Annotated in this window: 49 protein-coding genes (1 of these 49 only partly in view); 22 read left to right on the forward strand and 27 right to left on the reverse strand. The window is 69.2% G+C overall.

What is annotated here, in order from left to right:
• The first annotated feature begins 38 nt into the window (after positions 1-38).
• Positions 39-1,421 (forward strand): aminotransferase class V-fold PLP-dependent enzyme, encoded by a 1,383-nt coding sequence (locus D6T64_RS12540; protein WP_119975017.1) that lies wholly within the window; start codon positions 39-41, stop codon positions 1,419-1,421.
• Between the two features lie 388 nt (positions 1,422-1,809).
• Here D6T64_RS12540 and D6T64_RS12545 read toward each other — a convergent pair whose 3' ends face one another.
• Together D6T64_RS12545 and trhO are read right to left on the reverse strand one after the other, a co-directional pair.
• Positions 1,810-2,748, reverse strand: coding sequence for a sulfurtransferase (locus D6T64_RS12545; RefSeq protein WP_119975018.1), 939 nt, complete (start codon positions 2,746-2,748; stop codon positions 1,810-1,812).
• A gap of 242 nt (positions 2,749-2,990) precedes the next feature.
• Positions 2,991-3,887 carry an oxygen-dependent tRNA uridine(34) hydroxylase TrhO gene (trhO, locus tag D6T64_RS12550; protein ID WP_119975019.1) on the reverse strand — a complete coding sequence of 299 codons (897 nt, stop codon included), beginning with the start codon at positions 3,885-3,887 and terminating at the stop codon, positions 2,991-2,993.
• A gap of 136 nt (positions 3,888-4,023) precedes the next feature.
• On the opposite strand from trhO, the gene D6T64_RS12555 reads away from it, so the two are divergent.
• Both D6T64_RS12555 and D6T64_RS12560 read left to right on the forward strand, forming a co-directional pair.
• Positions 4,024-4,575, forward strand: coding sequence for a YbhB/YbcL family Raf kinase inhibitor-like protein (locus D6T64_RS12555; RefSeq protein ID WP_119975020.1), 552 nt, complete (start codon positions 4,024-4,026; stop codon positions 4,573-4,575).
• A 178-nt stretch (positions 4,576-4,753) separates the two neighbouring features.
• Entirely contained in the window at positions 4,754-5,797 is a 1,044-nt protein-coding gene (locus D6T64_RS12560; protein WP_233551120.1) for an alpha/beta hydrolase, read from the forward strand.
• Between the two features lie 16 nt (positions 5,798-5,813).
• Here the strand turns inward: D6T64_RS12560 and D6T64_RS12565 are convergent, their stop codons facing one another.
• Positions 5,814-6,452 (reverse strand): LysE family translocator, encoded by a 639-nt coding sequence (locus D6T64_RS12565; RefSeq protein WP_119975021.1) that lies wholly within the window; start codon positions 6,450-6,452, stop codon positions 5,814-5,816.
• Between the two features lie 190 nt (positions 6,453-6,642).
• Between D6T64_RS12565 and D6T64_RS12570 the strand changes: the two genes are divergently transcribed.
• Positions 6,643-7,827 carry a bifunctional 2-methylcitrate synthase/citrate synthase gene (locus D6T64_RS12570; RefSeq protein WP_119975022.1) on the forward strand — a complete coding sequence of 395 codons (1,185 nt, stop codon included), beginning with the start codon at positions 6,643-6,645 and terminating at the stop codon, positions 7,825-7,827.
• Positions 7,828-7,873: 46 nt separating this feature from the next.
• Positions 7,874-8,431, forward strand: coding sequence for a thioesterase family protein (locus tag D6T64_RS12575; protein WP_119975023.1), 558 nt, complete (start codon positions 7,874-7,876; stop codon positions 8,429-8,431).
• A 26-nt stretch (positions 8,432-8,457) separates the two neighbouring features.
• Here the strand turns inward: D6T64_RS12575 and D6T64_RS12580 are convergent, their stop codons facing one another.
• Positions 8,458-8,964, reverse strand: a complete 507-nt coding sequence (locus tag D6T64_RS12580) for an SRPBCC domain-containing protein (protein ID WP_119975024.1) — start codon at positions 8,962-8,964, stop codon at positions 8,458-8,460.
• Positions 8,965-9,148: 184 nt separating this feature from the next.
• Here D6T64_RS12580 and D6T64_RS12585 point away from each other — a divergent pair, with 184 nt between their 5' ends.
• On the forward strand, positions 9,149-13,336 hold the full coding sequence (locus D6T64_RS12585; protein WP_119975025.1) for a choice-of-anchor I family protein: 4,188 nt from the start codon (positions 9,149-9,151) through the stop codon (positions 13,334-13,336).
• Positions 13,337-13,703: 367 nt separating this feature from the next.
• Here D6T64_RS12585 and D6T64_RS12590 read toward each other — a convergent pair whose 3' ends face one another.
• Positions 13,704-14,681, reverse strand: a complete 978-nt coding sequence (locus D6T64_RS12590; protein ID WP_119975026.1) for a LysR family transcriptional regulator — start codon at positions 14,679-14,681, stop codon at positions 13,704-13,706.
• Positions 14,682-14,863: 182 nt separating this feature from the next.
• On the opposite strand from D6T64_RS12590, the gene D6T64_RS12595 reads away from it, so the two are divergent.
• From D6T64_RS12595 to D6T64_RS12615, 4 genes are all read left to right on the forward strand, one after another.
• The gene (locus D6T64_RS12595; RefSeq protein ID WP_119975076.1) at positions 14,864-18,433 is read left to right on the forward strand and encodes a proline dehydrogenase family protein; all 3,570 of its coding nucleotides are present in this window, start codon (positions 14,864-14,866) and stop codon (positions 18,431-18,433) included.
• Positions 18,434-18,602: 169 nt separating this feature from the next.
• Positions 18,603-19,625, forward strand: coding sequence for a 3-oxoacyl-ACP synthase III (locus D6T64_RS12600; protein ID WP_119975027.1), 1,023 nt, complete (start codon positions 18,603-18,605; stop codon positions 19,623-19,625).
• Entirely contained in the window at positions 19,622-22,480 is a 2,859-nt protein-coding gene (locus tag D6T64_RS12605; RefSeq protein ID WP_233551122.1) for an alpha/beta fold hydrolase, read from the forward strand. The genes D6T64_RS12600 and D6T64_RS12605 overlap by 4 nt, the downstream gene beginning before the upstream one ends.
• A 230-nt stretch (positions 22,481-22,710) precedes the next feature.
• Positions 22,711-23,697 (forward strand): NAD-dependent epimerase/dehydratase family protein, encoded by a 987-nt coding sequence (locus D6T64_RS12615; protein ID WP_119975078.1) that lies wholly within the window; start codon positions 22,711-22,713, stop codon positions 23,695-23,697.
• Positions 23,698-24,229: 532 nt separating this feature from the next.
• On the opposite strand, the gene D6T64_RS12620 is transcribed toward D6T64_RS12615, so the two are convergent.
• The 3 genes from D6T64_RS12620 to D6T64_RS12630 all read right to left on the reverse strand — a co-directional run bounded on the left by D6T64_RS12620 (position 24,230) and on the right by D6T64_RS12630 (position 25,918).
• Positions 24,230-24,586, reverse strand: a complete 357-nt coding sequence (locus tag D6T64_RS12620) for a GntR family transcriptional regulator (RefSeq protein ID WP_119975028.1) — start codon at positions 24,584-24,586, stop codon at positions 24,230-24,232.
• Positions 24,586-25,473 carry a hypothetical protein gene (locus D6T64_RS12625; RefSeq protein WP_119975029.1) on the reverse strand — a complete coding sequence of 296 codons (888 nt, stop codon included), beginning with the start codon at positions 25,471-25,473 and terminating at the stop codon, positions 24,586-24,588. Before D6T64_RS12625 ends, D6T64_RS12620 begins: the two co-directional genes overlap by 1 nt.
• Positions 25,474-25,540: 67 nt before the next feature.
• The gene (locus tag D6T64_RS12630) at positions 25,541-25,918 is read right to left on the reverse strand and encodes a GntR family transcriptional regulator (RefSeq protein ID WP_233551131.1); all 378 of its coding nucleotides are present in this window, start codon (positions 25,916-25,918) and stop codon (positions 25,541-25,543) included.
• 139 nt (positions 25,919-26,057) lie between these two features.
• On the opposite strand from D6T64_RS12630, the gene D6T64_RS12635 reads away from it, so the two are divergent.
• The gene (locus D6T64_RS12635) at positions 26,058-26,840 is read left to right on the forward strand and encodes an ABC transporter permease (RefSeq protein WP_119975031.1); all 783 of its coding nucleotides are present in this window, start codon (positions 26,058-26,060) and stop codon (positions 26,838-26,840) included.
• 23 nt (positions 26,841-26,863) lie between these two features.
• Here D6T64_RS12635 and D6T64_RS12640 read toward each other — a convergent pair whose 3' ends face one another.
• Entirely contained in the window at positions 26,864-27,301 is a 438-nt protein-coding gene (locus D6T64_RS12640; protein ID WP_119975032.1) for an Lrp/AsnC family transcriptional regulator, read from the reverse strand.
• A gap of 209 nt (positions 27,302-27,510) precedes the next feature.
• Between D6T64_RS12640 and ddaH the strand changes: the two genes are divergently transcribed.
• The 6 genes from ddaH (at position 27,511) to D6T64_RS12670 (ending at position 31,785) form a co-directional block, all read left to right on the forward strand.
• On the forward strand, positions 27,511-28,374 hold the full coding sequence (gene ddaH / locus D6T64_RS12645; protein ID WP_119975033.1) for a dimethylargininase: 864 nt from the start codon (positions 27,511-27,513) through the stop codon (positions 28,372-28,374).
• A gap of 2 nt (positions 28,375-28,376) precedes the next feature.
• On the forward strand, positions 28,377-29,636 hold the full coding sequence (gene rocD, locus D6T64_RS12650) for an ornithine--oxo-acid transaminase (RefSeq protein ID WP_119975034.1): 1,260 nt from the start codon (positions 28,377-28,379) through the stop codon (positions 29,634-29,636).
• A gap of 163 nt (positions 29,637-29,799) precedes the next feature.
• Positions 29,800-30,786, forward strand: coding sequence for an acetylxylan esterase (locus D6T64_RS12655; protein WP_119975035.1), 987 nt, complete (start codon positions 29,800-29,802; stop codon positions 30,784-30,786).
• Complete coding sequence (locus D6T64_RS12660) at positions 30,782-31,129, forward strand: PIN domain-containing protein (protein ID WP_119975036.1); 348 nt, start codon at positions 30,782-30,784, stop codon at positions 31,127-31,129. The genes D6T64_RS12655 and D6T64_RS12660 overlap by 5 nt, the downstream gene beginning before the upstream one ends.
• 75 nt (positions 31,130-31,204) lie before the next feature.
• Positions 31,205-31,411 carry a hypothetical protein gene (locus tag D6T64_RS12665; RefSeq protein ID WP_233551133.1) on the forward strand — a complete coding sequence of 69 codons (207 nt, stop codon included), beginning with the start codon at positions 31,205-31,207 and terminating at the stop codon, positions 31,409-31,411.
• Complete coding sequence (locus D6T64_RS12670; protein WP_119975037.1) at positions 31,408-31,785, forward strand: type II toxin-antitoxin system death-on-curing family toxin; 378 nt, start codon at positions 31,408-31,410, stop codon at positions 31,783-31,785. The genes D6T64_RS12665 and D6T64_RS12670 overlap by 4 nt, the downstream gene beginning before the upstream one ends.
• 63 nt (positions 31,786-31,848) lie before the next feature.
• Here D6T64_RS12670 and D6T64_RS12675 read toward each other — a convergent pair whose 3' ends face one another.
• Both D6T64_RS12675 and D6T64_RS12680 read right to left on the reverse strand, forming a co-directional pair.
• Positions 31,849-33,132 carry an alpha-hydroxy acid oxidase gene (locus D6T64_RS12675; RefSeq protein ID WP_119975038.1) on the reverse strand — a complete coding sequence of 428 codons (1,284 nt, stop codon included), beginning with the start codon at positions 33,130-33,132 and terminating at the stop codon, positions 31,849-31,851.
• 44 nt (positions 33,133-33,176) lie between these two features.
• The gene (locus tag D6T64_RS12680) at positions 33,177-33,977 is read right to left on the reverse strand and encodes a FadR/GntR family transcriptional regulator (RefSeq protein WP_233551135.1); all 801 of its coding nucleotides are present in this window, start codon (positions 33,975-33,977) and stop codon (positions 33,177-33,179) included.
• A gap of 156 nt (positions 33,978-34,133) precedes the next feature.
• Here D6T64_RS12680 and D6T64_RS12685 point away from each other — a divergent pair, with 156 nt between their 5' ends.
• The gene (locus tag D6T64_RS12685; protein WP_119975039.1) at positions 34,134-34,901 is read left to right on the forward strand and encodes a dienelactone hydrolase family protein; all 768 of its coding nucleotides are present in this window, start codon (positions 34,134-34,136) and stop codon (positions 34,899-34,901) included.
• Here the strand turns inward: D6T64_RS12685 and D6T64_RS12690 are convergent.
• From D6T64_RS12690 to D6T64_RS12750, 13 genes are all read right to left on the reverse strand, one after another.
• Positions 34,866-35,540, reverse strand: a complete 675-nt coding sequence (locus D6T64_RS12690) for a haloacid dehalogenase type II (RefSeq protein WP_119975040.1) — start codon at positions 35,538-35,540, stop codon at positions 34,866-34,868. The two genes, D6T64_RS12685 and D6T64_RS12690, sit on opposite strands and share 36 nt — an antisense overlap.
• A 99-nt stretch (positions 35,541-35,639) precedes the next feature.
• The gene (locus D6T64_RS12695; protein ID WP_119975041.1) at positions 35,640-36,347 is read right to left on the reverse strand and encodes a DJ-1/PfpI family protein; all 708 of its coding nucleotides are present in this window, start codon (positions 36,345-36,347) and stop codon (positions 35,640-35,642) included.
• 121 nt (positions 36,348-36,468) lie between these two features.
• Positions 36,469-37,443, reverse strand: a complete 975-nt coding sequence (locus tag D6T64_RS12700; protein WP_233551137.1) for a 2-hydroxyacid dehydrogenase — start codon at positions 37,441-37,443, stop codon at positions 36,469-36,471.
• A gap of 22 nt (positions 37,444-37,465) precedes the next feature.
• The gene (locus tag D6T64_RS12705) at positions 37,466-37,846 is read right to left on the reverse strand and encodes a tautomerase family protein (RefSeq protein ID WP_119975043.1); all 381 of its coding nucleotides are present in this window, start codon (positions 37,844-37,846) and stop codon (positions 37,466-37,468) included.
• A 30-nt stretch (positions 37,847-37,876) separates the two neighbouring features.
• Positions 37,877-39,298 (reverse strand): rhamnulokinase, encoded by a 1,422-nt coding sequence (locus tag D6T64_RS12710; RefSeq protein ID WP_119975044.1) that lies wholly within the window; start codon positions 39,296-39,298, stop codon positions 37,877-37,879.
• On the reverse strand, positions 39,295-41,346 hold the full coding sequence (locus tag D6T64_RS12715; RefSeq protein ID WP_119975045.1) for a bifunctional aldolase/short-chain dehydrogenase: 2,052 nt from the start codon (positions 41,344-41,346) through the stop codon (positions 39,295-39,297). The genes D6T64_RS12710 and D6T64_RS12715 overlap by 4 nt, the downstream gene beginning before the upstream one ends.
• 59 nt (positions 41,347-41,405) lie before the next feature.
• Positions 41,406-42,572 carry an L-rhamnose isomerase gene (gene rhaI / locus D6T64_RS12720; protein ID WP_119975046.1) on the reverse strand — a complete coding sequence of 389 codons (1,167 nt, stop codon included), beginning with the start codon at positions 42,570-42,572 and terminating at the stop codon, positions 41,406-41,408.
• 96 nt (positions 42,573-42,668) lie between these two features.
• Complete coding sequence (locus tag D6T64_RS12725; RefSeq protein WP_119975047.1) at positions 42,669-43,010, reverse strand: L-rhamnose mutarotase; 342 nt, start codon at positions 43,008-43,010, stop codon at positions 42,669-42,671.
• Positions 43,011-43,012: 2 nt separating this feature from the next.
• A complete protein-coding gene (locus D6T64_RS12730) occupies positions 43,013-44,485 on the reverse strand; it encodes an L-fucose/L-arabinose isomerase family protein (protein WP_119975048.1) in 1,473 nt (490 codons plus the stop codon).
• Positions 44,486-44,588: 103 nt separating this feature from the next.
• Positions 44,589-45,659, reverse strand: a complete 1,071-nt coding sequence (gene rhaS, locus D6T64_RS12735) for a rhamnose ABC transporter substrate-binding protein (RefSeq protein ID WP_119975049.1) — start codon at positions 45,657-45,659, stop codon at positions 44,589-44,591.
• Between the two features lie 44 nt (positions 45,660-45,703).
• Positions 45,704-46,819, reverse strand: coding sequence for an ABC transporter permease (locus D6T64_RS12740; RefSeq protein ID WP_119975050.1), 1,116 nt, complete (start codon positions 46,817-46,819; stop codon positions 45,704-45,706).
• A complete protein-coding gene (locus tag D6T64_RS12745) occupies positions 46,812-47,858 on the reverse strand; it encodes an ABC transporter permease (protein ID WP_119975051.1) in 1,047 nt (348 codons plus the stop codon). The genes D6T64_RS12740 and D6T64_RS12745 overlap by 8 nt, the downstream gene beginning before the upstream one ends.
• Positions 47,855-49,438 (reverse strand): sugar ABC transporter ATP-binding protein, encoded by a 1,584-nt coding sequence (locus D6T64_RS12750; protein ID WP_119975081.1) that lies wholly within the window; start codon positions 49,436-49,438, stop codon positions 47,855-47,857. The genes D6T64_RS12745 and D6T64_RS12750 overlap by 4 nt, the downstream gene beginning before the upstream one ends.
• A gap of 266 nt (positions 49,439-49,704) precedes the next feature.
• Between D6T64_RS12750 and D6T64_RS12755 the strand changes: the two genes are divergently transcribed.
• Entirely contained in the window at positions 49,705-50,712 is a 1,008-nt protein-coding gene (locus D6T64_RS12755) for a LacI family DNA-binding transcriptional regulator (protein WP_119975052.1), read from the forward strand.
• A gap of 51 nt (positions 50,713-50,763) precedes the next feature.
• Positions 50,764-52,233, forward strand: a complete 1,470-nt coding sequence (locus D6T64_RS12760; protein ID WP_119975053.1) for a peptide MFS transporter — start codon at positions 50,764-50,766, stop codon at positions 52,231-52,233.
• Here the strand turns inward: D6T64_RS12760 and D6T64_RS12765 are convergent.
• Positions 52,230-53,618, reverse strand: a complete 1,389-nt coding sequence (locus tag D6T64_RS12765) for an MFS transporter (protein WP_119975054.1) — start codon at positions 53,616-53,618, stop codon at positions 52,230-52,232. The two genes, D6T64_RS12760 and D6T64_RS12765, sit on opposite strands and share 4 nt — an antisense overlap.
• On the reverse strand, positions 53,615-54,085 hold the full coding sequence (locus D6T64_RS12770) for a MarR family winged helix-turn-helix transcriptional regulator (RefSeq protein WP_119975055.1): 471 nt from the start codon (positions 54,083-54,085) through the stop codon (positions 53,615-53,617). Before D6T64_RS12770 ends, D6T64_RS12765 begins: the two co-directional genes overlap by 4 nt.
• Positions 54,086-54,170: 85 nt before the next feature.
• Between D6T64_RS12770 and D6T64_RS12775 the strand changes: the two genes are divergently transcribed.
• Positions 54,171-55,049, forward strand: a complete 879-nt coding sequence (locus D6T64_RS12775; RefSeq protein ID WP_119975056.1) for an alpha/beta fold hydrolase — start codon at positions 54,171-54,173, stop codon at positions 55,047-55,049.
• A gap of 112 nt (positions 55,050-55,161) precedes the next feature.
• The gene (locus D6T64_RS12780; RefSeq protein WP_119975057.1) at positions 55,162-56,211 is read left to right on the forward strand and encodes a lipoate--protein ligase family protein; all 1,050 of its coding nucleotides are present in this window, start codon (positions 55,162-55,164) and stop codon (positions 56,209-56,211) included.
• Positions 56,212-56,265: 54 nt separating this feature from the next.
• Here the strand turns inward: D6T64_RS12780 and D6T64_RS12785 are convergent, their stop codons facing one another.
• On the reverse strand, positions 56,266-56,411 hold the 3' end of the coding sequence (locus tag D6T64_RS12785) for a GNAT family N-acetyltransferase (RefSeq protein WP_119975058.1). 190 nt of this gene lie beyond the right edge of the window; only the last 146 of its 336 coding nucleotides appear in the window; its start codon lies beyond the right edge, outside the window — the gene reads right to left on this strand; its stop codon occupies positions 56,266-56,268.

Consider the following 56,411-nt stretch of genomic DNA (forward strand, 5'->3'; position numbering starts at 1 on the left):
CGCTGGCCGCGACCCCGGCAACGCCCTAGCGTCTAGGAATGACGACCCAGACATCCGCGCCGCGGCAGCAGCGCGACACCGACGCCCCGCGCGACGACACCGCGGACTGTCCGCTCATCCCCGTCGTCGGCGGAGACGTGCGCGTGCCGCTCGTGGACGGCAGCGAGACCCGCTACATCAACCTCGACTACGCCGCCTCGGCGCCCGCCCTCGAGGTCGTGGCCGCGCACATCACCGAGGTGCTTCCGCTCTACGCCAGCGTGCACCGCGGCGCCGGCTACGCCTCCCAGATCAGCACCGCCGTCTACGAGAACGCCCGCGTCGTGGTCGGCGATTTCGTCGGCGCCCGCCCCAAAGACACCGTCATCTTCACCCGCAACACCACCGACTCCCTCAACCTGCTCGCCTCGGTCGCACCGGGCGAGACGGTGGTTCTCGACCTCGAACACCACGCCAACCTGCTGCCGTGGCTCGGCGCGGCGTCCGGGGCCCGGGTGCTGCGCTCGGCCGCGACCCTGGACGAGACCCTGACGCTGCTCGACGCCGAGCTGACCGCCCGCCCCGCCGCGTTGCTCGCCGTGACCGGCGCCTCGAATGTCACCGGTGAGGTGCTGCCGCTGCGCCGCCTCGCCACCCTCGCACATCGCCGCGGCACCCGCATCGCCGTGGACGGCGCCCAGCTCGTGCCGCACCGCCGGGTCGACATCGCCGCCCTCGGCATCGACTACCTCGCCTTCTCCGGCCACAAAACCTACGCCCCCTTCGGCGCGGGCGTGCTCGTGGGGCGCAGCGACTGGCTCGATGCCGGCGACCCGTACCTGCTCGGCGGTGGCGCCGTCATCTCGGTCACCCTGGACGCGACCGAGTGGCGCGTGGGCCCGGCCCGCCACGAGGCCGGCTCTCCCAACGTCATCGGCGTCGCGGCCCTCGCGCGCGCCCTGCAGGAGCTCGACACGCTCGACCCGGTCGAGTGGGTCGCCCACGAGAATGAGCTGCGCGCGCGGCTGGTGTCGGGCCTCGAAGCGCTGCCCGGCGTGAGCACGTACCGCATCTTCCCCGACCTGGGCGATGCCGTCGGCGTGGTCAGTTTCAGCGTCGCCGGCCTCGACAGCCGCCTGGTCGCCGTGGTGCTCTCGGCCGAGTGGGGAATCGGCGTGCGGGACGGCAAGTTCTGCGCGCATCCGCTTCTCGAACGCCTCGGCGTGGCCGGCTCTGCCCTGCGCGCGAGCGTCGGCGTGGGTTCCCGGCAAGCGGATGTCGACGCCCTCCTGACCGCTCTCGCCTCCATCCTGGCGGATGGCCCAAGCGGCGAGTACGAGCTCGAGTCCGGCCACTGGCAGGTCGTGAACGACACCCGCCCCCGCCCCGACTGGGCGCCCGAGCTCGCCCCCGCCGCCGGCTACTACGGCTGCGCCGGCTAACAGGCGCGTTCCGTCGCGCCGTGCCCGGGAGCGCTTGGCTGGCCGGTCACGGACCGGGGTGCCAACTGCCCGCGCAGCGGCGTCCGTCGGTGGGCGTCGTCGAGCAGGGCGGGTAGTGCGCCGCTGCGCGGCAGGTGTGCCACCCGCGCAGCTCGAGAGCTGCCTCCGCAAGTCTCGCGCAGCGGCGCAGCCCCCGCGCAGTACCCGCGTAGCTCGAGGGCTGCCTCCGCAAGTCCCGCGCAGTGGCGTGGCGCAGCACCCGCGCAGCGTCACACACAACGTCCCCGAACCATTCGACGGAGTTCGGCCCGAAAAGCACGCGTTTCGGCCCGCAACCGCGTCGAAATACGCTCAACACCGTCGAATGGTACGGGGAGAGCGGCGGGCGTTAGTCGGCGCCGACGACGAGGGGCGCGTCGGCATCCGCTGCCCATTCGTTGAGGGAGCCGTCGTAGATGGCGACGTTGTCATGGCCGGACACGGTGAGGGCGAGGGCGGTCGCCGCCGAGGCGATTCCGCCCGAACAGTAGGCGACGACGCGGGCGCTGTCGACGACCCGTGCCACGCGGCTGGCGAGCTCGTCGCTGCGGTGGAACGTGTTCGTGGCGCGGTCGATCAACCGACCGGCGGGAACGCTGACGCTGCCGGGGATGTGCCCGCGGCGGGCCCGGTCGCCGGTCTCGCCGGAGTAGTCCTTGCCCGGGAGCGCGCAGACGAGCGCGGCATCCGTCTCGCCGGCGACGATCGTGGCCACGAAGTCCTTGTCGACCCAGAGCTCGGGGCGTGGCCTCGCGGTGAAGCCGGCGACCTCGCGCGGTTCGTTGTAGCCGGTTTCGGTGTCGCGGCCCTCGGCGCGCCATTTGCTGAGGCCGCCATCGAGCACGGCGACGTTGTCGTAGCCGGCCGCGCGGAACTGCCACCAGATGCGCGCCGCCCACTGGTTGAGTGAGCTGTCGTAGACGACCACGGTCGTGTTGTTGTCGATGCCGACGGATGCCGCCCCCTGCTCGAACAGGGCGGCATCCGGCCGGGCAAACCCGAACGATTTCGACGGGTCGCTGAAGACCTCGAACAGCTCGGCGAAGATCGCGCCGGGGATGTGCCCGTCGATGAGGTGCTCGTCGAGGCCGCTGAGGTAACGCGCCTGTCCGCTCGGAGTGCCGATCAGCACGACCGTGGCGTCGAGTACCACGAGCGAGTCGGAGCCCAGGTGGTCGGCGAGCCACTGCGTCGATACGAGCGGCCCCGGCACGAGGGTTGCGGGCGCGTCGGCCGCAACCGGAGCCGAAGGAGCGGTGGTCGCGGGTGCCGTGAGCGGAGGAGTCATGCCGCCACGCTAGTCCCGCCGTCAGTTCGCCCGTGGTGCTGCTGCAACGAGAGGTAACACATCGCGCAGCAACCCGCGCGTCCGCGAGTGGGCGCAAATCGCCCGATGAGGCACCGTCGTGACTCGCGAGTGGGCGCAAATCGCCCCATGCGCGCTCGTGAAGGGGCGTTTTGCGCCCACTCGCAAACGCCAAGGGCGTTTTGCGCCCACTCGCGCGGTGCCTAGGCAGGCGAGTTCGCTGCTCAGGCGTGCAGGGCGCAGGCGGGAGCGGCCACGGCGACGCACGCCGGGCAGGCCACGAGCTGCTCGCGGCAGGACGCGTCACGACAGTTCACCATGTTCTTGGTCGCCTCGCCGCAGGCGCGGCAGCGGCCGAGCACGGCAGCGTGGTCGCTGAAGTCGAGGGACATCCGCTGGTCGAAAACGTAGAGGGAGCCGTCCCAGAGGCCATCGTCGCCGTAGGCCTCGCCGTAACGCACGATGCCGCCCTCGAGCTGGTAGACCTCGTCGAATCCGCGCGCCTTCATCAACCCGCTGAGCACCTCGCAGCGGATGCCCCCGGTGCAGTACGTCACGACCGGCTTGCCCTTGAGGTGGTCGAACTTGCCGCTGTCGAGTTCGGCGACGAACTCGCGGGTGTTGCTCACGTCGGGCACGACCGCGCCGCGGAACCGGCCGATATCGGCCTCGAAGGCGTTGCGGCCGTCGAAGAAGACGACCTCGTCGCCGCGCTCGGCGACCAGTTCGTGCAGGTCGGCCGGCGCGAGGCGGGTTCCGCCGCCGACGACGCCGCCCGCATCCACCGTCAGCTCGCCGGGAGCGCCGAAGCTCACGATCTCGTCGCGCACCTTCACGACCAGGCGCGGAAAGTCGAGGCTGCGGCCGGATTCGTCGAGCCCGGAGCCCTCGCTCCACTTGAAGTCGATGTCCCGGAAAGCGGCGTAGTCGTGGGTTTTGCGGATGTAGCGCTTCAGGGCGGGCAGGTCGCCGCCGAGCGTGCCGTTGAGGCCGTCGGCCGAGATGAGGATGCGCCCGCGCAGCCCGAGCGACTCGCAGAGGTCGCGCTGCCAGAGGCGCACGGCGTCGGGGTCGGCGAGCGGCGTGAAGATGTAATAGAGCAGAATCTTCGCAATGGCCACTCACCGAGTGTAGGCGCGCCGCCGGTGACGGATGCCCGCACCACCGCCGTCAGGAACGCTGTCAGACCCGGCGGCTAGGCTTTTTGCAACCCGCTGGGCGTTCCCCGGCGCACCGATCGCAACCGAAAGGCACACGATGACTACCCCAGACCCCCTCGCCCGCTTCGGCGCCGTACCCCAGTTCACCCTCACGAGCACCGATATGACCGACGGCCAGCCGCTCGCCGCCGCGCAGTTCTGTGTCGACGCCGGCGGTCTCGGCCAGTCCCCGCAGCTGACCTGGTCGGGCTTCCCACCCGAGACAAAGAGCTTCGCCATTACCGTCTACGATCCAGACGCCCCGACCGGCTCGGGCTTCTGGCACTGGGCGGTCGGCAACCTGCCGGTCACGGTCACGAGCCTGCCGACGGATGCCGGATCAGCGCGGGTCGGAGCGTCCACCGGCGGCGCCCTGCCGCCCGAGGCCCTCGTGTTGCCCAACGAAACCCGCCAGGCCTCTTTTGCCGGCGCCGGCCCGCCCGAGGGCACCGGAACCCACCGGTACCAGTTCATCGTGCACGCCGTGGATGTGCCGGTGATCGAGATCGACCCGCAGTCCACGCCCGCGGTTCTCGGCTTCAACCTGCACTTTCACACCCTTGCCCGCGCCGTGCTCGAGGCCACCGGAACCTTCGGCGGCGCCCGCTGACCGCGCACTGACCCGAACCTGACCGAGCCAAAGAGGCTGCAGAACCCCCCCCCCCCCNCCCCCCCCCCCCCCCCCAAATGAGGTGTTCTCAGCTTGCTCACGGCCCCGAGGCCTACGGTCGGGAGGTGATCCAGACGTTGAATACACCCCAGCACCACCGCACCACCCGCCGCACGCCATGATCGGCAACTCCGTCGGCGGCGGCACCCTGCACTCCTATAAAGAGACCGCCCTCTCCCGCATCCCGGTCTGGTTCTGGCGCGCCATCATGCTGCGCGTCACGACCGAGGTGCACAAGTACAACCTCGAACCGATCAGCACCGTCGACTACCACCATGATGTCGACTACGTGGGCGACGGCATCCGCGACCACCGGCTCGACGTGCTCGTGCCGCGCGGGGCATCCGCTGCCGAGCCCGAATCCGACACCACCCAACTGCCCGTATACGTCTACTTTCACGGCGGCGGCTGGACCAGTGGCGACAAGGATCCGCTGACCAAGTACTGCGCGAGCCAGGCCGCCGAGGGCATGATCGTCGTCAACGCCAACTACCGCATGGCCACCCGGTTCCAGCTGAGCCACATGATGCACGACGGCAACGCCGTGCTCGACTGGGTCGTCGACAACATCGCCGATTTCGGCGGCGACCCGCGCCGCATCGTGCTGGGCGGCGACTCCGCCGGCGGGCACATCGCCGCCCTTCTGACGGCGGCCACGTACGATTCTGAGCTCGCTGAGCACTACGGCATCCGCCCGAAAATCGGCCCGGCCGATCTGCGCGGCCTCGTGCAGCACTGCAGCATCGCCGACGTCTCGGTGATGTTCGAGCGCGGCTTCGTGCTCAGCCTTAATTTTCTGCGGATGCTGCTGCCCGAGCGGGGCCGCGGGCTGCACCTGCGCACGGCGGCCCGGTTCATGTCGCCGATCGAATGGCTCGACAAAGGCTTTCCGCCGGTGTTCGTGAGCACCTCGGAGCGGGACTACTTCTACCGCGCGAATCTCAATTTCATCGCCGCCCTGCGCCGCAAGAGCATTCGCGTGGACACCGTGATCTACGCCCGCAACCGCGTGAACACCCGCCACACCTGGCAGCAGGACTCGAAGCACCCCGAATCGCAGGAGGTCTACCGCCGACTCGGCGCCTTCGTGCGTCGGGTCGCGGCTATCCCGGTCGTGCGGGCCCCGGTCGCCCCGCTCACCGTCATCGTCGCGGTGCCCTGAGCCCGAACCAGCACGGCTACGAGGTTGCGCCGGTCGCCGCGAGCGCGCCGCCGAGGCCGATCATCATCACGCCGCCGGTCGCGCCCAGGCGCTCCACCCTCTTCGGCGACGACGCGAACCAGTCCCGCGCCGACCCGGCCGCGAGGGCCCAGGTGCTGTCGCCGATCAGGGCGAGCACCACGAAGACCAGGCCGAGGGTCGCCAGCTGCAGCGGCACGGCCCCGGCCGAGTAGTCCACGAACTGCGGCAGCACCGCCACGAAGAACACGATCGACTTCGGGTTGCTGATGCCGACGAGAAAACCCTCGCGCAACAGCCGCCACGGCGACTTCGGCAGCATCGCCGCTCCGCTGATGCCCGAGGCCGTGCGCCGGTGCCGAATCGCCTGCACGCCGAGATAGACGATGTAGACCGCGCCGGCGAGTTTCACGATCAGGAACAGCACGGCCGACTGCGTCACGAGCGTACCGAGCCCGAAGGCCACCGCGATAATCACCGGAATCAGGCCGAGCGCGTTGCCCAGAACGCTCAGCAGGCCGCCCCTTTTGCCGAGCGCGAGCGACCGACCGATGACGAACAACACGGTCGGGCCGGGCAGCACGACGATCGCGATCGCGGCGAGCGAGAACGCGAGCAGGGTGGGAAGCGTGACCATTCCTGAATCGTAGACCCGCGCGGGCCGTGCCCAGCGAAAATTACCCATCGCGCGCACCCCCACAACCTGCTTGAATCGATTTCAGATTCCGGCGAATCCGTCGGGGCAGGCATATGCCGGCGGCCGAACCAGGCCGCCACACACCGGCAGCCACACGCAGGCAGCCGACAGGCCAGCGAGGAGCAGCATCATGAGCGACCCACAACAGTCCGCGTCGACGCCCGCATCCGGCGGCCCGTTGCATCCGGTGCCGACGGATGCCCCCGCCCCCGTCATCCACAAGGGCCTCGTCGGCGTCCCCGTCGACTACACCGCCATCTCCATGGTCAACTCCGACACCAACTCACTGCTCTACCGCGGCTACCCCGTGCAGCAGCTCGCCGCGCACTGCAGCGTCGAGCAGGTCGCCCTGCTGCTGTGGGACGGCGAGCTGCCGAGCCCCGAGCACCTCGCCGCGTTCGAGGCGGTCGAACGCGCCGACCGCGCGCTCGCCCCGAACGTGCGCCGCGCTATCGACGACCTGCCGCTCACCGCGCACCCGATGGACGTCTGCCGCACCGCGGTCAGCATCATCGGCGCCAGCGACCCCGACGCCGAGGACCCGTCGCCGGAGCAGAACCTGCGCAAGGCGCAGCACCTGTTCGCCCAGCTGCCCGCTATCGTCGCCTATGACCAGCGCCGCCGCCACGGCCTGCCGCCGCTGGAGCCTCGCAGTGACCTCAGCTACCCCGAGAATTTTCTCTACCTGACCCTCGGCGCGGTGCCCGAACCCGAGGTCGTCGACGCCTTCCGGGTGTCGCTGATTCTCTACGCCGAGCACTCCTTCAACGCCTCGACCTTCGCCGCACGGGTCATCACCTCGACCCTCGCCGACATCTACTCGGCGGTCACCGGTGCGATCGGGGCGCTCAAGGGGGCGCTGCACGGCGGCGCGAACGAGGAGGTCATGCGCACCTTCGGCCAGATCGGCACCCCCGACCAGGTCGAGGGCTGGCTCGAGGACACCCTCGCCCACAAGCGCAAGGTGATGGGTTTCGGGCACCGCGTCTATAAGCATGGCGATTCCCGGGTGCCCACGATGCACGCCGCGATGGTGACCATGCTCGAGCACTACCACCGGCCCGACCTGCTCGAAATGTACGACCTGCTCGAAGCGGGCATGGCCGAGCGCACCGGCATCAAGCCCAACGTCGACTACCCCACCGGTCCGGCGTACCACGTGATGGGTTTCGACACCGAGACGTTCACGCCGATCTTTGTCGCGGCGCGGGTGGTCGGCTGGACGGCCCATGTGCGGGAGCAGACGGCGTCGAACGCCCTCATTCGCCCGCTCTCGGTCTACACCGGCTACGAGCAGCGCGCGGTGCCCGAGTAGGGCGACCGGGTCGCAGAGACGATACCGCTAGTATCGGGCCGTGCATATGTTCTGGCGAACCCTCCTCCACTCGATCATCTCCCGTTTCGGCAAGCGGCTCGATCATTTCGAGGTGGCGCGCACCAACTTCATGACGCTGCCAACCGACCAGGACATCCTGCGGCACATGAACAACGGCGTCTACCTGTCGATCATGGACGTAGCCCGATTCGATATGCTGCACCGCAACGGCGTCTGGAAGATCTTCCAGGCCCGCGGCTGGTACCCCGTCGTGGTCGCCGAGACGATCAGCTTTCGCAAGTCGCTCACCCTCGGCCAACGCTTCACCGTGGAATCGCGCATCCTCGGCTTCGATGAGAAGGCCGTCTACGTGGAACAGCGTTTCGTGCGACCGGATGCCGAGGGCCGCCCCGAAATCTACGCCCAGGGTTTCATTCGTGGTCGATTCCTGAAGAGGTCCGGCGGCGTCGTCACGATCGACGAACTTCTCGAGGCGATCGGCGTCGCTCCCGACAACGTCACGGTGCCGGAGTGGCTGCTCAACTGGAGCGGCGACGTCACCATGCCGGCGACGCGCGCCCCCGCCCCGAGCCTCTGGCCCTAGCCGCCCCGCAGCATCCGCGGTCTGGGCTAGACGGCGGGGGTCGGCGCGAAGAGGCCGCGGTAGAAGTCCGAGTGCTTGGTGGAGTAGTGGCTCCACTCGGGCAGCGGACGCCCCGCCCGCACGGCGACCAGCCGGTCGAGGTAGTAGTCCCAGCCCGGCCCGACGGTGGCGGCTTCGGCGGCGGTGTGCAGGCGCTGGCCGAAGGTCAGGGTGGTCATGCCGTCGCCTTCGACGAGGTGAACGAACGCGTGCCAGGCCTTCGGGCCGGTGCCGAAGTCGCCGGCGAACCGGTGCGGGGCGACACACTCGCGAATGTTCACGTACTCCCACTCAGCCTCCTCTTCGGCGGTCATGCGAAAACGCACGGCGCCGGTGGTGGGGGAGCCGGTGTAGGTGCCGATCCACTTTTCGAGCTCGGTCGGGCGGGACAAGCTGGCCCAGACCTTTTCGATCGGCTCGTTGAAGAGCCGGTCGAACATGATGTACAGACCGTCCTCGCGCTGGGCGAGCCGTCCGGTGGGCTTGGCTGTCATGGTGACCTCCGCTGTGAGTGAAACCGCTACCCGTAGATTCCGGGCCTGATCTCAGGCTATTCCCCTTTGGGGTGCCGTGCCACATCCGTCGGGCCGAGCTGGTTTGCCAGCTGTTTACCTGCGCGCCATCGGGTCCCCCTATACAGGGGAGGCAGCCCACTTGCGACCCCTGGAGGACGAAAGCATGACCGCACCACAGCAGACATCCGCTTCACCGCAGTCGGAACCACCCGCCGCGCCGACCCGCCGCCGCACCGCTTTCGGGGCGCTCGCCGCCACGCTCGGTGTCGTGCTCGCGACCGGCCTGATCTCACCGATCGCCCCGACCGCGCAGGCCGCGGTCGTCGACTCGCCGATCACCGCCTCGAGTGAGACCGCCCGCCTCGAGCTCAGCCCGATCGGCAGCTATGACACCGGCGTCTTCGACCAGTCCGCCGCCGAGATCGTGACCTACCACGCGGCCAGCCAGCGCCTCTTCGTCGTCAATGCCGCCGCCGGCGCGATCGACGTCCTGAGCATCGAAGACCCGGCCAACCCGGTCAAGCTCACGTCGCTTGCCGCCGAGGGCGTCGTCACCGACGGTGGCGTCACTCTCCCCGCCGGCACCGCCGCCAACTCCGTCGCCGTGCGCGCCGACGGCCTCGGCGCCGCCGCGATCGAATCGCCGACGAAGACGGATGCCGGCTGGCTCGTCTTCTTCGACGCCAACTCCAATAACCCCGCCACCGCCGTGCTCGGCGCGGTCGAAGTCGGCGCCCTGCCCGACATGGTCAGCTTCTCGCCCGATGGCACCACCGCCGTCGTCGCCAACGAGGGCGAGCCGAGCGAAGACTTCAGCATCGACCCCGAGGGCAGCGTGAGCGTCGTGGCCCTGCCCGCGACCGTCTCCGCGCCGGTGCAGTCCGCCGTGGCGACCGCGAACTTCCACGCCTTCGAAGCGGGCGGCACCAAGACCCTGCACGACGACGTGCGCGTGTTCGGCCCGACCCCGCACGGCGATGACCTCCCGGTGTCGAGAAACCTCGAGCCTGAGTACGTCGCGATCGACGCCGACAGCGCGCTCGGCTACGTCGCCCTGCAGGAGGCCAACGCGGTTGCCGTCGTCGACCTCGCGACCGCCGAGATCACGGAGATCTGGCCGCTCGGCTTCCAGGACCACGGACTCGAAGGCAACGGCATCGACGCCTCGGACCGCGACCCAGAGGACGCGTCGACCATCAACATCCAGACCTATGAGGGCCTCAAGGGTATGTACATGCCCGACGGCATCAACGCCTACACGGCAACGGATGCCGGCACCGGCGCCGACGAGACCTACCTCGTCACCGCCAACGAGGGAGACGCCCGCGAGTGGGGCGACTACGTCGAGGGAACCCGCGCCAAGAGCCTTGAAAAAGACGACTTCCTGCCCGTCTGTGAGACGAGCCCCCTCTTCGACAAGCTCGGCGACGGCGACATGGGCCGTCTCAACGTGTCGGGAGAGAACGGCCTGAACGAGGCCGGCACCTGCTACGAGGAGCTGTACTCCTTCGGCTCCCGCTCGTTCTCGATCTGGGACACCGACGGTACCCAGTTGTTCGACTCGGGTGATGACTTCGAGCAGATCACCGCCGCCGCGAACCCCGAGTGGTTCAACTCCAACCACAGCGAGTCCAACCTCGAGGGCCGCAGCGAGGACAAGGGCCCCGAGCCCGAGAACATGGCCATCGGCGAGGTAGACGGCCGCACCTACGCCTTCATCGGCCTCGAGCGGGTCGGCGGCGTGATGGTCTACGACATCAGCGACCCGACCGCCGCGGTCTTCTCGACCTACATCAACAACCGCAACTTCGACATCTCCATGGAGCAGTCGGTCAAGGACGAGACCGACGAGAAGGACCTGCCCCTCGCGGGCGACCTCGGCCCGGAGGGCCTCGCCTTCATCTCGGCGACCGATTCCCCGACCGGTACTCCGATGCTCGCCGTCGGCAACGAGGTCTCCGGAACGACGAGCATCTTCAGCATCGCCAGTGTCATCCCGCCGACCGTGGACATCCAGGTCCTCGGCATCAACGACTTCCACGGCCGCATCGAAGAGAACAAGAACAACCAGGAAGCCGGAGCGGCGATCCTCGCCGGAGCCGTCGCCCAGCTGACGCGCGAAAACAAGAACACCGCGTTCGTCTCCGCCGGCGACAACATCGGAGCCTCGACGTTCACGTCGTTCTCCCAGCAGGATGAGCCCACCATCGACGCGCTCCTGGCCGCCGGGCTCGACGCATCCGTCGTTGGAAACCACGAGTTCGACATGGGCTGGAACGACCTCGACGGTCGCGTCACGGACTCCTTCGGTGACCCGCGCTACGCCCTCGGTGCCAATGTCTACGACAAGGGCACCAAGAACCCGGCGCTCCAGGAGTACTGGATCACCGAGATGGACGGCGTGAACGTCGGCTTCATCGGTACCGTCACCGAACAGACCGCATCGATGGTCTCGCCCGACGGTATCGCCGACATTGACTTCGGCGACCAGCTCGAAGCCGCCAACCGCGTCGCGACGCAGCTGAGCGACGGGGACGCCGACAACGGTGAAGCCGACGTCATCGTGCTGCTCACCCACGAAGGCAGTGCGAAGACCGACCCGGCCAGCGCCGTGGATGCTCGGGCCAGCTCGGCCGAGTTCTGCGCGACGATCGAGAACGAAGACACGCTGTTCGGCGAGCTCGTGCGAGACGCCCACCCGTCCATCAATGCGATCCTCTCCGCTCACACGCACTCGACCTACGACTGCAGCTTTGCCGTTGACGCCCAGGCCGTCGAACGCGCGGTGTTGCAGGGTGGCCAGTACGGCATGAACCTCGATCAGGTCACCTTCACGGTCGACACGAGCGACAACTCGGTCACCGCGGTGGACGGCAACGTTCTCAAGCTGCACGACGGCACGACCGGCAACTACCCGGCCGACCCCGACGTCGCCGCGCTCGTTGCGGACGCCGCTTCTGCTGCGACCGTCGTGGGCTCCCAGGAAGTCGGCGCGATCAGCGCCGACATCGCTCGCGCCGACGGCGGCGTCGACCGCGGTTCGGAGTCGTCCCTGAGCAACCTGCTCGCCGACATCCAGCTCTGGGCCACCTCCAACGACACGTACGGCGGAGAGAAGAAGGCCGAGATCGGCATCATGAACCCGGGCGGCGTGCGCGCCGACCTGATCTACGGCGAGAACGGCACGGTCACCTACAAAGACGTCGCCAGCGTGCAGCCGTTCGCGAACACCCTCGTGACGGTGGGACTGACCGGAGCGCAGCTGAAGTCGGTGCTCGAAGAGCAGTGGCAGCCGGATGGTTCCTCCCGCGCCAAGCTGCACCTCGGCCTGTCCGAGGGTTTCAGCTACGTGTACGACGAGGCCGCAGCCCGAGGTGAGCGCATCATCGAGATGAGCCTGAACGGCGCCACCGTCGACAGCGACCGTGTGTACACGGTCGTCACGAACTCGTTCATCGCCGCCGGCGGGGACAACTTCACGACGTTCCGGTCGGGCATCGACACGACCGACACCGGCCAGGCCGACCTCGCGGCGACCGTCGCGTACTTCGAGGCCTTCGACGTCGTCGAGCCCGCCGAGATCGGGCGTGCCACTCTCGCCGATGTCGACCCCGGCACCGACCCGGCCCCGGCGACGGTGACTCTGGGCTCCACCACGGTCACGGCAGGCCAGCCCATTACCGTGACGGTCGACGGACTCGACGCCGGGCAGCAGATCACTGCGACGCTGAACTCGACCCCGGTGGACCTCGGGACCTTCACGGCGAACTCGTCGGGAAACGCGTTCTTCTCGGTCACGATTCCGGCGAACACGGCCGCTGGCGCTCACACCCTCGTGATCAGCGCCAACGGTCTGACGTCGATCTCCGCTGCGCTGACCGTCGTCGCTGTCGTGCCGGACACTGACACCGACACGGACACCGACACCGAGATCGGTACTGGCACTGACTGGGCCGACGTCACCCTGGGTGCCGGCGTTATCCGCGCCGGACAGCCGCTTGCCGTCACCGTAGACGGCCTCACGGCCGGCCAGCAGGTCACGGCAACGCTGAACTCGATACCCGTGCACCTCGGTGATTTCACGGCGAACGCGGCAGGGGTCGCGAAGTTCACCGTGACGATTCCGCTGGATACCGCCGTCGGAGCCCACCACATCGTGATCAGTACCACTGGTCGCGCCGACATCAGGATTCCGGTCACGATCACGGCCTCGGCCGTCGGTTCGACAACGGAGCTGACCACGGCCGGCTTCGAGCTGGCCCCGTCGGCGCTCGCCGCCGGGCTGCTCCTGCTGCTCGGAGGCGCGCTGCTCATCGCACGCCGCCGCCGCGGGGCCGCCACGGCCACGTAGCCTGCATCACCTGCATCACCTGCATCACCTGCATCACCTGCATCACCTGCATGAAAGCGGATGCCTCGCGGCTCGACACGATCGAGGCGGGAGGCATTCGTTTCGCGCGTTCGGGGAGGGTCGTGAATGCCGAAACCTGTTTCCATCCCCGTGAGTGGGCGCATATGGCCCCTTCAGTTTCGTGAGTGGGCGCCGATAGCCCCATGAACCCGATCCATGGGGCCGTTTGCGCCCACTCGCCGGGCGCGATACTGCCCATGGGGCCATGTGCGACCACTCGCGTCAGCACAGGTGCCGGGATCGCGGGCGAGCCGAGCGCTGGTCGCGGGCGAACGGGTGGGGCGAGCGGATGCATCCGCCGCCCGGGTCAGTCGGGCGGCGGGAGCGGATTCGTGACCGTAGGGGCGGCGACCTTGGTGACCGCGCGGGCGAGGGCCTCGCGCACAGCGATCACGCCGGGGCGGTTCGCACTCGACCGCCGGGCCGCGCTGAACAGGGTGCGGTGTGGGGCGCCCGGCAGGTGCAGCAGGCGCAGCGCGGGCGCCTTGCCGGCCCAGACCAGGTCGGGCAGCAGCCCCACGGCGTTGCCCGACTCGATGAACCGGATGTGCGCCATCAGGTCGGCGGTCTCGAACCGCACATCGGGCTCGAACCCGGCCGCGCGGCACAGCTGCGTCGCCCACTCGCGGCTGGCGGTGCCGCGGGGTTCCATCACCCACGGCAGGGCGGATGCGTCCTCGAGCGTGTCGAGGCCGCGCAGCCGGTCGTACCCGGCCGGGGTGTCGAGGCCGCCCGGCAGGGCACCGGCCGGGCGGGGCGGGGCCGCGAGGCGCAGGGCATCCGTCGCCAGGTAGACCCGGTCGAGATCGGGCCAGTGCGCGCGGGTGTGGCCGGGATACTGCTCGGCGAGCACGAGGTCGAAGTCCCGCGCCGAGACCTCGAACAGGCCGCGCTCAGGCTCCCGCTCGGTGATCTCGATGCGCAGCGCCGGGTAGTCCTCGGCGAGGTAGCTGAGCGCCCGGGGAATCAGCGCGTGCGCCGCAGACTGGAACACCGCGACCCGCACCGTGCCCGACACCGTCGTCAGCGACGCGGTGATCTCGGCCTCGGCACGCTCCAGCCGCTCGAGCAGGTGGGTGGTGTGCTCGACCAGGATCTCGGCCTGCGGGGTGAGCTGCACCCGGCGGCCGACCTTGTGCAGCAGCGGCACGCCGACCTCTTTTTCGAGCAGCGCGAGCTGCTGCGAGACCGAGGAGGGGCTGTAGGCGAGGGCCTCCGCGACACCGGCCAGGGTGCCGCGAATCTTCAGTTCGCGCAGCAGGCGAAGACGGCGCACGTCCAGCATCCACTCACCTCCCCGCAACCAGTCAGCAACAACCCAGCAACACCCACCCATTCATCAATAATCCTAATGAATACTGTGCATGAACAATCGCTTTTATTTAACCTTCCTGCGCCCGCAGACTGACAGGACACACTGACGTACACACAGGCGCCCACGGCGAACGAAAGGCTAGTCTCGTGACCATGACCAACCCCATTTCTTCCCGCACCCAGCACGACCTGGGCGCTCCCGTTGTTGCCCTGGTGCGGAAGTGGTTGGCCGAAAGTTCGACGATTCCGACGGATGCCTCCGCCGAACGCCTCGCGGGCGTGCTGAAAGACCCGAACGGCCTCGATTTCACCGTCGGCTTCGTCGACGGCGTCATGCGCCCCGAAGACAAGATGGTCGCCGGCTACAACCTGCAGAAGGTCGCCGGCATCGCCCCCGAATTCCTGCCCGGCTACATGAAGGCCGCGATCGGCCTCGGCGGCGTGCTCGGACCGGTGCTGCCCTGGGTCGTCATTCCCGCCGCGCGCACCGTCTTGCGCCAGATGGTCGGCCACCTCGTCGTCGACGCGACCCCCGACAAGCTCGGCCCGGCGATCGCCGCCCTGAGCGCCTCGGGCAACCGTCTTAACATCAACCTGCTCGGCGAGGCCGTGCTCGGCGAGAAAGAGGCCGACCGTCGCCTCGCCGGAACCCGGGCCCTGCTCGAACGCCCCGACGTGGACTACGTCTCGATCAAGGTCTCCTCGATCGCCAGCCAGATCTCGATGTGGGCCTTCGACGAGTCCGTCGAACGCATCGTCGCCCGCCTGACCCCGCTGTTCGAGGTCGCCGCGAACTCGCCCACCCCGAAGTTCATCAACCTCGACATGGAGGAGTACCGCGACCTCGACCTCACCGTCGCGGTCTTCGAGCGCCTGCTCGACCAACCCCAGCTCGCGAAGCTGGAGGCCGGCATCGTGCTGCAGGCCTACCTGCCCGACGCCCTCGGCGCCCTGCAGGGCCTCACTCACTGGGCGCAGGGCCGCCGCGCCTCGGGCGGAGCGCCGATCAAGGTGCGCGTCGTCAAGGGCGCCAACCTCGCCATGGAACACGTCGACGCCGCCGTGCACGACTGGCCGCTCGCGACCTTCGGCACCAAGCAGGACACCGACACCAACTACAAGCGCGTACTCAACTGGGCCTTGACCCCGCAGAACACGGATGCCGTGCGCATCGGCGTCGCCGGACACAACCTCTTCGACGTGGCCTGGGCACACCTGCTCTCCGTTCAGCGCGGTGTCGACGACCGGGTCGAGTTCGAGATGCTGCTCGGCATGGCGACCGGCCAGGCCGCCGCCGTCAGCCGCGACGTCGGCAAGCTGCTGCTCTACACCCCGGTCGTGAACCCGGCCGAGTTCGACGTGGCCATCAGCTACCTGATCCGCCGCCTCGAAGAGAACGCGAGCCAGGAGAACTTCATGTCGGCCGTGTTCGAGCTGACGGCGCAGCCGGTGCTGTTCGAGCGCGAGAAAGACCGCTTCCTCGCCTCCCTCGACGCCCTCACGACGGCCGTTCCCCGCCCCAACCGCCGCCAGGACCGCGCCGCGGCGAGCGAGCTCCGCGCCCGCGAGCTCAAGCTCGCCAACGAGCCCGCCGCACCCGTCGCCGAGATGGACTCCGACCTGACCGGGCTGCTGCTCGGCCTGACCCGCGGATCGGTGCCGCTGCACCACGGCTTCCACAACGAGCCAGACACCGACCCGTCGCTGCCGGCCAACCGCGCCTGGGCGCGCCGCATCCTGGGCCGGGTGGAGACATCCGATCTCGGTCGCGACACGATCGCCGCCGCCCGCATCGACTCCGTCGGTTTTCTCGACGGCGTCATCGACACCGTCGTGCGGGCCGGCACCGTCTGGGGCGCCAAGACCGGCTCCGAACGCGCCGCCGTGCTGCACCGCGCCGGCCTCGCGCTGGCCGGAAACCGTGACCGCCTGATCGAGGTGATGGCCGCCGAGTGCGGCAAGACCATCGCCGAGGGTGACCCCGAGGTCAGTGAGGCGATCGACTTCGCGCACTACTACGCCGAACGCGCCAAGGACCTCGACCGTGTGCAGGGCGCCACCTTCGTGTCCTCCAAGCTCGTCGTCGTCACCCCGCCGTGGAACTTTCCGGTCGCCATCATCGCCGGCGGCATCCTGGCCGCCCTCGCCTCCGGCGCCGGCGTCATCGTCAAGCCCGCCACCCTCGCCCAGCGCAGCGGCGCGATCGTCGTCGAAGCACTCTGGGAGGCCGGCGTTCCGCGCGAACTGCTCTACCTGGTCGACTTCAAGGACCGCGCGCTCGGCACCCACCTGCTCTCGCACCCGGCCGTCGACCGCGTGATCCTCACCGGCGGCTACGAGACCGCCGAGCTGTTCCGCAGCTTCCGCACCGACCTGCCGCTGCTGGCGGAGACGAGCGGCAAGAACGCCATCATCGTCACCCCCTCGGCCGACTTCGACCTCGCCGCGGCCGACGTGGTCAAGAGCGCCTTCGGGCACGCCGGGCAGAAGTGCTCCGCCGCGAGCCTGCTGATCCTGGTCGGTTCCGTCGCCCGGTCCAAGCGCTTCATGGGCCAGCTGGTCGACGCCGCCACCTCGCTCAAGGTCGGCTACCCGAGCGACCCGACCAGCCAGATGGGCCCGATCATCGCCCCGGCCGAGGGCAAACTGCTGCACGCCCTGACCACCCTCGGCGCCGACGAGGAATGGCTCGTCGAGCCCAAGCAGCTCGATGAGACCGGCACGCTCTGGTCGCCCGGCATCCGCATCGGGGTCGAGCCCGGTTCCTACGCCCACCTGACCGAATTCTTCGGCCCCATGCTGAGTGTGATGCACGCCCGCACCCTGGAGGAGGCCATCCGCTTGCAGAACGCGGTGGACTACGGCCTGACCAGCGGGCTGCACTCCCTCGACGCCGATGAGCTCGCACTCTGGCTTGAGACGATCGAGGCCGGCAACCTCTACGTCAACCGCGGCATCACCGGCGCGGTCGTGCAGCGCCAGCCCTTCGGCGGCTGGAAGAAGAGCGCGGTCGGCCCCGGCACCAAGGCCGGCGGCCCGAACTACCTCTACGGCTTCGGCAGCTGGGTCAGCGAGCCGGGCCGCAACAGCTCGACGCTGCACCTGCGCGGCCTCGACAGCCACGTGACCGACGTCATCGAAGCGTCCCAGACGGTGCTCGAATACGCCGACTTCGACGTGCTGCGCCGCTCCGCCGTGAGCGACGCGCTCGCCTGGCGCGAGGAGTTCGGCACCCGCAAAGACGTCTCGGGCCTCGGCCTCGAGCGCAACGTCTTCCGTTACCGGGCTCTGCCGGTGACGGTGCGGCTGACGGATGCCGGCACCCTCTCGCACCTGCTGCGGGTGCTGGCCGCCGCGACCCTGTCGCGCTCGAAGTTCCAGGTGTCGAGCTCGCAGCCGGTGCCGCTCAATGTGCGCGCCGCGCTCGAAGCCCGCGAGGTGCCGATCATCGTCGAGGGCGACACCGAGTGGCTCGAACGCGCCGCCAACGGCGGCATCGAGACGACGCGGGTGCGGCTTGTCGGCGACCCGATGCTCGGGGCCGGGGATGAGGCATCCGCCCTCGCCGCCGCCCTGGGCGGACGCCCCGATATCGCCGTGTACGCGCACCCGGTCACCCAGGCCGGCCGCGTCGAGCTGCTGCCGTTCCTGCGCGAGCAGGCCATCTCGATCACGGCGCACCGCTTCGGCAACCCGAGCACGCTCTCGGACGGCCTGATCTAAGCGAAGCCGGAGGGCCGGCCCCTGCGGGGGCCGGCCTGCGCCGAGCGGGCGCACAGCCGAGCGGGCGTACAGTTGTGAAACGAGCACGGGCCGCTATTCTGGGTCAGTGCTCGGGGCCGGGCCGCCAGTGCCGGGGCACACCGGTCACAATTCGATAAGGGAATCACAGTTGAATGGAAACGCGACGACTCGGCACAGCAATGTCGCTCTGCTGTCAGTAGCCAGCACCATCGCGCCGCGTATCACCACCTCGGAAGAGATCGACCGTCAGTTGCAGCCCGTGCTGAGCCGGCTGCGCCTGCCGAAGCGTCTGTTGCAGCGGGTCGCCGGAGTGCAGGAACGCCGAAATTGGAACCCTGACCAGGGTTTTGATGACGCAGCGGTCTCGGCCGGCAAGCGCGCCCTCGCCCAGGCGGGCATCGATCCGTCTCAGGTCGGGCTGCTCATCAACACCTCCGTCACCCGCAAGCACCTCGAACCCTCCGTCGCGGTGCGCATCCACCACGGCCTCGGCCTGCCGTCCTCGGCCACCAACTTCGACATCGCCAACGCCTGCCTGGGCTTCGTCAACGGCATGACCCTCGCCGCGCAGCTCATCGACAGCGGCCAGATCACGTACGCGGTCGTCATCGACGGTGAAGACGCCGACGAGATCCAGACCAACACCATCGACCGGCTCGGGCGCGAGGGCATCAACCGCACCGACTTCATGAGCGAATTCGCGAGCCTCACCCTCGGCTCCGGCGCGGCGGCGGCCGTGCTCGGCCCGGCGGATGCCCACCCCGAGGGCCACCGTATGCTCGGCGGCGTCACCCGCGCGGCCACCGAATTCAACGCCCTCTGTGTCGGCAGCGTCGACGGCATGTTCACCGACGCCCGCGCCCTGCTCAAGGGCGGAATGGAACTCGTCGTGTCCGCCTGGACCGAAGCGCGCCGAGACTGGAACTGGTCGAACATGGACCGCTACATCGTGCACCAGGTCAGCGACGTGCACACCAACGCGCTGCTCAAGGCGACCGGCATGGACCGCAGCAAGGTTCCGCTGACCTACCCGACCTACGGCAACGTGGGCCCGGCCTCGATCCCGATCACCCTCGCCCAGGAGGCCCCGGCCCTCGCCAGGGGCAACCGGGTGTTGCTGATGGGCGTCGGTTCGGGCCTGAACACCGCGATGATGGAAATCCTCTGGTGATTTCGGTTTCCCGCACGTCCCGGCGACTTCCGCGGGCGGCCTCGCTGCGCGCCCCGGCAGCACTGCCGCCGACCGGGCTGCCGGGACTCGTACCCGAGTTCTCCCGCCTCGTAGAGGTGCCCGAAACCAGCCTCGCCGCGACGGGTTCGACCCTCGCCGTCACCCGCACCTGGCACCTGCTCGACAACGGCCCCGAACTGCTCTCGCAGGGCACCCCGATTCTCGGCACCGTGCTCTGCGTGCACGGCAACCCGACCTGGTCCTACCTCTGGCGTGACCTCGTCGCCCAGGCGACGGATGCCGCGGCCCTGGCCACCGGCACCGGCCCGGGTGCAGGCGCGCCCGGCGCCTGGCGCGTCATCGCCGTCGACCAGCTCGACATGGGCTTCTCCGAGCGCACCGGCGTGGCCCGGCCGCTCGCCCGCCGGGTGCGGGACCTCGCCGACCTCACCGACGCCCTCGGCCTCGAAGGCCCGGTCGTCACCTTCGGGCACGACTGGGGCGGATCCATCTCGCTCGGCTGGGCCGTCGACCACCCCGAACTGCTCGCCGGCATCATGCTGCTCAACACCGCCGTGCACCAGCCGGCCGCGTTCCCGGTGCCCGCGCCACTGCGCCTCGCCCTGCGTCGCTCGGTGCTCGGCACGGCGACCGTCGCGACGCCCGCGTTCCTGGCCACGACCCTGGCGCTGGCGCATCCCTCGCTCGCGCCTGACGTGAAGGCCGCCTACCGCGCGCCGTATCGCAGTGCCGCCCGACGCGGCGGCATCGGCGCCTTCGTGGCGGACATTCCGGTCGCGCTGACACACGAGAGCCGGCCCGAACTCGACCGAGTGGCGGAGGCGCTGCGCGCGCTGACCGTTCCGGCGCTGATGCTGTGGGGTCCGCGTGACCCGATTTTCAGCGACCGCTACCTCGACGACCTCGTCGAGCGGATGCCGCACGCCGACGTGCACCGCTTCGAGGGCTCCGGACACCTTGTGATGGAGGACTCGCCATACGCCGCGATGGCGCTCGGCTGGCTCGGAGCGCGCGTGGCGCCGGGCGTCCCGACCGCCCCGGCCGCCCCGACCGAGGCCGCGGCGGTCGCTACGACCGCCCCGGTGACCGGAGCTGAGGCATCCGTCGCCGGCGACCCGGCCGCGATCGCCTACCGGCCGCTCTGGCACTACCTCGACGAGCTGCAGGGCAGCGACGAGACCGCGCTCGTGGACATGAACCCGGGCGCCGCGGCCACCGGCCCGCGTGTCGTGACCTGGCGGCTGCTGTCGCGCCGGGTGCGGCAGATCGCCGCCGGCCTCGTGAGCATCGGCGTGAAACCGGGCGACCGGGTGTCGCTGCTCGTGCCTCCCGGCGCCGACCTCACCGCGGTGCTCTACGCCTGCGTGCGCATCGGTGCGATCGTCGTCGTCGCGGATGCCGGCCTCGGCCTGAAGGGGCTGACCCGCGCCGTGCGCGGCGCCCGCCCCGACCACGTGATCGGGGCCGCCCCCGGCCTCATGGCCGCCCGCGCGCTCGGCTGGCCCGGGCAGAAGATCGCCACCGCGCGCTTCCCGGCCGCGGTCGCCCGCAGCCTCGGCGTGAAGCACACCCTCGCCTCCTTGATCGCGCGGGGGCGCGCCACCGGCGCCGTGCTGCCGCCCGAACCCGCGCCGACCGACGTCGCCGCGGTGCTGTTCACGAGCGGATCCACCGGCCCCGCGAAGGGCGTCGTCTACACCCACGACCAGCTCTCCAAGGTCAGCTACGCCCTGTTCACGCAGTACGGCGTGGGCCGCGGCACCGGCCTCGTCGCCGGCTTCGCCCCCTTCGCGCTGCTCGGCCCGGCCCTCGGCGCCCGCTCGGTCACCCCCGACATGGACGTCACCTCGCCCAAGACCCTCACCGCGACCGCCGTCGCCGCCGCGGTCGCCGCGATCGATGCGACCGTGGTCTTTCTCTCACCCGCCGCTCTCGCCAACGTCGTCGCGACCGCCGACGCCCTCAGCGCGGCCGACCACGCGGCCCTCGCCGGGGTGCGGAGCTTTCTCTCGGCCGGTGCCCCGGTGTCGGAGCCGCTGCTGGCCGCCGCCGCGCACCTGATGCCGGGAGCGACCGCGCACACCCCGTACGGCATGACCGAGGGGCTGCTGATGGCCGACATCACGCTCGAGGGCATCCGCGAGGCGAGCGCGCCGGCCGTGATCCCGGTGACGGATGCTGCGTCCGAGTCCCCGGCCGCCCCCGGCGGAGTCTGCGTCGGCACGGCCACGGCGACGACGCGCATCCGGATCAGCGCGCTCGACGCTGCCGGGCTGGCCGTCGGCGAGCTGAGCGAAGCATCCGGTGTGACCGGGGAAATCGTCGTCTCGGCCCCGCACGTGAAGGACCACTACGACCGGCTCTGGTCGACCGACGCAGCCTCCAAGCGCGGCGCGCCCACGGGGGAGCGCTGGCACCGCACCGGCGATGTCGGACACCTCGACGAGGCCGGCCGGCTCTGGGTCGAGGGCCGCATGCAACACCTCATCGTCACCGCCGAGGGCGTCGTGACCCCGGTCGGCCCCGAGCAGCGGGTCGAGTCCGTGGCCGCCGTTGCTCGCGCGGCGATCGTCGGCGTGGGCCCGGTCGGCACCCAGCACCTGGTCGCCGTCGTGGAGACCGTCCTGCCGTCGCGCCGGGTCGCACTCGCCGGCGCGGACCTGGCCAGCGCGGTGCGGGCATCCGTCGCCGATGCCGGCGGCCCCCCACTCGCCGCCGTGCTCGTGGTGCCGCGCCTGCCGACCGACATTCGCCACAACTCCAAGATCGACCGCAGCAAGCTCTCCCGCTGGGCCAGCGGCGTGCTCGCCGGTGGCCGGATGCGCCAGCCGTGACCGACTCAGAGGCCCCCGACGCCCCCGTGCCCGCCAAACCTGCGGCCGCCAAGCCGCGCGCCGCCAAACCTGCGGCCCCCAAGCCTGTGGCCCCCAAGCCGGCCGCAGCCAAGCCGGCGGCACTCAAGCCCGCGGCCGCCAAACCGCGTGCCGCCAAGCCGGCCTCCGCCAAGCCCGCGTCCGCCAAGCCTGCTCGGGTGAAGTCGCGCGCGGTCAAGCGTGCGCCCCAGCTGCGCGTGTTCGTCACCGGGGCGAGCGGATTTCTCGGGCGCGCGGTCGCCGCCGAGCTGGTGGCCGCCGGCCACGACGTCACCTGCTTCCAACGCCGCGCCTCGGGCGTCACCGGCGCGACGGATGCGCTCGGCTCGATCACCGACGCCGCCCGCGTCGCCGCGGCCATCGCCGGGCACGACGCCGTCGTGCACCTCGCCGCCAAGGTGTCCCTCGCCGGGGATCCCGCAGACTTCGAAGCGGTCAACGTCGGCGGCACCCGCATCCTGCTGGCCGCGGCGACGGATGCCGGCGCCTCCCGCTTCGTCTATGTCTCCTCGCCCTCGGTCGCGCACGCCGGGGCCTCCCTCGTGGGCCTTGACGCCCTGCCCGCCGACCCCGAGCATGCGCGCGGCGACTACGCCCGCACCAAGGCCCGCGCCGAGTTGCTCGCCCTCGCCGCCGACTCCGAGGCCCTGCGCGTGGTCGCGGTGCGCCCGCACCTGGTCTGGGGACCCGGCGACACCCAACTGGTCGCCCGAATCGTGGAGCGCGCCCGCGCGGGCCGACTGCCGCTGCTCGGCCACGGCGCCGCGCTCATCGACACGACCTATGTCGACAACGCCGCCTCGGCGATCCGCGCGGCCCTCGATCGCGTCGATGCCGACGGCGCCCACGGCGTGCATGGCCGGGCATATGTGATCACCAATGGGGAACCGCGCCCGGTCGCCGAACTTCTCGCCGGCATGTGCCGCGCGGCGGGCGTGCGACCGCCCGCCTGGCGAGTGCCGGCATCCGTCGCCCGCGGTGCCGGATCGCTCATCGAAGCGGGCTGGCGACTGCGTCCCGGAGTCGACGAACCGCCGATGACCCGGTTTCTCGCCGAACAGCTCTCGACCGCGCACTGGTTCGACCAGCGCCGCACCCGTGCCGACCTGCGGTGGATGCCCGCCGTCTCCCTCGACGAGGGCTTCGCCCGCCTCGAGCGCTCCTACCGCGGCGCCTGACCCGACGCGCCCCGCCGGTGGCTGCGCAGTGAGGGGAGCGTGCGGCATCGGTGGGAGGAAGAACCCAGGGCGCCATCACATGCGGGGTGCGTGGGGAGGGCTGACGTGCGTCGTCGTGGGTCGGGTGCCTGGGTCGGGTGCTCCCGTGAAGTGGCAGAGATGACCCCTTCGGCTGTGGGGAGGAGCGTGGGAGGAGGCGTAAGGAGGATCAGCGTCTGTTCCCCTGTGAGCCATGGGGCATTCTGTGACACCTCGTGAGCGAAGTGTCAGAGATGGCCCCTTCGCGGGCGTTGAAGGGGCATTCTGTGACACCTCACGGGGCGATTTCCGCGTGATGGGGCATTCTGTGACACCTCGTGAGCGAAGTGTCAGAGATGGCCCCTTCCGCACCCGGTTGGCCGGAGGTCAAGGGGCGTTCTGTGACGCTTGACGGGGTCAAGGGGCGATCTGTGACACCTCGTGAGCGAAGTGTCAGAGAAGGCCCCTTCGCGGGCGTGACCTGAGTCCCGGCTCGGTGGCCCAGATGTCGCGGTCAGCGGATGCCGAGGGCCGCGCTCACGACGCGCAGGGCCTCGTCGGGGGCGACGCCGAGTTGCACGGCCCGATCGGCGTACGCTCGCGCCGCGACCTGCAGGTGCCGTGCGGTCGCGTCGCCGGTCGCTGAGACGAAGGATCCGTTGCGGCCCCGGGTCTCAATGACCTCGTCCTGTTCGAGCTCGCGATACGCGCGGGCGACCGTGTTCGCGGCCAAGCCCAGGTCGGCGGCGAGTTTGCGCACGGTCGGCAGCTTGTCGCCGGCCGCCATCTCGCCCGAACGCACCGCCGCGATGACCTGCGCCCGCAGTTGCTCGAAGGGCGGGGTCGACGACGTCGGGTCGATGACGAGCATCAGCGCGCCGCGCCCCGTGCGACCGCGTCGGCGTAGTCGGCGGCAGCCTCCGGCCATAGCCGTCGCAGGTAGTATGTCGTGGCCCGGCGGCGGTTGATGACCAGCACGAACACGATCAGGGCCGCGACGACCCCGAAGAGTGCCCAGGTGACAAAGTTGCCCAGCCCGGGCGTCAGGCCCAGCGCGAGCAGGGTGGCGCTCAGGCTAGCCATACCCAGAGTCGTGGGAATCTCGATCGTGCCGCGCAGCGCAGCGCTGCGCAGGGCGTCGTCCCAGGTGAGTTCGGTGACGGATGCCGCCGGCTGGCCGCGACGCACCAGCTCGGCTCTCGCGAACCGCGACGCGACGACGGCAGCGATTGCGGTGGCGGTCAGCCCCGCCGCCAGACCAAGAGATGGCAGCCCCGCGGGGGAGGCCAGGGCGACACTCCCGAGCGCGCTGAGCGCGATCAGCACGGTCACCGCGGGCGCCCACAGCTGCCAGGGTGAGACATAGTCGGCGACGGTCGGAATCGTTGAGCGCGCGAGTCTCGGCTGGTCGGGCACCGGCCTGAATGCGCCCCGCCACTCCGCGACAGCGAGGCCGAGCACGGCACCGAGGCCGATGATGGCCACCAGCACGATCCCCGACCAGGTGACCGTGGCCCCGGTGATCGACCAGAGACCGATACCGACGACGGAGGTCATCGCCCCGATCGTGTAGCCCCGTTCCCGCGCGGTGAGGCGTCGGACCAGTGCCGGCCTGACCTCGGCGGTCAGGGCCAGTCCGGACTCCCGGGCGAAACGGTCAAGAGCGCGCACCTGCGGCTCGGCACGAAAAGTCCTCGCGAATTTGAGGCTCAAACTGAGCAGAGCGATCATGACGGCCGCGAATGTGTACCAATCCATCTGACCCCTACCTTTGTACTGTGTTTGTACCAAGGTAGCACGCGGTCGTTGGTCCGCGGGCAAGCGGTCAGGCTCGGGCGCGCTGCCTCAGGGCATCCGTCACCAGCGCGAGGGCTTCGTCGGGGCTGACGCCAAGTTCGTGGATGCGCACCGCGAATGCGGTCGCGGCCAGCTCGGCGTGGCGGGAGGCCGTATCGCCGGTCGCGGCGATGTACGAGCCGGAGCGGCCGCGGGTCTCGATGACCCCGTCGCGCTCGAGTTCGCGGTAGGCGCGGGCGACGGTATTGGTGGCCAGTCCGACATTGTCGGCGAGGCCGCGCACGGTCGGTAACCGGGTGCCGGGTTCCAGCCGACCCGAACGCACCGCGTCAAGAATCTGCAGGCGCACCTGTTCGAATGGCGGGGTCGCCACAAGCGGATCAATGTTAAGAAAGGTCTCTGGCACGGGCACTCCCTGGGACGGCGACTTCGCCAGTGTGCCAACACTCGGCTCTTGGCGCAACCACCATTGTGACCGAATTTCTGGCACCCGAACGGGGGGCGCGCCGGTGTGAACCTGTGTGGGCGCTCGGTAGGCTCGATCCATGACGTTGCCCGAACCGTGGTCGACCGCCGGGTCTACCCTCGTCGGGCTCGGTCCCACCCTGCTCGGAGTGCTGTTGCTGGTGCTGCTCGCCGGCCTGGTTCTGCGCGGGTATCGCACGCAGCATCCGTGGGCCCCGGCCCTCGCGCTGCTGCGCGGAACGCTGCAGCTCGCGGCGATTAGCCTGATCCTCAGCGGCATCATCACCAACCCGTTCTGGGTCGGTATCGGCCTGGTCGTGATGTTCACCGCCGCGGTCGTGACCGTGACCCGGCGCATCGGCACCAGCCGCCAGCACTTCGCCTGGGTCGCCGCGGCGATGGGCGCTGGCGTCGGCGCCACCCTCGTGATCGTGTTCACGACCGGGGCGATCGAGTTCTCCCCGCGCTACGTGCTCGCGATCGGCGGCATCATCATCGGCAACGCGATGTCGATCGCCACGCTCAGCGGTCGCCGCTTTCGCGAGGGCGTGACCGAACACTGGGACGAGGTCGAAGGCTGGCTCGCCCTCGGTGCCCGGCCGCGCCAGGCCACCCGTGAGCTCGCCCGCCGGGCGGTGTACTTCGCGATGATCCCGTCCACCGACCAGACCAAAACCACCGGGCTCGTCACGTTGCCCGGGGCGTTCGTCGGCGCGATCTTCGGCGGGGCGTCGCCGCTCGAGGCCGGGAGGTTTCAGATCGTGGTGCTCGCCGGCATCCTCTGCGCCGGATCGATCGCCGCCGTCACGCTGCTGCACCTGCTCGCCCCGGTGCGTCAGAAGCCGGTGCCGCAGACGGCCTGACCCACGCCGATGTGCTGCGCGCTCTACTCTGTCGCCCGGTGGATCAGCCGTGACAGCACGATCGCGCTGCGGGTGTGGTCGACGTTCGGCGCCAGGCGCACCTTCTCGAGCGCGGCCTCGAGCGCCGGGATGTCACGTGCTCGAATGTGCACCATCGCGTCGGCGCTGCCGGTGATGGTGCCGGCTTCGACCACCTCCGGCACCCCGGAGAGGATGCGCAACAATTCGTCGGGGGCAACGGTTCCGCGGCAGAACAGCTCCACGTAGGCCTCGGTGCTGAGGCCGTCGACGGCCGGGTCGACCTGGATGGTGAACCCGCGAATCACGCCGTCACTCACGAGCTTGTCCACCCGCCGCTTCACGGCCGACGCGGACAGCCCCACGACACCGCCGATATCGCCGTACCCGGCGCGGGCATTTCGGCGAAGCAGGTCGAGGATTCCGCGGTCGAGGTTGTCCATTCAGTGAGTCTAGGGGGCAGCCCGACAGATCGTTGCGCCAAGGCGCAACATTACGCAGAAAAAGTGCGCAACCCGGCGTGAAACGTCGATTCGGGCTGTGTGAGACTGGGAGCGGCGTCCCGTCAGTTTCTGCCGGGCTCTCGTGAGCGACCTGGTCCGCCATTAACCCCGACAACGGATGCTCGGCATCCGCTGGAGAAGGAGACCGCATGTCGACCACCCTCGACGAACTCGCCACGCCCCGCGTGCCGGTTCGCACCCCCCTCAAGCGCACCGTTCTCATGTGCAAGCCCACCCACTTCACCGTCGTGTACCGCATCAACCCCTGGATGGACCCGGCTCTGCCGACCGACACCGCGCTCGCTGTGGCGCAGTGGCAGACCCTCTACGACACCTACGTCGGCCTCGGCTACGAGGTGCACCTGATCGACCCGATCGCGGGCCTGCCCGACATGGTCTACGCGGCCAACGGCGGCTTCGTGATCGACAACATCGCCTACGGCGCCAAGTTCACCCACCCCGAACGCCAGCCCGAAGGCCCCGCCTACATGGAATGGTTCGGCGCGAACGGCTTCGACGTGCGCGACCCCGCCGAGATCAACGAGGGTGAGGGCGACTTTCTGCTCGTCGGCGACGTCATCCTCGCCGGTACCGGCTTTCGCAGCGCGTCGGACAGTCACACCGAACTCGGCCGCATCTACAACCGCCCGGTCATCACGCTGAACCTCGTCAACCCGAGCTTCTACCACCTCGACACCGCCATCGCCGTGCTCGATTCCGGTACCGCTGCGGGCGGCGGCGAGATCGCCTACCTGCCGAGCGCTTTCGACGAGGCCAGCCTCGCCATTCTGCGCGAGCGTTTTCCGACCGCGATCATCGTTTCCGAAACGGATGCCGCGATCCTCGGCCTGAACTCCTATTCCGACGGCTACAACGTCGTGATCGCCTCCCGCGCGGTCGGCTTCGAACAGCAGCTGCGCGAGCGCGGCTTCAACCCCATCGGCGTCGACCTGTCCGAGCTGCTGCTCGGCGGCGGCGGCGTCAAGTGCTGCACCCTCGAGCTGCGGAGCTGATGATGACCATTCCCCTGACCCACGCCCTGCCCGCCGAGGCAGAGCCGACATCCGCTGCGCAAGCAGCTCTCATCGGCCTCGAGTCCGAACACGCCGCCCACAACTACCACCCGCTGCCGGTCGTCGTCGCGACCGGGGACGGGGCCTGGGTGACCGACATCGACGGTCGCCGCTACCTCGACTGCCTCGCCGCGTATTCCGCGGTCAACTTCGGGCACTCGAACCCGGTGCTGCTGGAGGCCGCCCGCGCGCAGCTCGGCCGGATCACCCTCACCAGCCGCGCCTTCTACAACGACCAGCTCGGCCCCTTCGTGACCGCACTGGCCGCGCTCGCCGGAAAAGACATGGTGCTGCCCATGAACACCGGCGCCGAGGCCGTCGAATCCGGCGTCAAGGTCGCCCGCGCCTGGGGCTACCGGGTCAAGGGCGTCGCCCCCGACCGGGCCAACATCATCGTCGCCGCCGGCAACTTTCACGGCCGCACGACGACGATCATCAGCTTCTCCGACGACGAATCCGCCCGCAAAGACTTCGGACCGTTCACCCCCGGATTCCGCACCGTGCCCTACGGCGACGCGGCCGCCCTCGAGGCCGCGATCGACGAGAACACCGTCGCCGTGCTGCTCGAGCCGATCCAGGGCGAGGCGGGCATCGTCGTGCCGCCGGCCTCGTATCTGCCGGCAGTGCGCGACATCACCACCCGCCACAATGTGCTGTTCATCGCCGACGAGATCCAGTCCGGCCTCGGCCGCACCGGCTCCACCTTCGCCTGCGACCTCGTGGGCGTGGTGCCCGACCTGTACCTGCTCGGCAAGGCCCTCGGCGGCGGCATCGTGCCCGTCTCCGCGGTCGTCGGCAACGTCGACGTGCTCGGCGTGCTGCACCCCGGCGAGCACGGCTCGACCTTCGGCGGCAACCCGCTCGCCGCGGCGGTCGGCCTCGCCGTCGTGCGGATGCTGGACACCGGCGAGTTCCAAAAGCTCGCCCGTGAGCGTGGCGCGCGCCTGCACGCCGGCCTCAGCGAACTCGTCGGCCACGGCGTGATCGCGGTACGCGGCGCCGGGCTCTGGGCTGGAATCGACATCGACCCGGCGCTCGCACCCGGCCGGGTCGTCTGCGAAGCGTTGCTCGCTCGCGGCGTGCTGGCCAAAGACACCCACGGCTCGACGATTCGGCTCGCCCCGCCGCTCGTCGTGAGCGACGAGGACATCGACTGGGCCGTCGCCCAGCTCGCCGCGGTGCTCGCCGAGCTCGGCGCCTAGCCCGGCCGCGGCATCCGCCTGACGCGCCCGGCGCGGTCGAAACCCCGAAAAAGCACGATCCGGGCAGGAACAACCATGTTTTTTCGCGGTTTCAGCGCGGCCCCGGGTGACGGCGCGTGACACGGGCCTGATCGACCTGCCGCCCGCCCCGTAGGCTCACAGCATGTACACCGACATGTCCGAGGCGAGCCTGCAGACGCATCGCAGCACGCAGACCGAGCCGCACGACTTCGACGCCTTCTGGGCCGAGACGCTGGCCGCGGCGGAGCGGCACCCGCTCGCGGTGACCGCAATGAAGGTGACGGATGCCCCGGGCTCGGCCGCGCTCACCACCCTCGACGTGTACGACGTCACTTTCACCGGTTTCGGCGGCCAGGCGATCAGCGCCTGGCTGCGGGTGCCGGCCGGAACCACCGAACCGCTGCCGGCCATCGTGCAGTTCCACGGCTACGGCCGCGGACGCGGACAGGCCTTCGAAAACCTGCTCTGGGCATCCGCCGGGTACGCGCACTTCGACATGGACGTGCGCGGCCAGGGCTCCGGCGGCACCACCGGCGTCACCCCCGACAATGACGGCGGGGCGGGCACCGGCCCGCAGGTTCCGGGCTTCATGACCCGCGGCATCGAAGCGCCGGGCAGCTACTACTACCGCCGCCTCTACACGGACGCCGTGCGCGCCGTCGCTGCGGCCCGCGCGCTCGACCTCGTCGACGAGGCCCGGGTCGCCGTGATGGGCACCAGCCAGGGCGGCGGTATCGCGCTCGCCGTGGCCGGGCTCGTGCCGGGTCTCGCCGCGCTCGTCGCCCGGGTGCCGTTTCTGTGTGACTTTCCGCGGGCATCCGTCATCACCGACGCCATGCCGTACCGGGAGATCGCCCAGTACCTCGCCGTGCACCGGCTGAGCGTCGCGACCGTCTACGAGACGCTGAGCTACTTCGACGGCGTCAACTTCGCCAAACGGGCCACCGCTCCCGCCGTGTTCACCGCCGGCCTGATGGATGCGATCTGCCCGCCCTCGACGGTGTTCGGCGCGTTCCACAGCTACGCCGGGCCGAAAGACGTGACGGTGTGGCAGTACAACGGCCACGAGGGCGGAGCCTGGGAAGACGACGCCCTCGCGCTGCGCGCCTTCGCCGCGCACCTGAATTGAACCGCGCGTCAACCATGGCGCCTCTGCGGTTCTGTTGAGTCACAACCTGGATCGCGGCTTCGCGGTGCATCCCTTGACGCTCGCCGAAGTCCTGACAGGCGGCGTGCGCCTGGGGCGGGCGAGCCAACTGCTGGCTGACCTCACCGATATGGGCATCGGAGCGCTCACGCCCGCTCGCGACGAGCCCATGCTCCTGGCCGAGCTGCGCGTGACGACCGGCTTGAAGATGCCGGACTGTTGTGTGCTGGTCGCCGCTCTGCAGGAGTCCGCCCCGCTGGCAACCTTCGACGCCGCGCTCGCCCGCGCCGCGGTCGCGCTCGGACTGCGCGTCGTGCCGGCGTAGATGCCGGAATGCACGCGGTGTTCACCCGAGCCGAAGGCTCTGTCCGTTCTGGTACCAGACTGGTATTATTTCGCCATGGCGATGACGGTGAGAATCCCAGAGGCGTTGGACCGCCAGCTCGAGACGCTGGCCGAGGCGCAAAAGATTTCCAAGCACGCCCTGTTGCTGCAAGGTGCGGCACTCGTGGTCGAGCAGTACTCCCGCCGCACCGAGATCGATTCCGCGATTGACTTCGTAGTCAGCCATGACGCCGCTTTGCTGAAGAGGCTCGAAGACTCATGACCCGATACCTGGGGATGGCCGACGCCCTCCAGGTCACCAAGCGCTACGGATTTCACGTGCGTGACGCGGGCCTTCTCGCGTCGGCGCTGGCTCGCCCCTCCGCCTCGATGTTTGATACGGATGCCTATCCGACGCTGGACCGCAAGGCCGCGGCGCTGATCGAATCGCTGGTGCGCAATCATCCGCTTGTCGATGGCAACAAACGTACCGGGTGGACTCTGCTCGTCGCGTTCCTGTGGATCAACGGCTTTGCGCACAACTTCAGCACGGACGAAGGCTACGACCTCGTCGTCGGCGTCGCCGAGGGTCGAATCGAGCTCGACGAATCTGAGCGACGCATCCACGCGCACCGCGTCGACCGCCCGCGCGAGTGAGCAGTTTGTGCACTTACCGAGCTCGGGAAGTGCAGAAACTGCTCACTCGCGAGAAACGAAGTGCTACTTGACGGTGACGGGCGTGCGCACGGTCTCGGCGGCGGCCACGATCGAGGGGGCGACCGGCTGCAGGCGGGTGAGCTGCGTGACGTGGCCCGGGGTGAGCTCCTCGAGCGAGTTGACGCCGAGCAGCCGCATCGTGCGCGAGATCTGATCCGACAGAATCTGGATCGTACGGTTCACACCCGCCTCGCCGCCCGCCATCAGGCCGTAGAGGTAGGCGCGACCGATCATCGTGAAGCGGGCGCCGAGGGCGATTGATGCGACGATGTCGGCTCCCGACATGATGCCCGTGTCCAGGTGCACCTCGGTGTGGTGCCCCACCTCGCGGGCGACGTCGGGCAGCAGCCGGAACGGGATCGGCGCCCGGTCGAGCTGGCGGCCGCCGTGATTGGAGAGGGTGATGCCGTCGACGCCGATGTCCACGAGGCGCTTGGCGTCCTCGAGGTTCTGCACGCCCTTGACGACGACCTTGCCGGGCCACTGCGCCTTGATCCAGGCGAGGTCCTCGAAGTCGACGGTCGGGTCGAACATGGTGTCGAGCAGGTCGGCGACGGTGCCGCTCCAACGGTCCAGGCTCGCGAACGACAGTGGTTCGGTGGTGAGAAAGTTGATCCACCATTCCGGGCGCGGCAGCGCGTTGGCGACGGTTCCGAGGGTGAGCTGCGGCGGAATTGAGAAGCCGTTGCGCTTGTCGCGCAGGCGTGCGCCGGCGACGGGCACGTCGACCGTCACGAGCAGGGTGTCGAAGCCGGCCTTCGCGGCCCGCTCGACGAGTGCCATCGAGCGGTCGCGGTCCTTCCACATGTACAGCTGGAACCAGTTGCGCCCGTGCGGGTTCGCGGCCTTGACGTCTTCGATCGAGGTCGTGCCCATGGTCGAGAGGGCGAACGGGATGCCGGCGCGGGCGGCGGCGTGGGCGCCGGCGATCTCGCCCTCGGTCTGCATCATGCGGGTGAAGCCGGTCGGGGCGATGCCGAAGGGCTGGGCGACGGGCGCGCCGAGCACGTCCCAGCCGGTCGACACGTTCGACACGTCGCGCAGGATCGACGGGTGGAACTCGATGTCCTCGAAGGCCTGGCGGGCCCGGGCGAGCGAGATTTCGGCTTCGGCGGCGCCCTCGGTGTAGTCGAACGCGGCCTTCGGGGTGCGCTTCTTGGCGATCGTGCGCAGGTCCTGAATGGTCAGCGCGCCGTCGAGGCGACGCTTCTTGGCGTTCAGCTCGGGCGACTTGAACTGCATGAGCGGAGCGAGGTCTTTGATCTTCGGGATGCGTCGTTGAACCATGTCGGTGTCCTGTCTGTCGTAAAGGGTGGCGTGCGTGGTGGTTGTTACTGCGCGATGGGTGAGGTCAGTTGGGATTCGGCGTAGTACCCCGAGATGTGGCTGTGCACCGCAGTTCGCGCCCCGTCGGGGTTGCCCTCGGTGATGGCGGCCAGAATCTGCCGGTGCTCGAGCTTGAGGCGAGCGGATGTCGCAGGCCACGACACGAGGCCGGCCAGCCCCGCGCGCACATAGCCCTCGATCGCACTGCGGAGCCCCGCCATCGTTGCCGTGATCACCTGGTTGCCGCCGGCCTCCGCGAGCGAGAGGTGGAACTGGGCGTCGAGGGCGAGAAACTCGGCCTCGGTGAGTTCTGGCCGATCCATCGCATCGAGCAGGACGACGGATTCGGCCAGGTCGGGGCATCCGACGTCGGTGGCGTCGGGGTCCCACGTCTGGGCGGCACGACGGCCGGCGCAGCGCTCGGCGAGCTCGGACACAACCGACCCTTCGAGAACGAGGCGGGTTTTCACGACGTCGGCGACCGGAAACCCCTGGGCGGCGACCTGCAGGCGCATGAGCGCGGACATGCCGCCGCCGGGCAACGCGACGATGATCGCGCCCGATGACGGGCCTGAGCCGACGGCCGTGCGGATCAGGCCGAGCACCTCGAGCACCCGGATCGCTTCACGAACGCTGGAGCGGCCGACGCCGAGTTCGGCGGCGAGCTGGCGCTCGGGCGGCAGGTGATCGCCCGGGCCGAGGCGGCCGCTGAGCAGATCGAGCTCTACACGGTCGAGCACGGTCTGCCAAGCACGTCGTTCGATCGTGTCGGTCACGGCGCTGTCGGTCACGGCGTTGTGGGTCAACGTGGGCTCCTCGGCGGTGAGTTTGGCGTGTGGTCTGACCACTAGTGGTCTGACCACACCTTACACGGAATCGCCCCTCCCGTCGAGACCGAGCCGCCATACTCAGGGTCAGGCCCGGAACTCGTGCTTCCCCCGACCCGCACCAGAAAGGCTCCCATGCCCGACCAGCCGGCTCCGTCTCTGATCGACCTCGTTCTTCCGACCGGCCTGGGAGGCAGTCCGGGGCTGAAGGCCGTGCTCGGCGTGCCCGCCGGTATGGGCCCGTGGCCCGGAGTCGTGCTGGTGCACGAAGCCTTCGGCCTCACCGATGTCATGCGCCGTCAGGTCGCGCGCCTCGCCGACGCTGGCTATCTCGCCCTCATGCCCGACCTCTTCACCGCGGGCGGCGCCCGCAAGTGCCTGGTCAGCACATTTCGTGCCCTGGCGGCGGGCGAAGGCCGCGCCTTCGTCGACATCGAGGCGGCCCGACAATTTCTCCTCGACCGCGACGACACCACGGGCGCCGTGGGCGTCCTCGGGTTTTGCATGGGTGGGGGCTTCGCGCTGGCGGCCGCCGCGACGGGGTTCGCCGCGTCATCCGTGAATTACGGCCGCCTGCCCGCCGACCTCGACGCGGCCCTGGAGGGAGCCTGCCCGATCGTTGGCAGCTTCGGAGGCCGCGATCGCTCGCTGCCGGGAGCGGCGGCCACACTGCGCACAGCCCTGAACCGTCGCGCAATCGCCAATGACGTGAAGGAATACCCGACCGCGGGCCACGCCTTTCTCAACGACGCCGAGTCCGGCCCGGCCGCCCTGCGGTTCGTTTTCAGGCGGATACTCGGGGCCGGCCCCGATCCGCAGGCCGCCGCCGACGCGTGGCTGCGCATCGAGGCCTTCTTCGACGAGCACCTAGGCGGGCAGGCTCCCGACGAGGTCCGTGAGTGAGCGGATGCTGACGGTCGGCTGCGCGAAGTAGCCCGGGTAGGCGCTGCCCGCACGGTTCAGCCACGCCGTCTGCAGCCCGGCCCGGGCGGCGCCGTGGATATCCCACGGGTGCACGGCCACCAGCATCACGTCGCTCGGCGCCACTGCGAGCGTGCCGACGGCGTACTCATAGGCGCCCGGAGCCGGTTTCCAGGCCGGAGCGTCGTCGACCGACAGGACTCGCTCGAAGGCGTCGCGCACACCGGCTGCACCGAGCAAGGTCTCGGCGACCCGGGCGGCGCCGTTGGAGAGGGTCGCCAGCCGCAGCCCGGCCTCCGCCAGGGACGCGAGGCCGGCGGCGACGTCGGGGTGCAACTCCAGGGCGCCAAAGCCCGTCATGACGTGAGCCACGGCCTCGTCGGCACCCCGGCGCGACGGCAACTCGCTGAACTGGCGTCGTAGGGAGTCGGTGGCGATCTCGCCGAACGATGCCGGGCTGCCGGCCGCGGTGAGGGCGAAGCCGTCGCGCAGCACCCCGGAGAACCAGAGGGCTGCGAGGTGGGCGGGCGCACCGACAGCCGTGAACCGATCCGCGAGGGGAGCCATGTCCGACAGGGTCTCGTTGACGTCGAAGAGGATGACGCGGGGTCGGGTGAGCATGGAGCCTCCTGCGGGGCGGTCGGGGACGGCCGGACGCACCGTTCCCGACGAACCGTAGCATCCGTCGTCGTGTGCCGCGCGCCCGACCGCCCGCTGGACCTAGTTTTCGGGCCGGTCGCGCTCGATCGGCTGGGTGTCGTAGCCGCCCGCCGGCGCATTCTGGGCACCAGCGCCCGCCATGCCACGGGCGTGGGCACCCTCCGACCAGGTGTCGGCCGGCTGTGCGCCGGTCTGCTCGCCCGCCCCGGCGAGCCCCTGTGAGGCCTCGAGCACGATCATGAACTCGCGCATCCACGCGGCGTTGTCGGGCCAGGCCCGCCCGGATACGAGGTTGCCGTCGACAATGCCGGCCCCGTTCTCGAAGGTGCCGCCCCCGAGCTCCACGTCGATCTGCAGCGCGGGGTAGGCCGAGGTCGTGCGACCGTGCAGCACGCCAGCCGCCGCCAGCAGCAGGGGGCCGTGGCAGAGCGCGGCGACCGGGGCATTGGTTTCGAAGAAGTGCCGCACGATGCGCTTGGCGTCGTCGTCGTTGCGAATGTATTCGGGGGCGCGGCCGCCGGGCACGACGAGGGCCACGTAGTCCGACGGGTCCACGTCGCGAAAGGCCACGTCGGCCGGCCAGGTGTGGCCGAGTTTCTCGGTGTAGGTGTCGAAACCGTCGACGAAGTCGTGCACGACGAACTGCAGGCGTCGCTTCTCGGGGGCGGCGATGTCAACCTCGTACCCGGCCTCCAGCAGGCGTTGGTACGGGTAGAACACCTCGAGCGTCTCGGCGGCGTCCCCGGTCAGGATGATCACTTTGGGCATAACAAACCTCTCCGTCTGGTGCAGTCGGTCCGTGGTGCGGCTGGTGGTGGTGCCGCGCCCAACACCCTTGACCCGAAGTGGCCCGGGGGCAACCCCCGGATCGGAATGCCCGACCTGGGCGCTACCCGGCGGCCGGGCGACCCAACACGACGTTGAGCGGCTCCTCGCCGCGCTGCATCCGTTCGATCTGAGTGCGCAGAAGCCGCACCATGCGCGGCAGCATCGCGGTCGATGCGCCCCCGACGTGCGGGCTGACCAGCACATTCGGCAGCGCGAAGAGCGGATGCCCATCGGGCAGCGGCTCCGGATCGGTCACGTCGAGCGCGAGCCGCACTCGGCCGCTGCTCGCGTGCGCCAGCAGGGCGTCGGTGTCGGCGACCGGCCCGCGCGCGATGTTCACGAGCAGGGCGCCGTCGGACATGCGTGACAGGAAGGCATCATCGACCAGGTGGTGCGTTTCGGGGGTCAGCGGCACCGCGACAACCACGATGTCGGCCTGCGGCAGCAGATCGGCGAGGTCTGCGAAGGCGTGCACCCGACCGTTCTCATCGTCGCGGGCGGTGCGCGCGACCCGCACGATGGTGGTCTCGAAGGGCAGCAGGCGCGCCTCGATCGCCCGGCTGACGCCGCCGTAACCGATCAGCAGCACGGTGCGGTCGGCAAGGCTCGCGTGCTGCCGGGCGGGTCGGCTCCACTGGCCGGCAGCGGCAGCGCGCACGAAGTCCGGGAGGCCACGCTGCGCCGCGAGGATGAGCGCGACCGTGAGCTCGGCGGTCGAGGCCTCGTGCACCGTCGCCGCGTTCGCGAGCACAGTGCCGGTCGGCAGCACCGCGTCGGCGCCGTCGTAGCCGATCGCCTGGCTCTGCACGAGGCGGGTCTGCACTCCGGCGAGGTGGGCGAGCTTCTTCGTGGCGCCCATGTAGGGCATCACGACGAGGTCGATCTCGGGAACCGGCGCCGGGCCATCCATCGCCCACTCGATCAGATTGACGCCGTCGGGCAGCTGCCCGAGCGCATCACGCAGAACACGGTCGGGCACGCTGACCAGGATTCGCTCGCTGCTGATTCGCTCGGGGCTCATCGGTTCAGTAGTCATCCCTCGAGCCTACGTGCCGAGCTCAGGCGTACTGGGCGTCACCGTTGCCGAAGCTCCAGTTCTCCTTCACGACCTCGACCAGGCCGATCACGACGTCCTCACGGCGGATGCCGGCGTGCTCGTGCAGCCCGTCGGCCACCGCCCGGTAGAAGGCCTGCTTGAGAACGGTCGACCGGCCGGCGTTGAGGGTGACCTGAATGATGACCGCGGCATCCGTTCGCGAAATGCCGAGGTAGCCCGGGTCGATGACGAGCCGCCCGGGGGCGTGCTCGGTGATCACCTGAAAGTTGTCGTGCTCGGGCACGTTGAGCGTTTCGACGAGGGCACGGTAGACGACCGCGCTCACCGCGCCGAGGTAGTCGGCGGAGTTTCCGGCGGGCACGTCAATTCGTACGAGAGGCATAGCTTCAGAATATCGCGGCGACCCGCTCCGCTACGGTTCCGGCTCGTACCGCCTCGGGGGGTACGCTCGGGCGACGAGCGCGCGCAGGGCCTCGAGATCACCCGTGACAAGCCCCTGTGCCCGGGCCTGCACGAGCACGTTGCCGATCGCGGTCGCCTCGACCGGCCCCGCGAGCACCGGCAGCCCGGTCTGGTTCGCCGTCAGCTGGCAGAGCAGCTCGTTCTGCGACCCGCCGCCGACGATGTGCACCCGGCGGATGTGCGCGCCCGACAGCTCGCCCGCCGCCCGCAGCGTGCGCGCATATGCCGCGGCGAGGCTCTCGACGATGGTGCGCACGAGGGCGACCGGCGAATCGGGCGGCGTCACGTCTCGGTCACGGCACCACTGCCGGATGCGTTCGGGCATGTCGCCGGGCGGCAAGAACCGGGGATCGTCCACGTCGAAGACCACGACCGGGCCGGTCAGGCGTGAGGCCTCGGCGAGCAGGGTCGGCAGGTCGAAAACGGTTCCGGCAAGCTGCCAGGTGCGCAGCGACTCGCTCAGCAGCCACAGCCCCATCACGTTGCGCAGGTACCGCACCCGGCCGTCGACGCCGCCCTCGTTGGTGAAGTTCGCGGCGCGGCTCGCCTCGCTCAGCACCGGAGCGGCCAGCTCCACCCCCACAAGCGACCAGGTGCCCGACGAGATATACGCCGACTCCGTCGTCATCGGCACCGCCACGACAGCGGAAGCCGTGTCGTGCGACCCGACGCTCGTGACCGAGAGCGCGTGGTGCGCCCCGATCTCCGTCGCGACCCGGGCCAGCAGCGGCCCGACCCGGGTTCCCGGGTCGACCAGCCGCGGAAACAGGGTGCGCGGCAGGCCGAGCCGCGCGATGAGGGCGTCGTTCCACTCGCCGCCCGCCGCCAGCAGGCCGGTCGTCGACGCGTTGGTGCGCTCGGCGACCCGCTCGCCGGTCAGCCAGAAGGTGATCAGGTCCGGAATCAGCAGCATGGTGTCGGCGTGGCCGAGGTCCCCGCCGAGCCGGTCCGCCGCGAACTGGTAGAGCGTATTGAACGGCAAAAACTGCAGGCCGTTCTCGCGGTAGAGCTCGGCGGGGGAGACGAGGTGGTGGGTCGCGGCGACCCCGGCCGCGGTGCGCTCGTCACGGTAGTGCACGGGGTTGCCGAGCATCCGCTCGCCGCGCAGCAGGGCGTAGTCGACGGCCCAGGAATCGACGGCGATGCTCGCGAGGTCGGGTTCTTCGCGCACGGCGACCCGCAGCCCCTCGAGGGCGCCGCGGTAGAGCTCGAGCACGTTCCAGTGCAGTCCGTCGATGGTGCGCACCGGGTTGTTCGCGAAGCGGGCGACCGGGCGCAGGCGCAGCTCGTTCGTCCCGACGTGGCCGAGCATGACCCGGCCGCTGGAGGCGCCGAGGTCGATCGCCGCGACGGTGCCGCCGCCCCCGGTCATCGCAGGAAGGCGGCGGCGACGCCCGCGTCGACCGGAATGTGCAGCCCGGTGGTGTGGCTGAGGTCGCTGGTGCAGAGTACGAAGACCGCGTTGGCCACGTTCTCCGGCAGCACTTCGCGCTTCAGCAGGGTGCGCTGGGCGTAGTACTTGCCCAGGTCTTCCTCGGGCACGCCGTAGACCGCGGCACGCTTGGCGCCCCAGCCGCCGGCGAAGATGCCGGAGCCGCGCACGACCCCGTCGGGGTTGATGCCGTTGACCTTCACGCCGTACTCGCCGAGCTCCGCCGCGAGCAGCCGCACCTGGTGGGCCTGGTCGGCCTTCGTGGCCGAGTAGGCGATGTTGTTCGGGCCGGCAAACACCGAGTTCTTCGACGAGATGTAGATGATGTCCCCGCCGAGTTTCTGGTCGATCAGCACCTTCGCCGCGGCCCGGGAGACCAGGAAGGAGCCCTTGGCCATCACGTTGTGCTGCAGGTCCCAGTCAGCCACGGTGGTCTCGAGCAGCGACTTCGACAGCGAGAGGCCGGCGTTGTTGACCACGAGGTCGAGGCCGCCGAAGGCGAGCACGGCGGCGTCGACGCTCGCCTGCACCTGGTCTTCGTCGGTGACGTTGGCCTGCACACCAATTGCGACGTCGGTGCCGCCGATCTCGGCCGCCGCGGCCTGGGCCTTGGCCAGGTCGAGGTCGGCGATCACGACGCAGGCGCCCTCGGCGGCGAGCCGGGTGGCGATGGCCTTACCGATGCCGCTCGCCGCTCCCGTGACGAGCGCGACGCGAGTGGCGAGCGGCTTCGGGGCGGGCATCCGCTGCAGCTTGGCCTCCTCAAGCGCCCAGTATTCGATGCGGAACTTCTCCGCCTCATCGATCGGCGCGTAGGTCGAGAGCCCCTCGGCGCCGCGCATCACGTTGATCGCGTTGAGGTAGAACTCGCCGGCCACCCGGGCGGTCTGCTTGTTGGCGCCGTAGCTGAACATGCCCACGCCCGGAACGAGCACCACGAGCGGGTCGGCCCCGCGGATCGCCGGCCAAGGTCCTTCGGTGGTCGAGCTTGTCGAGACCCGGTCGTAATAGGCCTGGTAGTCGGCACGGTACTCCTCGTGCAACTCCACGAGACGGGCGAGCGATTGCTCAACGGATGCCCCGCTCGGCAGGTCGAGCAGCATCGGCTTGACCTTGGTGCGCAGAAAATGGTCGGGGCAGCTCGTGCCGAGGGCGGCGAGGCGCGGGTGCTCGGCGCGGGAGAGAAAGTCGAGCACCTCGGGCGCATCGGTGAAATGACCGACCTTGGGGGCATCCGTGGAGACGAGGCCGCGGATGGTGGGGGCAAGCGCGGCTGCCTTGGCGCGGCGTTCCGCCTCGGGCAGGGGTGCGAAGCCGTCGAGCAGTGCACCGAACGGCTCCGCCGAGGAGTGTTCGGCGATGTATGCGGCGGCGGTGTTGATGATCCAGAGCGAATTGGCCTCAGCCGCGTCGCTCGTGTCGCCCCAGGCGGTGATGCCGTGGCCGCCGAGGATGCAGCCGATCGCCTCGGGGTTGGCCTCCTTGATGGCGGCGATGTCGAGGCCGAGCTGGAAGCCCGGGCGACGCCACGCCACCCACGCCACCCGACCGCCGAAGATCGTGGCCGTCAGCGCTTCGCCGTCGGCCGCTGTGGCGATGGCGATGCCGGAGTCGGGGTGCAGGTGGTCCACATGGGCGGCGTCAACGAGCGCGTGCATGGCGGTGTCGATCGACGGCGCCGCGCCGCCCTTACCGTGCAGGGTGTAGTCGAAGGCGGCCACCATCTCGTCTTCGCGGTCGAGCCCGGGGTAGACGTTCACGAGGGCGCGTAGCCGGTCGAGGCGCAGCACCGCGAGGCCCTTCTCGGTGAGTGTGCCGAGGTCGCCGCCGGAGCCCTTCACCCAGAGCAGTTCTACGGGGTCGCCGGTGACCGGGTCGGTCTCTGAGCCCTTGGCCGAGGTGTTGCCGCCGGCATAGTTGGTGTTGCGGGGATCGGCGCCGAGACGGTTCGACCGGGCGATGAGTGCTGCTGCTGCGGGGTTGGTCATGACAATCTTTCTCTACGCGTGAAGCGGATGCGAAACGGTCGGGTCGTTCGTGCGACGGGCTACGCGCCCCAGCCGGCTTGGTGGCCGCCCACGCGCTCCGTGGCGATGCGGGCCTGGTACCCGGATGCCGCGTAGGCGGCCATCGGGTCGCCGGCCAGCCCCCGACTCTCCCGCCACGCCGCGAGGTGCGGGCGCACGTCCGTGTAGAAGGCATCCATCAGAATGCCGTTCGCGCCGAGCACGTCGCCGGCGTTCTGCGCGGCGAGCAGGGCGGGGGCGTCCACGAGCAGGGCGCGGGCGGTCATTTCCTGAACGTTGAGCACTGAGCGAATCTGGCCGGGGATCTTGTCCTCCACGTTGTGGCACTGGTCGAGCATGAACGCGACGGTGGAATCGGGCCCGTAGCCGCCGCCGCGCACGACCTCGTAGAGGATGCGGAACAGTTGGAACGGATCGGCGGCGCCCACGATGAGGTCGTCGTCGGCGTAGAAGCGGGAATTGAAGTCGAAGGATCCGAGCTTTCCGAGGCGCAGCAGCTGGGCCACGATGAACTCGATGTTGGTGCCGGGGGCGTGGTGGCCGGTGTCGAGGCAGACACTCGCCTTCTCGCCGAGGGCCGTCACCTGGGCGTAGCTGGTTCCCCAGTCGGGAACGTCGGTGTGGTAAAAGGCCGGCTCGAAGAACTTGTACTCGAGCACCAGGCGATGGTCGTCACCGAGGCGGGCGTAGATCGTGGTGAGCGATTCGGCAAGCCGGTCCTGGCGGCCGCGGATGTCGCCCTGGCCGGGATAGTTGGTGCCGTCGGCTAGCCAGATCTTGAGGTCGGTCGATCCCGTCTGGTGCATGATCTCGATGCACTCGAAGTGGTGGTCGATCGCTTTCTGGCGCACCGCGGCATCCGTATGGGTCAGACTGCCGAACTTGTAGGCGTCGTCCTGGAAGGTGTTCGAGTTGACCGTGCCGAGGGCGAGGCCGAGGTCGCCGGCGAAGCGGCGCAGTGCGGCGTAGTCGTCGACCTTGTCCCAGGGAATGTGGAGGGCGACCTTGGGGGCCAGGCCCGTGAACTCATTCACCTGGGCGGCGTCGCTGATCTTCTCCTGGATCGTGCGCGGTGTGCCCGGGGTACTGAAGACCTTGAACCGGGTTCCGGAATTGCCGAAGGCCCAGGACGGAAGCTCGATGGCCTGGTTTTCGAGCTGGCTGGCGATGGAATCAAATGCGGGCATCGTGGTCACTTCTCTGTGAGATCGAACGAGTGAGGTCGAACAAGGGGGCGAACGCGGCGAGGGTGTCAAAAGTGTAAATGAATCGTTTCAATATTGTCAAGGTTGGAGCGAATCCAGTTGGTCTTCAAGGTGGAACACCTCGGTCAGCTGCACGAACCCGGCGTCGGGGGCGCCATCAAGGTCGACGAAGAACTCACCCATCTCGGCCTGCCAGCGCGCGTTCACCTCGGTCGCCGCCATACCCGCCTGCGCGGCCGCCAACGAGTCGGTCTCGAAATAGCCGATCAGCAGGCCGTCGGCACGCAGGAACAGCGAGTAGTTGTGCCAGCCGGTGGCTTCGAGAGCGGCGAGCATGTCGGGCCAGACGGCGGCGTGCCGGCGGGTGTATTCCTCGATGCGGTCGGGTGCGACCTGGAGCTGAAAGCAGACGCGCTGCATGACTACGGCCTTTCGAGGGAGTGGCTGGTGAAGGAAACGTGGCGGTGCTCGATGCCGAGCAGGCTCGCGGCGGCGCCGAAATCGGCGGCGCGGTGGCCGAGGCTCAACGCCCAGTGGTGGCCGATTCCGGTCTGGCTCCACTCATCGACCCAGACGCCGGGATCGATGCCGAAGTCGACCCGGGAGGTGGTATTCCCGATGGCGAGCAGGGGCCCTGGCACAACCTCGCCCTCCGCGGTGATGAAGATGTAGCTGCCGTCGGGATCCTGCCCCACGCCGAAGGTGGTGACCGGGCCGGGCCGCACGTCGAACTCGACCGACACACCCCAGCCGCGCTTGCCGTGGTAGACACCGAGGCCGCGCAGCAGCGGCTCCCGAGCGCTCACCGCGAGGTGGGCGGGGCCGTCGTGGCCCATTTCGACCACGCCGTCGAAGAAGTTGAGCGCCTGGATCTCCGTGAAGGAGCCGCCGGCGCCGATGGCCTGGCTGGCGAGCATCGCAATGGAGGTGCGCAGCTCGTATTCGCCGGCCATCGGGATTCCGCGCGCGGTCAGCAGTGAGGCGCCGAGGATCATGCCGGCGCCGAGCCGTTCGTGCTGTTCGCCGGCGAGCCCGCGGTGGTAGTAAGCGACGGAGTCGAGGTCGAAGTCGGCGACGAGCCGGTCGAGACCGACCGACACTTTCGCGCCCCAGGTGAAGTCCTCGTCGTTGACGGAATCGTCGAGGTGGAACAGCTCGGAGGCGAGGTGCCTGCGGTCGCGGATCTGGGCATCCGTCACCGCGTCGACGCGTACGCGCAGGTCGTCGAATTCGAGCACCTCCACGTGCGAGCCGAAGGTCGTCGAGACACTCGTGAGGTCGGTGGAGACGTCGAGCATGCCGGGGTAGAGGTGGCCCATGAGGCCGTGCCGGGCGGTGCGGAGGGTGGCGCGCACGCCGGCCGCGTACACCCAGCGCGTGATGCGCTGCCAGGCGGCCTCCTGGCGCAGGTGGCCCGAGACCGAGCGGAACGGGATGCCCGCGCGGCGAAAAACGTTGGCGACCTCGGGAACCGGGCACTGGCCGCAGTAGGCGAGCCACTTCCCGGTGTCAAAACTGGCGTGGTCCATGGCTTCGCTCGGCTGCAGGTCGATCACGAGCACCGGGGTCTGCGCTTTCTGCGCGATCGGCAGCACCATCGAGGAGGTGAGGTAGGTGGCCAGAAAGATCACGATCAGGTCGCAGTCGGCGACTCGCAGCTTTTCGGCGGCAACCCGGGCCTCGGACGCGTCGGAGACGAAGCCGGCATCGACGACGTCGGCGTCCAGACGCCCGAACCGCTCGGTCACGTAACGGGCCGAGGACTGCAGTAGGGGCAGCAGTTCGGGAAATTGCGGCCAGTAGGCGCCGAGACCTCCCGACACGAGGCCGATGCGGGTGCGTCGGCGCTGTTTGGGTTCGAGCAGCCGCAGGCTTGCGGGCAGGGGATCGGTCATGGCTGGCTCCTCCGAGTGTTCCGGGCGCGCGGTGATGCGGGCGTGGGGCGCCGACGCTGAAGCGGATGCCGCGGCATCCGCTTCAGCGTCGGCGGACGATCGACTAGAAGTCGTAGTCGTCGATGTTCTCGCTCGTGAACGTCGTCGGCGGGCCGACGATGACGATGCCGTCGGCGCCGACCTCGCGCTCGCCGAGTTCGCCGGCCTCGAAGGTGTCGCCTTCGGCGCCGGTGATGGTGCCGTCAGCGAGGGCCTTGCCCGCGAAGGCGGCGACGTAGCCGAGCTGCGCCGGGTCCCAGAGCGCGAAGGCACTGACGGTGCCGTCCTTGACGAACGGGCGCATCTCGTTCGGCAGGCCGAGCCCGGTGAGGGCGACCTGGCCCTTGTACTGCGAGGTGGAGAGGTAGCGTGCGGTGGCCGCGATGCCGACCGTGGTGGGCGAGATGATGCCCTTCAGGTTCGGGTAGGCCTGCAGCAGTCCCTGGGCCTCCTGGAACGACTTCGTGTCGTCGTCGTCACCGTAGACCTTCGTCACGAGGGTGATGTCGGCGTAGTCGGGGTTCGACTCCAGCTCCTCCTCGATGAACTTGATCCACTCGTTCTGGTTCGTCGCGTTGGCCGTGGCCGAGAGGATCGCGATCTCGCCCGAGCCGCCGATCTGCTCGCTCATCAGCTCAATCTGAATCAATGCGACGTCTTTGGCGACGACCTGGCTGATGAACACGTCGCGGTATTGCGGGGCGGTGTCCGAGTCGAAGGCCACGATCTTGGCTCCGGCCGAGCGGGCTTCCTCGAGGGCCGGGCCCACGGCATCCGGGTCGTTGGCCGCGATCACGATGACACTCGTGCCGGCCTGGGTCTCGGCATTGATGAAGGACACCTGGCTCGACGCGCTCGCCTCGAGTGGTCCGACGACCTCGGTCGCACCGAAGCCGGCCTCTTCGGCGCCGGTTTCGCCGCCGCCGAGCACGACGTCGGTGTACGGATTGTTGAGCTGCTTGGGGATGAAGGTGATGCTCAGGTCGCTGCCGTCTCCGGCCCCAGCGGTTCCTCCGCCATCGGCGGCACAGCCGGTCGCGGCGAGGGCCACGGCGGCGGTCAGGGCTGTGAAGGTCAGAAGGCGGCGGACGGTCGTGCCCGTGCCCGTGCCCGTGCGATTGCGGATGAACTCCATTGTCGTGTCCTTATCTTTCGTTGGGTGCAGTGCTGGTTGTGTGCTTACGCCGGGTGCGGTGGCGTGGGGGGTCCCGAGGCGGATGCCTGAGGAAGACTGCGGCGTATTCGCCGGTTGTGCCGCCATCGTGAAACGGCGCTGAAAATGCTGGGTGCAACGACCGAGATGATGAGCAGCGTGCCCGTGACGATGATCAGGATCACGTCGGAGATGCGACCCAGGCGCAGGGCGAAGTTGATGGTGCCGATCAGCAGTACGCCGGCGATGACGCCCGGAATCGATCCCTTGCCGCCAAAGATCGACACGCCGCCGAGCAGTACCGCCGCGATCACGGTCAGCTCGAGCCCGCTCGCGTTGTCGCTGCGGGCGCTCGAATAACGCAGCGTCCAATAGATGCCGGCAAGGGCAGAGACTGTTCCTGAGCCGACGTAGAGCCAGAACTTGGCCCTGGCGACTTTGACACCCACGAAGGTCGCGGCTTCTTTGCTGAAGCCGAGGGCGTAGAGGCCGCGGCCGAACGGGGTGAGGTGCAGCAGCACGCCGAAGACCACGGCCACGATGACGACGCCGATCATGATCGTGGGGATTCCCGTCGCGCCGAGCTTCGAGGTGAAGAATGTGGTCAGCGCGGGCGGAAAGTCGGCCACGGCATTGTCGCCGATGACGACGAGGGCCAGCCCGCGAAACAGCGCCAGGGTGCCGATCGTGACGGCGAGCGAGGGGAGCCCGACCACGGCCACGAGGAACCCGTTGAAGGCTCCCGCCACGATTCCGACGAGGAGACTGACGACGAGGACGGTTTCGATCGGCATCCCGGCATCCCAGAGCACGCCCATCGTTGCGCTGGTCAGCCCGACGATGCTGGCCACCGAGAGGTCGATCTCCCCGGTGATGATGATCAGGGTCATCGGCATCGCGATCAGCAGCACCGGAATCACATCGAGGCCGAGGAATCCGATGGTCACGGGTGAGGCAAATCGCGGGATGAACAGGCAGGCGTAAAGAATAAAGGCGAGCAGCGCGTAGATCATGATGGCGTCGCGGCCGAGCAGGATGCGCGCCGCTCCGGTGCGGCCGGTGGCCTCGGCACGGAGCACGGTGCTCGTGTCCAGCGCCGGGGTGGGGCGTTCCGGGGTCTTCGTGGAGAGGGAGTTAGACATCTCTGGCCTCACTGAGTCGGAGTTTCTTCGCGGTGCGCACGGCGGCGATGCGGTCGATGATGATGGCGGCGAGGATCAGCACGCCGACAATGGCCTGCTGCCAGAATTTGTCCACGCGCAGGGCGGTCAGCGCGCTCGTGATGGTGGTCAGCAGGATCGCGCCGAGGGCAGCCCCGACGACGGTTCCGCTGCCACCGAAGATGGCGACCCCGCCGACGACGGCCGCAGCGACGACATCCAGTTCGAGGCCGGTACCGGTCGTGGCGCCGACCGAGTTGAATCGGCTCGCGTAGAGAACCCCGGCGATACCGGCGAGCACCCCATTGGTGAGAAAGGCGAGAAAGACCCGCCGGGCCACGGGAATGCCGAACAGCTTCGCGGCGTCCGGGTCGGAGCCGATCGCGTACAGGTCCCGGCCCGGGCGGGTACCGACCATGTAGATGGCCACCACGGCCACGACCAGCAGGGCGATGAGCGTGATCAACGGAAAGCCGGCCACGGTGTCGACCGACAAAGCCCCGAAGGCGTCGGGACGGTCGCCGGCGAAGTACTGGGTGCCGCCGGCCCAGGCATTGTTCAGCCCGCGGTAGATGTACAGGGTGCCCAGGGTGATCACGAGCGCGGGAACCTTCGCCACCGTGACGAGCAGGCCGTTGATGGCACCGAGCAGGGCACCGAGGGCCATGCCGGCGAGCAAGACGACCACGATGGGGATGCCCGGCACGGTGGCGAACAGGGTTCCGGTCGAGAAAGCGACCAGCCCCAGGATCGAGCCGACCGAGAGGTCGACGTTGCGGGTGATGATCACGAGCGCCTGGCCGACCGCGAGAATAATCACGATCGTCGAGTTGAGCAGCAGGTCCTTGACGCCCTGGGAGCTCAGGAACAGGGGATTGGCGAGGTACGTGACCGTGACGAGTGCAATCAGGGCGATCGTGACGGGCAACTCGCGCAGGCGAAGCACGGTCGCGAGGCGCGCGGCCGGGGTCGGGCCCGCGCTCGGTGGCGCATCCGCTGGCCGGGTCGGGGTGGCGGTCATCTGGTGCGCTCCTCGGTGCCTGTGGGTAACTCGGTGCCTGTGGGTAACTCTGTGCCTGTGAGAACCTCCGTGCCGGTGAGCAACGCCGAGGCGGTTGCGGCGTGCATGACGGTTTCGGGGGTGGCCTCGGCCCGGTCGAGTTCTGCGCTGATGCGGCCCTCGTGCATCACGAGCACCCGGTCGGCCATGCCGAGAACCTCGGGCAGCTCGCTCGAGATCATCAGGATGGCCATGCCCGCTCCGGCGAGGTCGGAGATCAGCCGGTGCACCTCGCTCTTGGTGCCGATGTCGATGCCGCGGGTGGGTTCGTCAAGGATCAGAAAACGCGGCGCGGTGGCGAGCCACTTCGCCAGCACGACTTTTTGCTGGTTGCCGCCGGAGAGGGTGGAGACGGCGTATTCCTGGGATCCGGTTTTGACCTGCAGTTTCGCGGTCCACTCCTCGGCGGCGCGGCGTTCGGCGCCGGCGTTGATGATGCCGAAGCGCGCCAGCGAGTTGCGCAGGGTGAGGGCGGCGTTGTGGGCGACCGAGAGGTCCATGACCAGGCCCTGTTTGCGGCGGTCTTCGGGCACAAAAGCCATGCCGGCGTCGATGGCGGCCTGCGGGTCACGACCTTTGAGCGGCTTGCCGAGCACCTCCACGGTTCCTCGGTCGTAGGGGTCGATGCCGAAGATGGCCCGGGCGACCTCGGTGCGGCCGGCGCCGACCAGGCCGGCGAGGGCGACGACCTCGCCGGCCTTGACCTCGAAACTGATGTCGGCGAAGACGCCGGCGCGGCCGAGGCCGGAGACCCGCAGCACGGTGTCGCCAAGCTCAGCGACGACCTTGGGGTAGAGCTGGGCGATGTCGCGGCCCACCATCTCCCGCACGATCTTGTCGATCGTGACCTCACTCGTGATGTGGGTGTTGATGTAGCGACCGTCACGCATCACGGTGATGCGATCGCAGAGCGCGAACACCTCGTCGAAACGGTGGGAGATGAAGAGGATGCCTGCTCCCGCCGCGCGCAGGCTGCGCGCGACCGTGAACAGACGCTCCACCTCGATGCCCGAGAGAGCCGCGGTCGGCTCGTCCATCACGAGTACCTTCGCATCGAGCGAGATTGCTTTGGCGATCTCGATGATCTGCTGGTCGGCGATGGAGAGTCCTTCGGCGACTCGGTCGGGGTCGATGCGCACTCCGAGGCGCTCGAACAGTGCCCGGGCCTGGCCGCGCATCGCAGCGCGACTGATCAGGCCCAAGCGGCCCTTCGGTTGGCGCCCGACGAAGATGTTCTCGGCCACCGTGAGGTCGGGAAACAGGGTGGGCTCCTGGTAGATCACCGAGATACCGGCGGCTTTGCTGTCCGCTACGGTGCGGAAGGACACGGGCTGTCCGCCGACCTGAAAGTCCCCGGCGTCGGGCTGGTGAAAGCCCGCGAGGATCTTGACGAGCGTCGACTTGCCGGCCCCGTTCTCGCCGACCAAGGCGTGGATCTCACCGGGGAGAATCTCAACGGTGCCGTCGGCGAGGGCGACCACCGGGCCGAAGGCCTTGGCGGCGCCGTGCAGGGCGAGCACGGGGGTGGGGGTGCTGGGCATCAGCAGTCGAGCCTCCTCGTTGAGGGTGAACCGGGGTGGTGAAAATTCCGGACTGAATCGTTTCACAATGTAAATCTTGACGATCTTAGAACGGTTATGCGTCCGGCGTCAACGATTCGTGCCCGGCAATCTGAAGATTGAAATCTGAATGAGACCGTCGAGTCGTTTCACTGTGACCCGATCGGTGATTCGTTTCATTTTGGCCGCGAGTCGGAATACACTCGGGGCCGGAGTAAGGGTTCACCGACGGCCCGGGAGGAGTCACGATGGCGATCAGCGTGAAAGACGTGGCCGTGGCCGCGGGGGTCTCGGTGGGAACCGTCTCCAACGTCTTGAACCGCCCAGACAAGGTCTCGGCGGACACCGTCGCGCGCGTGCAGGCCGCGATCGCCGACCTCGGTTTTGTGCGCAATGACGCCGCCCGCCAGCTGCGCGCCGGCCGCAGCCGCAGCATCGGCCTCGTCGTGCTCGACGTGGGCAACCCCTTCTTCACCGATGTCGCCCGCGGCGCCGAGAATCGCGCCGCGGAGTCCGGACTCGCCGTGCTGCTCGGCAACAGCGACGAAAACGTCGAACGCGAGGGCACCTACCTCGACCTCTTCGAGGAGCAGCGGGTGCTGGGCGTGCTCGTGACCCCGGTCGGCGACGTCGCCGACCGTCTCACCCGGCTGCGGCTGCGCGGCACCCCGACCGTGCTCGTCGACCGGCAGACGGATGACCTGAATTTCTCGTCGGTCGCCGTGGACGACGTGGCCGGCGGACGCCTCGCCGCCAGTCACCTGATCGAGGGCGGCCGCAGCCGGCTGGCCTTCGTGGGCGGGCCGGCCAGCATCCGCCAGGTGGGCGATCGGCTGCAGGGCGCCCGCGCGGCGGTCGCCGAGCATCCCGGGGTCTCGCTCGAAGTGATCGATACCGAGTCCCTCAGCGTGCTGCAGGGACGCGTCGCGGGAGAGGGCATCCGTGCCCGGCCGGCGGCCGAGCGCCCCGACGCGGTCTTCGCGGCGAACGATCTGCTCGCGATGGGCGTGCTGCAGGCGCTCAACATGCAGGGAGACGTGCACGTTCCCCGCGATGTCGCGCTCATCGGCTACGACGACATCGCCTTCGCCTCCGCAGCGGTCGTGCCGCTCTCGTCAATCCGCCAGCCGAGCGTGCTGATCGGCTACACTGCGCTCGACCTGCTGCTGCGCGAAGCGGATGGCGGCCCCGGCTTCGCGCACGAACACATCGTCTTCGACCCCGAACTGGTGGTGCGCGACTCGACCCGGTCCTGACCCGGCCCCGGGGGCACTCGTCCGGGGGATACCCGAGAGTATTCTGAAGGGATGAGTACGACCTCCGACGAAGCCAAAGCCCACCACGAAGACACCGGATTTCTCGGGCAACCCCGCTCCCTGGCCCATATCTTCGGCGTCGAGATGTGGGAGCGCTTCTCCTTCTACGGCATGCAGGGCATCCTGCTGTTGTACCTGTACTACTCGGCGGCTGACGACGGCCTCGGCATCCCGCAGGCCACCGCGGCGGGCATAGTCGGCGCCTACGGCGGTGGCGTGTACCTCTCCACGATCCTCGGCGCCTGGGTCGCCGACCGCCTGCTCGGCTCGGAGCGGGTGCTCTTCTACAGCGCCATCGTCATCATGCTCGGCCACATCGCTCTGGCCCTGCTGCCCGGCGTCATCGGCCTGGCCGCCGGCCTCATCCTGGTCGCGGTCGGCAGTGGCGGGCTCAAGGCCAACGCGACCTCCGTCGTCGGCACGCTGTATTCAGCGGATGATCCCCGTCGCGACGCCGGGTTCTCCATCTTCTACCTCGGCATCAACCTCGGCGCGTTCTTCGGACCGATCCTCACCGGCCTCCTGCAGACCACTCTCGGCTTCCACTACGGCTTCGGCCTCGCCGCGGTGGGCATGGCGATCGGGCTCACGCAGTACTCCTTCGGGCGTAAGCGCCTGCCCGAAGCGTCCCGCGTCGTGCCCGATCCCCTGCCGCGGGAGCGCTACAACCGGTACATCCTCATCGCCCTCGTCGCCGTCGCGATCATCGTGGTTCTGGTGATGACCGGTGTCATCACGGCCTCCAACCTGGTCACGATCGTGATCGGGCTGACCATCGTCGCCACGATCTCGTACTTCATCGTGATACTCACCAACCGGCAAATCAGCACCGTCGAACGCAAGCGCGTCTACGCGTTCATCCCGCTGTTCATCGCGAGCGCCGCGTTCTGGTCGCTGTACCAGCAGCAGTTCACCGTCGTCACGATCTACGCCGACGAACGCCTCAACCGCGACCTGTTTGGCTGGGAGATGCCGGTCTCCTGGGTGCAGTCGATCAACCCGGTCTTCATCATCGTGCTGTCTGGCATCTTCGCCGCCATCTGGACCAAGTGGGGCACCCGTCAGCCGTCCACCCCGGTGAAGTTCGCCTTCGGCACCGGCATCATGGGCATCGCGTTCCTGCTGTTCCTGCCCTTCGCGGGCGGAGCGGCGAACTCGACCCCGCTGTTGGCCATGGTCGGCATCCTGCTCGTCTTCACCGTCGCGGAGCTGCTGCTCTCCCCGGTCGGACTCTCGGTCGCCACGAAACTCGCGCCCGTGGTCTTCAAAACCCAGATGGTGGCGCTGTTCTTCCTGTCCGTCGCGCTGGGCTCGGCCGTGTCCGGCCTGCTCGCCGAGTGGTACGCGACCGTCGACGAGACGCTGTACTTCGGCGTGCTCGGCGGCATCGCCATCCTCCTCGGTGTGATGCTCGCGATCGTCGCCCGCCCGGTGCTGCGCCTGATGGGCGGCGTGCGCTAACGCGAGCTGGTGCCCTCGACGACCGCGATCTCTCGGGTCGCGGTGTCCACGGCCTCCGTGCGGTCGGCAGCAGTGCGGTCGGCAGCGGATGCCGCGGCGGGCCCCGTCGAGGCCGCCCCGCGGCCGTCACCGGCGTGCAACAGCTGCACCCGCGGCGAGGTGCGCAGCCGCAGCCGCAACCGCAACTCGCGGTAGCGGATCATCCAGTACAACAGGGCGGCAGCGGCCAGCAGACCCGAGGCCGACGCGAGGCCGAGTGCCCAGCGGGGGCCGAAGGCATCCGCGACCCAGCCGACGAGCGGAGCACCGAGCGGGGTTCCGCCGACGAAGATGGCCATGTAGAGCGCCATGACCCGGCCGCGCATGTCGGCCTGGGTGGTGGTCTGCACGTAGGCGTTCGCCGTCGTCATCAGCGTCAGCGACGACAGGCCGACGAGGGCGAGGGAGACCGCGAAGCTGCCGTACGTGGGCATCACAGCGGCCAACGCACAGGAGACGCCGAACAGCGCGGCCCCGATGATGATCATGCGCAGCCGGGCCTGACTGCGGCGGGCGGCGAGCAGGGAGCCGACCACCGCGCCGATCGCCATGATCGAGCTGAGCAGGCCGAACTCGGTGGCGCCCTTGCCGAACTCGATCGTCGCCATGGTCGAGGTGAAGATGGCGAAGTTGAGGCCGAAGGTGCCGATCAGGAACACGGCGACCATGACGACCATGATGTCGGGGCGGCCGCGCACGTACCGGAATCCCGCGGCGAGCTGTCCGCGCTCCCGGCTGACTGGCGGCTGGCGGCGCAAAAGGTGGGTGCGCAGCAGCATCATCGCGAACACCGTGGCGGCGAAGGTGACGGCGTTGATCATGAAGACCCAGCCGGCGCCGACGGCAACCACGAGCAGGCCGGCGGCGGCCGGTCCGAAGAGGCGGGCACCGTGGAATGACGCCGAGTTCAGGGCGACGGCGTTGCTGAGGTTGTCCTCCGAGACGAGCTCCGAGACGAAGGCCTGACGGGCGGGCGCGTCGATCGCGGCGACGACGCCGAGCCCGAGGGCGAACAGGTAGACGTGCCAAAGTTCGGCGATGCCGGTCACGGTCAGGATTCCGAGTCCGAGGGCCAGCAGGCCCATGAGCGCCTGCGTGAGGATGAGCAGTTTGCGCCGGTTGAACCGGTCGGCAATGAGGCCGGCCCACGGCATCAGGATGAGCATCGGGCCAAGCTGCAGGGCCATGGTGATGCCGACCGCGGTCGCGTTGTAGTCGGTCAGCTCGGTGAGCACGATCCAGTCCTGGGCGGTGCGCTGCATCCAGGTGCCGATGTTCGAGACGAGGGCCCCGGCGAACCAGATGCGGTAATTGATGACGCTCAGGGAGCGGAACATGGCACTCAACTGTTGGCGAGCTCCTTCATGATCGAGGCGGCGTCCGCGAGGGTCTGGCGCTGCGCGGGGGTGAGCAGAATCAGCCGCTGGGCGAGCCAGGCCTCGCGGCGTTTGCGGGTCTCCCGCATGATGTCGAGGCCGGCCGCCGTGGCCGTGAGCACGACCTTGCGGCCGTCGTCGGCGGCGCCGGACCGGTCGACGAGGCCCGCGGTGACGAGGGCATGCACGGTGCGCGTCATCGACGGCGGGGTCACGTGCTCGTGTTCGCTGAGTTCGCTGAGCGTGAGCGGGCCTTCCACGAACAGGCTGCCGAGGGCCGAGAACTGGCTCGCGCTGAGCTCGTTGTCGGCTTTCTCCTGCCGCAGGCGGCGCGCCAGGCGGCCGTTGGCCATGCGAAAGTCGTGGCTGAGTTCGGCCACGGTGCTCTCGTGGCCGGGGGCATCCGCCGAGTGGTGGGGCGCGGTGTCAGTGAGCATCTATTTAGCGTAGCAAATTAGTCTTGCTAAGTATTCCCTGTTTTTGCTATTCCCCGGGTGGGCTACGAGGGTACAGACTGGCCTCGTGCCCACCTACACCGATGTTTACGGCGTCACCATCACCTATTACGTCTGGCCGGTGGATGCCCCGCGCGGCATCGTGCAGATCGCCCACGGCGTCGGCGAACACGCGTTGCGCTACGCCGCGCTCGCCGAGGCGCTCAACGCGGCCGGCTACACCGTCTATGCCGACGACCATCGTGGTCACGGCCAGACCGGACTCGGCCAGCACGGCGGCGACCATACCCGCCTCGGGCGGCTCGGTGTTGGCGGGGTGCGGGCGGCCGCGGCCGGTGTGCGGCAGCTGAGCGGCATCATCCGTCGCGCAGAGCCCGGGCTGCCGCTGATTCTGTTGGGGCACAGCTGGGGGTCGTTCCTGGCCCAGATGATCATCAACGAGCACGCAGGCGAGTACGACGCGGTGGTGCTCTCGGGCACTGCGTACCGGTGGCCGGGGTACATGGACGCGGGAGACCTGAACCGCAGGCACAAAAAGCTCGGCACGACCGGAATGGAGTGGCTGAGCCGTGACCCCGCGATCGCCGCGGCGTTTGTCAGCGATCCGCTGACCACGGCCACGCCACTCGCGAAGCTGTTCGGCCTGCGCGAGGCGGCCCGGCTGTTCGGCCGGCCCGCCCGCGGGCTGCCGACCGCACTGCCGCTGCTGATGCTCGTCGGCGGCGACGACACCGTCGGCGGGGAACGCAGCGCGGCCCGGCTCGCCGAGGCCTACGTGGCCCGGTCGGGGCTGCGCGACGTGCGCCTGGTGGTCTACCCGGGCGCCCGGCACGAGGTGTTCAACGAGACCAACCGCTCGGAGGTGATTGCCGACCTGCTGCACTGGCTCGACGAGCACCTGCCGGTCGTGCCTGCTGCCGCTCGTGACGAAAAGCGGACGGATTGACGCGAAGTCGCTGGGCAGCGGATGAAACGGGCCCGTCTGGTCGCGCCATCCGCTTTTCGCAGGGGTGGCGGGGGTGGCATCCGTCGCCCGGCCGGGCGATTAGGCTGGCCCAATGCACGGTGAATATAAGGTTCCGGGCGGCAAACTTGTCGTCGTCGATCTCGACGTGGTCGATAACACGATCACGAACTTCGGGCTGGCGGGGGATTTCTTCCTCGAACCCGACAGCGCGCTCGACGACATCAACGAGGCCGTGAACGGGCTCCCGGCCGACAGCGACGCCGCGAGCATCACTGCCGCCGTGCGCCGGGCGCTGCCGGTCGGGGCGAGCCTGCTCGGCTTCTCGCCGGAGGCCGTCGCCGTGGCCGTGCGCCGCTCCCTGGCCCGCGCCAGCAGCTGGCGCGACTACGACTGGCAGATCATCCACTCCAAGCCGGTGCCGCCGGTCATGCAGATGGCGCTCGACGAGGTGCTCGCGACCGAGGTCGGCGAGGGGCGCCGCCAGCCGACCCTGCGCATCTGGGAGTGGAACGAACCGGCCGTCGTGATCGGCAGCTTCCAGAGCCTCAAGAATGAGGTCGACCCCGAGAACGCCGAGAAATTCGGCTTCACCGTCGTGCGCCGCATCAGCGGCGGCGGCGCGATGTTCATGGAGGCCGGCTCCGTCATCACCTATTCCATCTACGCGCCGACCGACCTCGTGCAGGGCATGAGCTTCGCCGACTCCTACGCCTACCTCGACGAGTGGGTCATCACCGCCCTCAAATCGCTCGGCATCGACGCCTATTATCAGCCGCTCAACGACATCACGAGCCCGAAGGGCAAGATCGGCGGCGCCGCCCAGAAACGCCTCGGCAGCGGAGCCGTGCTGCACCACGTCACCATGAGCTACGACATGGACGGCGAGAAGATGGTGCAGGTGCTGCGCATCGGTCGCGAGAAGCTCAGCGACAAGGGCATCACGAGCGCCGCGAAGCGGGTCGACCCGTTGCGCAGCCAGACCGGGCTCAGCCGCGCCGAGATCATCGACACGATGAAGGCGACCTTCGCCGGGCTCTACGGGGCGACCCCCGGCGACATCACCGCCGAGGAGTACGCCAAGGCGACCGAGCTGGTCGCCACCAAGTTCAGCACGGATGCCTGGCTGACGCGGGTTCCCTAAGCCTGAACCTCAGGCAGATGGCGGGCATCCGCTCTCGATGAGTTTCGAGCGGGGTTAGCGGCCGCGGGTCAGCAGGTCCTGGTATTCGGCGTGCTGGTCGATCCAGTGCGCCACGTAGGGGCAGTCCGGCACGACAGTGAGGTCGGTGCGGGTGCGGGCGTCGTTCAGTGCCTGTTCGATCAGGATGCCGGCGAGCCCCT

The sequence above is a fragment of the Cryobacterium melibiosiphilum genome (assembly GCF_003602235.1).
In the GTDB taxonomy this organism is placed as follows: Bacteria; Actinomycetota; Actinomycetes; order Actinomycetales; family Microbacteriaceae; genus Cryobacterium; species Cryobacterium melibiosiphilum.

What these genes read in the sequence shown, in the direction of transcription:
- D6T64_RS12620 (WP_119975028.1), bottom strand. Translation starts at nt 24,586, where the DNA reads ATGCTCGTCATCGACCCGACGTCGTCGACCCCGCCCTTCGAGCAACTG.
- D6T64_RS12640 (WP_119975032.1), bottom strand. Translation starts at nt 27,301, where the DNA reads ATGGACAACCTCGACCGCGGAATCCTCGACCTGCTTCGCCGAAATGCC.
- D6T64_RS12545 (WP_119975018.1), bottom strand. Translation starts at nt 2,748, where the DNA reads ATGACTCCTCCGCTCACGGCACCCGCGACCACCGCTCCTTCGGCTCCG.
- D6T64_RS12715 (WP_119975045.1), bottom strand. Translation starts at nt 41,346, where the DNA reads ATGACCAACCCCGCAGCAGCAGCACTCATCGCCCGGTCGAACCGTCTC.
- D6T64_RS12555 (WP_119975020.1), top strand. Translation starts at nt 4,024, where the DNA reads ATGACTACCCCAGACCCCCTCGCCCGCTTCGGCGCCGTACCCCAGTTC.
- D6T64_RS12760 (WP_119975053.1), top strand. Translation starts at nt 50,764, where the DNA reads ATGAGTACGACCTCCGACGAAGCCAAAGCCCACCACGAAGACACCGGA.
- D6T64_RS12700 (WP_233551137.1), bottom strand. Translation starts at nt 37,443, where the DNA reads ATGACTACTGAACCGATGAGCCCCGAGCGAATCAGCAGCGAGCGAATC.
- ddaH (WP_119975033.1), top strand. Translation starts at nt 27,511, where the DNA reads ATGTCGACCACCCTCGACGAACTCGCCACGCCCCGCGTGCCGGTTCGC.
- D6T64_RS12675 (WP_119975038.1), bottom strand. Translation starts at nt 33,132, where the DNA reads ATGGTTCAACGACGCATCCCGAAGATCAAAGACCTCGCTCCGCTCATG.
- D6T64_RS12740 (WP_119975050.1), bottom strand. Translation starts at nt 46,819, where the DNA reads ATGTCTAACTCCCTCTCCACGAAGACCCCGGAACGCCCCACCCCGGCG.
- D6T64_RS12625 (WP_119975029.1), bottom strand. Translation starts at nt 25,473, where the DNA reads ATGGATTGGTACACATTCGCGGCCGTCATGATCGCTCTGCTCAGTTTG.
- D6T64_RS12705 (WP_119975043.1), bottom strand. Translation starts at nt 37,846, where the DNA reads ATGCCTCTCGTACGAATTGACGTGCCCGCCGGAAACTCCGCCGACTAC.
- D6T64_RS12725 (WP_119975047.1), bottom strand. Translation starts at nt 43,010, where the DNA reads ATGCAGCGCGTCTGCTTTCAGCTCCAGGTCGCACCCGACCGCATCGAG.
- D6T64_RS12635 (WP_119975031.1), top strand. Translation starts at nt 26,058, where the DNA reads ATGACGTTGCCCGAACCGTGGTCGACCGCCGGGTCTACCCTCGTCGGG.
- D6T64_RS12695 (WP_119975041.1), bottom strand. Translation starts at nt 36,347, where the DNA reads ATGCCCAAAGTGATCATCCTGACCGGGGACGCCGCCGAGACGCTCGAG.
- D6T64_RS12570 (WP_119975022.1), top strand. Translation starts at nt 6,643, where the DNA reads ATGAGCGACCCACAACAGTCCGCGTCGACGCCCGCATCCGGCGGCCCG.
- D6T64_RS12595 (WP_119975076.1), top strand. Translation starts at nt 14,864, where the DNA reads ATGACCAACCCCATTTCTTCCCGCACCCAGCACGACCTGGGCGCTCCC.
- D6T64_RS12730 (WP_119975048.1), bottom strand. Translation starts at nt 44,485, where the DNA reads ATGACCGATCCCCTGCCCGCAAGCCTGCGGCTGCTCGAACCCAAACAG.
- D6T64_RS12585 (WP_119975025.1), top strand. Translation starts at nt 9,149, where the DNA reads ATGACCGCACCACAGCAGACATCCGCTTCACCGCAGTCGGAACCACCC.
- rocD (WP_119975034.1), top strand. Translation starts at nt 28,377, where the DNA reads ATGACCATTCCCCTGACCCACGCCCTGCCCGCCGAGGCAGAGCCGACA.
- D6T64_RS12655 (WP_119975035.1), top strand. Translation starts at nt 29,800, where the DNA reads ATGTACACCGACATGTCCGAGGCGAGCCTGCAGACGCATCGCAGCACG.
- rhaS (WP_119975049.1), bottom strand. Translation starts at nt 45,659, where the DNA reads ATGGAGTTCATCCGCAATCGCACGGGCACGGGCACGGGCACGACCGTC.
- rhaI (WP_119975046.1), bottom strand. Translation starts at nt 42,572, where the DNA reads ATGCCCGCATTTGATTCCATCGCCAGCCAGCTCGAAAACCAGGCCATC.
- D6T64_RS12745 (WP_119975051.1), bottom strand. Translation starts at nt 47,858, where the DNA reads ATGACCGCCACCCCGACCCGGCCAGCGGATGCGCCACCGAGCGCGGGC.
- D6T64_RS12565 (WP_119975021.1), bottom strand. Translation starts at nt 6,452, where the DNA reads ATGGTCACGCTTCCCACCCTGCTCGCGTTCTCGCTCGCCGCGATCGCG.
- D6T64_RS12575 (WP_119975023.1), top strand. Translation starts at nt 7,874, where the DNA reads ATGTTCTGGCGAACCCTCCTCCACTCGATCATCTCCCGTTTCGGCAAG.
- D6T64_RS12580 (WP_119975024.1), bottom strand. Translation starts at nt 8,964, where the DNA reads ATGACAGCCAAGCCCACCGGACGGCTCGCCCAGCGCGAGGACGGTCTG.
- D6T64_RS12750 (WP_119975081.1), bottom strand. Translation starts at nt 49,438, where the DNA reads ATGCCCAGCACCCCCACCCCCGTGCTCGCCCTGCACGGCGCCGCCAAG.
- D6T64_RS12770 (WP_119975055.1), bottom strand. Translation starts at nt 54,085, where the DNA reads ATGCTCACTGACACCGCGCCCCACCACTCGGCGGATGCCCCCGGCCAC.
- D6T64_RS12665 (WP_233551133.1), top strand. Translation starts at nt 31,205, where the DNA reads ATGGCGATGACGGTGAGAATCCCAGAGGCGTTGGACCGCCAGCTCGAG.
- D6T64_RS12780 (WP_119975057.1), top strand. Translation starts at nt 55,162, where the DNA reads ATGCACGGTGAATATAAGGTTCCGGGCGGCAAACTTGTCGTCGTCGAT.
- D6T64_RS12710 (WP_119975044.1), bottom strand. Translation starts at nt 39,298, where the DNA reads ATGACCGGGGGCGGCGGCACCGTCGCGGCGATCGACCTCGGCGCCTCC.
- D6T64_RS12755 (WP_119975052.1), top strand. Translation starts at nt 49,705, where the DNA reads ATGGCGATCAGCGTGAAAGACGTGGCCGTGGCCGCGGGGGTCTCGGTG.
- D6T64_RS12590 (WP_119975026.1), bottom strand. Translation starts at nt 14,681, where the DNA reads ATGCTGGACGTGCGCCGTCTTCGCCTGCTGCGCGAACTGAAGATTCGC.
- D6T64_RS12670 (WP_119975037.1), top strand. Translation starts at nt 31,408, where the DNA reads ATGACCCGATACCTGGGGATGGCCGACGCCCTCCAGGTCACCAAGCGC.
- D6T64_RS12690 (WP_119975040.1), bottom strand. Translation starts at nt 35,540, where the DNA reads ATGCTCACCCGACCCCGCGTCATCCTCTTCGACGTCAACGAGACCCTG.
- D6T64_RS12685 (WP_119975039.1), top strand. Translation starts at nt 34,134, where the DNA reads ATGCCCGACCAGCCGGCTCCGTCTCTGATCGACCTCGTTCTTCCGACC.
- D6T64_RS12560 (WP_233551120.1), top strand. Translation starts at nt 4,754, where the DNA reads ATGATCGGCAACTCCGTCGGCGGCGGCACCCTGCACTCCTATAAAGAG.
- D6T64_RS12540 (WP_119975017.1), top strand. Translation starts at nt 39, where the DNA reads ATGACGACCCAGACATCCGCGCCGCGGCAGCAGCGCGACACCGACGCC.